Origin of the sequence: Martinezella multihospitum (assembly GCF_900094585.1) — a bacterium.
GTDB lineage: Bacteria > Pseudomonadota > Alphaproteobacteria > Rhizobiales > Rhizobiaceae > Rhizobium > Rhizobium multihospitium.
The window spans coordinates 140,007-197,677 of record NZ_FMAG01000002.1; the positions used below are offsets into that span (position 1 = coordinate 140,007).

53 protein-coding genes (1 of these 53 only partly in view) are annotated in these 57,671 nt (G+C 60.1%); 41 read left to right on the forward strand and 12 right to left on the reverse strand.

Features of this window, described 5'->3' with window-relative positions:
- The coding region (locus GA0061103_RS07515; RefSeq protein ID WP_280949795.1) for a flagellin at positions 1–479 on the forward strand (479 nt) is incomplete at its 5' end.
- Between the two features lie 112 nt (positions 480–591).
- Here the strand turns inward: GA0061103_RS07515 and GA0061103_RS07520 are convergent.
- On the reverse strand, positions 592–1,842 hold the full coding sequence (locus tag GA0061103_RS07520) for a glutathione synthase (protein WP_092709125.1): 1,251 nt from the start codon (positions 1,840–1,842) through the stop codon (positions 592–594).
- Complete coding sequence (locus GA0061103_RS07525; protein WP_092711144.1) at positions 1,836–3,323, reverse strand: pyridoxal phosphate-dependent decarboxylase family protein; 1,488 nt, start codon at positions 3,321–3,323, stop codon at positions 1,836–1,838. Before GA0061103_RS07525 ends, GA0061103_RS07520 begins: the two co-directional genes overlap by 7 nt.
- A 451-nt stretch (positions 3,324–3,774) precedes the next feature.
- Here GA0061103_RS07525 and GA0061103_RS07530 point away from each other — a divergent pair, with 451 nt between their 5' ends.
- The 24 genes from GA0061103_RS07530 to folD all read left to right on the forward strand — a co-directional run bounded on the left by GA0061103_RS07530 (position 3,775) and on the right by folD (position 26,662).
- Positions 3,775–4,695: a flagellin N-terminal helical domain-containing protein gene (locus GA0061103_RS07530; RefSeq protein WP_092709128.1), complete on the forward strand. Its 921-nt coding sequence runs from the start codon at positions 3,775–3,777 to the stop codon at positions 4,693–4,695.
- Positions 4,696–4,951: 256 nt separating this feature from the next.
- Complete coding sequence (locus tag GA0061103_RS07535) at positions 4,952–5,932, forward strand: flagellin N-terminal helical domain-containing protein (protein ID WP_092709131.1); 981 nt, start codon at positions 4,952–4,954, stop codon at positions 5,930–5,932.
- 243 nt (positions 5,933–6,175) lie between these two features.
- Entirely contained in the window at positions 6,176–6,808 is a 633-nt protein-coding gene (locus tag GA0061103_RS07540) for a hypothetical protein (RefSeq protein WP_092709134.1), read from the forward strand.
- Positions 6,805–8,232 (forward strand): MotB family protein, encoded by a 1,428-nt coding sequence (locus GA0061103_RS07545; RefSeq protein ID WP_092709136.1) that lies wholly within the window; start codon positions 6,805–6,807, stop codon positions 8,230–8,232. The genes GA0061103_RS07540 and GA0061103_RS07545 overlap by 4 nt, the downstream gene beginning before the upstream one ends.
- A gap of 3 nt (positions 8,233–8,235) precedes the next feature.
- Positions 8,236–9,540: a chemotaxis protein MotC gene (gene motC, locus GA0061103_RS07550; protein ID WP_092709139.1), complete on the forward strand. Its 1,305-nt coding sequence runs from the start codon at positions 8,236–8,238 to the stop codon at positions 9,538–9,540.
- Position 9,541: 1 nt separating this feature from the next.
- Complete coding sequence (gene fliK, locus GA0061103_RS07555; protein ID WP_092709142.1) at positions 9,542–11,143, forward strand: flagellar hook-length control protein FliK; 1,602 nt, start codon at positions 9,542–9,544, stop codon at positions 11,141–11,143.
- Complete coding sequence (locus GA0061103_RS07560) at positions 11,055–11,675, forward strand: lytic transglycosylase domain-containing protein (RefSeq protein WP_425349474.1); 621 nt, start codon at positions 11,055–11,057, stop codon at positions 11,673–11,675. The genes fliK and GA0061103_RS07560 overlap by 89 nt, the downstream gene beginning before the upstream one ends.
- A gap of 282 nt (positions 11,676–11,957) precedes the next feature.
- Positions 11,958–12,629, forward strand: a complete 672-nt coding sequence (gene rem / locus GA0061103_RS07565) for a transcriptional activator Rem (RefSeq protein ID WP_075855164.1) — start codon at positions 11,958–11,960, stop codon at positions 12,627–12,629.
- A gap of 291 nt (positions 12,630–12,920) precedes the next feature.
- Positions 12,921–13,142 carry a hypothetical protein gene (locus GA0061103_RS07570; protein WP_141694424.1) on the forward strand — a complete coding sequence of 74 codons (222 nt, stop codon included), beginning with the start codon at positions 12,921–12,923 and terminating at the stop codon, positions 13,140–13,142.
- 24 nt (positions 13,143–13,166) lie between these two features.
- Complete coding sequence (gene flgK, locus GA0061103_RS07575) at positions 13,167–14,657, forward strand: flagellar hook-associated protein FlgK (protein WP_092709147.1); 1,491 nt, start codon at positions 13,167–13,169, stop codon at positions 14,655–14,657.
- A 3-nt stretch (positions 14,658–14,660) separates the two neighbouring features.
- Positions 14,661–15,710: a flagellar hook-associated family protein gene (locus GA0061103_RS07580; protein ID WP_092709148.1), complete on the forward strand. Its 1,050-nt coding sequence runs from the start codon at positions 14,661–14,663 to the stop codon at positions 15,708–15,710.
- A gap of 37 nt (positions 15,711–15,747) precedes the next feature.
- Entirely contained in the window at positions 15,748–16,095 is a 348-nt protein-coding gene (gene flaF, locus GA0061103_RS07585) for a flagellar biosynthesis regulator FlaF (RefSeq protein WP_075855158.1), read from the forward strand.
- The gene (flbT, locus tag GA0061103_RS07590; RefSeq protein ID WP_092709151.1) at positions 16,092–16,544 is read left to right on the forward strand and encodes a flagellar biosynthesis repressor FlbT; all 453 of its coding nucleotides are present in this window, start codon (positions 16,092–16,094) and stop codon (positions 16,542–16,544) included. The genes flaF and flbT overlap by 4 nt, the downstream gene beginning before the upstream one ends.
- On the forward strand, positions 16,532–17,029 hold the full coding sequence (flgD, locus tag GA0061103_RS07595) for a flagellar hook assembly protein FlgD (RefSeq protein WP_092709153.1): 498 nt from the start codon (positions 16,532–16,534) through the stop codon (positions 17,027–17,029). The genes flbT and flgD overlap by 13 nt, the downstream gene beginning before the upstream one ends.
- A 29-nt stretch (positions 17,030–17,058) precedes the next feature.
- Positions 17,059–17,325: a flagellar biosynthesis protein FliQ gene (fliQ, locus tag GA0061103_RS07600; RefSeq protein ID WP_015338826.1), complete on the forward strand. Its 267-nt coding sequence runs from the start codon at positions 17,059–17,061 to the stop codon at positions 17,323–17,325.
- Positions 17,326–17,472: 147 nt separating this feature from the next.
- Positions 17,473–19,560 carry a flagellar biosynthesis protein FlhA gene (flhA, locus tag GA0061103_RS07605; protein WP_092709156.1) on the forward strand — a complete coding sequence of 696 codons (2,088 nt, stop codon included), beginning with the start codon at positions 17,473–17,475 and terminating at the stop codon, positions 19,558–19,560.
- Positions 19,557–20,309: a flagellar biosynthetic protein FliR gene (fliR, locus tag GA0061103_RS07610; protein WP_092709159.1), complete on the forward strand. Its 753-nt coding sequence runs from the start codon at positions 19,557–19,559 to the stop codon at positions 20,307–20,309. Before flhA ends, fliR begins: the two co-directional genes overlap by 4 nt.
- A 70-nt stretch (positions 20,310–20,379) precedes the next feature.
- Positions 20,380–20,796, forward strand: coding sequence for a hypothetical protein (locus GA0061103_RS07615; protein ID WP_092709162.1), 417 nt, complete (start codon positions 20,380–20,382; stop codon positions 20,794–20,796).
- 134 nt (positions 20,797–20,930) lie between these two features.
- Positions 20,931–21,527, forward strand: a complete 597-nt coding sequence (locus GA0061103_RS07620) for a rod-binding protein (RefSeq protein WP_092709165.1) — start codon at positions 20,931–20,933, stop codon at positions 21,525–21,527.
- 14 nt (positions 21,528–21,541) lie between these two features.
- Complete coding sequence (locus tag GA0061103_RS07625) at positions 21,542–21,910, forward strand: hypothetical protein (protein WP_092709168.1); 369 nt, start codon at positions 21,542–21,544, stop codon at positions 21,908–21,910.
- Positions 21,907–22,434: a hypothetical protein gene (locus GA0061103_RS07630; RefSeq protein WP_092709171.1), complete on the forward strand. Its 528-nt coding sequence runs from the start codon at positions 21,907–21,909 to the stop codon at positions 22,432–22,434. Before GA0061103_RS07625 ends, GA0061103_RS07630 begins: the two co-directional genes overlap by 4 nt.
- Before the next feature lie 252 nt (positions 22,435–22,686).
- Positions 22,687–23,526 (forward strand): WecB/TagA/CpsF family glycosyltransferase, encoded by an 840-nt coding sequence (locus GA0061103_RS07635; RefSeq protein WP_092711147.1) that lies wholly within the window; start codon positions 22,687–22,689, stop codon positions 23,524–23,526.
- Between the two features lie 310 nt (positions 23,527–23,836).
- On the forward strand, positions 23,837–25,645 hold the full coding sequence (locus GA0061103_RS07640) for a GumC domain-containing protein (protein ID WP_245304703.1): 1,809 nt from the start codon (positions 23,837–23,839) through the stop codon (positions 25,643–25,645).
- A gap of 117 nt (positions 25,646–25,762) precedes the next feature.
- Positions 25,763–26,662, forward strand: a complete 900-nt coding sequence (gene folD, locus GA0061103_RS07645) for a bifunctional methylenetetrahydrofolate dehydrogenase/methenyltetrahydrofolate cyclohydrolase FolD (RefSeq protein WP_092709177.1) — start codon at positions 25,763–25,765, stop codon at positions 26,660–26,662.
- Between the two features lie 5 nt (positions 26,663–26,667).
- Here folD and GA0061103_RS07650 read toward each other — a convergent pair whose 3' ends face one another.
- On the reverse strand, positions 26,668–27,696 hold the full coding sequence (locus GA0061103_RS07650; RefSeq protein WP_092709180.1) for a substrate-binding domain-containing protein: 1,029 nt from the start codon (positions 27,694–27,696) through the stop codon (positions 26,668–26,670).
- 311 nt (positions 27,697–28,007) lie between these two features.
- Between GA0061103_RS07650 and GA0061103_RS07655 the strand changes: the two genes are divergently transcribed.
- The 6 genes from GA0061103_RS07655 to GA0061103_RS07680 all read left to right on the forward strand — a co-directional run bounded on the left by GA0061103_RS07655 (position 28,008) and on the right by GA0061103_RS07680 (position 35,012).
- Positions 28,008–29,369, forward strand: a complete 1,362-nt coding sequence (locus tag GA0061103_RS07655) for an ABC transporter substrate-binding protein (protein WP_092711149.1) — start codon at positions 28,008–28,010, stop codon at positions 29,367–29,369.
- Between the two features lie 126 nt (positions 29,370–29,495).
- Positions 29,496–30,512, forward strand: coding sequence for a carbohydrate ABC transporter permease (locus tag GA0061103_RS07660; RefSeq protein ID WP_092709183.1), 1,017 nt, complete (start codon positions 29,496–29,498; stop codon positions 30,510–30,512).
- Position 30,513: 1 nt separating this feature from the next.
- Positions 30,514–31,668 carry a carbohydrate ABC transporter permease gene (locus GA0061103_RS07665; RefSeq protein ID WP_092709186.1) on the forward strand — a complete coding sequence of 385 codons (1,155 nt, stop codon included), beginning with the start codon at positions 30,514–30,516 and terminating at the stop codon, positions 31,666–31,668.
- A 36-nt stretch (positions 31,669–31,704) separates the two neighbouring features.
- Positions 31,705–33,357 carry a beta-galactosidase BglA gene (gene bglA, locus GA0061103_RS07670; RefSeq protein WP_092709188.1) on the forward strand — a complete coding sequence of 551 codons (1,653 nt, stop codon included), beginning with the start codon at positions 31,705–31,707 and terminating at the stop codon, positions 33,355–33,357.
- A 21-nt stretch (positions 33,358–33,378) separates the two neighbouring features.
- On the forward strand, positions 33,379–34,467 hold the full coding sequence (locus tag GA0061103_RS07675; protein WP_092709190.1) for an ABC transporter ATP-binding protein: 1,089 nt from the start codon (positions 33,379–33,381) through the stop codon (positions 34,465–34,467).
- A 191-nt stretch (positions 34,468–34,658) separates the two neighbouring features.
- Entirely contained in the window at positions 34,659–35,012 is a 354-nt protein-coding gene (locus GA0061103_RS07680; protein ID WP_075855754.1) for a hypothetical protein, read from the forward strand.
- A 45-nt stretch (positions 35,013–35,057) separates the two neighbouring features.
- Here the strand turns inward: GA0061103_RS07680 and GA0061103_RS07685 are convergent, their stop codons facing one another.
- Entirely contained in the window at positions 35,058–35,654 is a 597-nt protein-coding gene (locus GA0061103_RS07685) for a TetR/AcrR family transcriptional regulator (RefSeq protein WP_092709192.1), read from the reverse strand.
- 205 nt (positions 35,655–35,859) lie between these two features.
- On the opposite strand from GA0061103_RS07685, the gene GA0061103_RS07690 reads away from it, so the two are divergent.
- Entirely contained in the window at positions 35,860–36,780 is a 921-nt protein-coding gene (locus tag GA0061103_RS07690) for a DUF3313 domain-containing protein (RefSeq protein ID WP_092709195.1), read from the forward strand.
- 42 nt (positions 36,781–36,822) lie between these two features.
- Here GA0061103_RS07690 and edd read toward each other — a convergent pair whose 3' ends face one another.
- From edd to GA0061103_RS07715, 5 genes are all read right to left on the reverse strand, one after another.
- Entirely contained in the window at positions 36,823–38,646 is a 1,824-nt protein-coding gene (gene edd / locus GA0061103_RS07695; protein ID WP_092709198.1) for a phosphogluconate dehydratase, read from the reverse strand.
- 168 nt (positions 38,647–38,814) lie between these two features.
- A complete protein-coding gene (gene pgl / locus GA0061103_RS07700; protein WP_092711151.1) occupies positions 38,815–39,513 on the reverse strand; it encodes a 6-phosphogluconolactonase in 699 nt (232 codons plus the stop codon).
- A 15-nt stretch (positions 39,514–39,528) separates the two neighbouring features.
- Entirely contained in the window at positions 39,529–41,004 is a 1,476-nt protein-coding gene (zwf, locus tag GA0061103_RS07705) for a glucose-6-phosphate dehydrogenase (protein ID WP_092709201.1), read from the reverse strand.
- Positions 41,005–41,135: 131 nt separating this feature from the next.
- A complete protein-coding gene (locus GA0061103_RS07710) occupies positions 41,136–42,434 on the reverse strand; it encodes an NAD(P)/FAD-dependent oxidoreductase (protein ID WP_092709204.1) in 1,299 nt (432 codons plus the stop codon).
- Between the two features lie 12 nt (positions 42,435–42,446).
- Entirely contained in the window at positions 42,447–43,883 is a 1,437-nt protein-coding gene (locus GA0061103_RS07715) for a glutamine synthetase family protein (RefSeq protein WP_092709206.1), read from the reverse strand.
- Between the two features lie 137 nt (positions 43,884–44,020).
- On the opposite strand from GA0061103_RS07715, the gene GA0061103_RS07720 reads away from it, so the two are divergent.
- From GA0061103_RS07720 to GA0061103_RS07725, 3 genes are all read left to right on the forward strand, one after another.
- Positions 44,021–45,202: a BaiN/RdsA family NAD(P)/FAD-dependent oxidoreductase gene (locus tag GA0061103_RS07720; protein ID WP_092709209.1), complete on the forward strand. Its 1,182-nt coding sequence runs from the start codon at positions 44,021–44,023 to the stop codon at positions 45,200–45,202.
- Positions 45,203–45,356: 154 nt separating this feature from the next.
- Complete coding sequence (locus GA0061103_RS34985) at positions 45,357–45,500, forward strand: hypothetical protein (protein WP_167376544.1); 144 nt, start codon at positions 45,357–45,359, stop codon at positions 45,498–45,500.
- Positions 45,501–45,823: 323 nt separating this feature from the next.
- The gene (locus GA0061103_RS07725; protein ID WP_092709211.1) at positions 45,824–48,361 is read left to right on the forward strand and encodes a methyl-accepting chemotaxis protein; all 2,538 of its coding nucleotides are present in this window, start codon (positions 45,824–45,826) and stop codon (positions 48,359–48,361) included.
- Here the strand turns inward: GA0061103_RS07725 and GA0061103_RS07730 are convergent.
- Entirely contained in the window at positions 48,337–48,594 is a 258-nt protein-coding gene (locus tag GA0061103_RS07730; protein WP_092709214.1) for a hypothetical protein, read from the reverse strand. The genes GA0061103_RS07725 and GA0061103_RS07730 overlap by 25 nt on opposite strands.
- An 88-nt stretch (positions 48,595–48,682) precedes the next feature.
- Here GA0061103_RS07730 and GA0061103_RS07735 point away from each other — a divergent pair, with 88 nt between their 5' ends.
- Positions 48,683–49,555 (forward strand): LysR family transcriptional regulator, encoded by an 873-nt coding sequence (locus GA0061103_RS07735; RefSeq protein ID WP_092709217.1) that lies wholly within the window; start codon positions 48,683–48,685, stop codon positions 49,553–49,555.
- A 37-nt stretch (positions 49,556–49,592) separates the two neighbouring features.
- On the opposite strand, the gene GA0061103_RS07740 is transcribed toward GA0061103_RS07735, so the two are convergent.
- Positions 49,593–50,591: an aldo/keto reductase gene (locus tag GA0061103_RS07740; protein WP_092709220.1), complete on the reverse strand. Its 999-nt coding sequence runs from the start codon at positions 50,589–50,591 to the stop codon at positions 49,593–49,595.
- A 326-nt stretch (positions 50,592–50,917) separates the two neighbouring features.
- Here GA0061103_RS07740 and GA0061103_RS07745 point away from each other — a divergent pair, with 326 nt between their 5' ends.
- From GA0061103_RS07745 to GA0061103_RS07760, 4 genes are all read left to right on the forward strand, one after another.
- Positions 50,918–52,006, forward strand: coding sequence for a polyamine ABC transporter substrate-binding protein (locus tag GA0061103_RS07745; protein ID WP_245304728.1), 1,089 nt, complete (start codon positions 50,918–50,920; stop codon positions 52,004–52,006).
- 186 nt (positions 52,007–52,192) lie between these two features.
- The gene (locus tag GA0061103_RS07750) at positions 52,193–53,335 is read left to right on the forward strand and encodes an ABC transporter ATP-binding protein (RefSeq protein ID WP_092711153.1); all 1,143 of its coding nucleotides are present in this window, start codon (positions 52,193–52,195) and stop codon (positions 53,333–53,335) included.
- A 2-nt stretch (positions 53,336–53,337) separates the two neighbouring features.
- Positions 53,338–54,249: an ABC transporter permease subunit gene (locus tag GA0061103_RS07755; RefSeq protein WP_092709226.1), complete on the forward strand. Its 912-nt coding sequence runs from the start codon at positions 53,338–53,340 to the stop codon at positions 54,247–54,249.
- 3 nt (positions 54,250–54,252) lie between these two features.
- Positions 54,253–55,068, forward strand: a complete 816-nt coding sequence (locus GA0061103_RS07760; protein WP_092709228.1) for an ABC transporter permease subunit — start codon at positions 54,253–54,255, stop codon at positions 55,066–55,068.
- Between the two features lie 33 nt (positions 55,069–55,101).
- On the opposite strand, the gene GA0061103_RS07765 is transcribed toward GA0061103_RS07760, so the two are convergent.
- Positions 55,102–56,997, reverse strand: coding sequence for an AsmA family protein (locus GA0061103_RS07765; protein WP_092711155.1), 1,896 nt, complete (start codon positions 56,995–56,997; stop codon positions 55,102–55,104).
- A gap of 166 nt (positions 56,998–57,163) precedes the next feature.
- On the opposite strand from GA0061103_RS07765, the gene GA0061103_RS07770 reads away from it, so the two are divergent.
- A protein-coding gene (locus tag GA0061103_RS07770; RefSeq protein ID WP_092709231.1) for an acetoacetate--CoA ligase crosses the window boundary here: on the forward strand, positions 57,164–57,671 show its beginning. 1,445 nt of this gene lie beyond the right edge of the window; 508 of the gene's 1,953 nt are visible here — the first part of the coding sequence; it begins with the start codon at positions 57,164–57,166; its stop codon lies off the right edge, out of view.

The window sequence follows — 57,671 nt, forward strand, 5'->3', positions numbered from 1 at the left end:
TCTCGTCCTTCATCCGCGGCACCAACGGCACCGTTTCGGTCAGCTCGACCGCCTACGCCTTCGATACCGGCGCGACCGGCAACGTTCTGTTCGGCTCGAGCGGCGGCACGATCGATACGACTTCGGGCATCCTGGGTACGTCGGATGGTTCGGTTGGCGCTTCGGTCTTCAGCCTCGACATCTCCAGCATGACGACCGGCCAGATCTCCAGCGCTCTGAACATGGTTCAGACTGCTCTGAACTCCATGACCAGCCTCGGCTCGAAGCTGGGCTCCATCTCCAGCCGTATCGACCTGCAGACAACCTTCGCTTCCTCGCTCTCCGACTCGATCCAGTCGGGTGTTGGCAAGCTGGTTGACGCCAACATGGAAGAAGAATCGAGCAAGCTGTCCGCTCTGCAGACGCAGCAGCAGCTGGCCGTTCAGTCCCTGTCGATCGCCAACTCCTCGACCCAGCAGATCCTGTCGCTCTTCCGTTAATAGGAAGCGCCCGGCCACGCGTTGGCTGGCCAAACAGGAAAACGACTATGCCGCGCCTTCTCCGGAAGGCGCGGTTTTCGTTTTGGCGCGGCGCCGCAGTCCAGCTGCGAATCTAACGCGCGCCGTCCGCCCTTCGCCTGATAGCATCGACGAAGCCATCGAACAGCTTGCGCATGGCAACCTGCTTGTAGGGATAGACGATGGGGTCGTCCATATTGTGGACCACCATTGCCACATCGAGCTCGAATACCAGCAGGCGACCGTCAGGAAGCTCCGCGCAGTCGATGCCGAAGTAGTCGAGTTTGATATGACGGCAGAGCGCTGCGAAACTTTCCTCGTGGCGAACGGCGAAATCGCGATCGAAATCTTCCATCCATGCCTGTTCGACGGCTCGTTTTGCTGCACTCTGGCCCATGCCGGCACTCAGATAGTGCACGATCCAGTGATCCGAGAGTGCCATGTGGCTGGCAAAGGCCTTGCCGTCGATGAATACGACGCGCTGCTTGTTGTAGTAGCCGTCGGCTCCACGGAAATCGATGAAGGGTGCCACGTAAAGCTCAGGCGCCGGCTGTGCCGCGAGAAAGGCTGCCAGTTCGGCCGGATCGGAGATGCGCTCCATTCCATTGCCGGCATGTGTGCTGAGCGGGCGCACGACCAGCGGGAAGGCCAGGCCTGGAGCGCAGTCTTTCAACGGCTTGGCGCCGGCGCCGACGGCTGCGAGATCGTCGCGCGAGACGCGATGGGTGGTGGGGGAGAGGATCGACGGTTCGCCTGCCAGCATTCCGCTCACCCCGTCGCGCGTCAGCCTCGCGATCAGTTCCGGATTGCAGTTCATCACCAGACCGTCGAATTTGGCAAGGAGCCCCTGCATATGGGCGAGCAGGGGCGCGTTTTCAGTCGACTCCCCGATTGCCATGAAGGTGACGTCATGCTCCGGCAGACCGATGAGTGCGGAGGTTTGCAGGTCGACATAGCGCAGCCACAGCACGCAATCGCTGCCCGCCAGCAGAAAGTCCAGCGGCGTATTGGCCATGAAATCGCCTTCGGTAACGAAGGCCAAAAGGTGCGGCCCGGTTCCGTTGCCGTGGACGACGCGGAAGTCACGCCGCAGCTGCACGGCGTTCTTCAGGATCTGGCGTGCCTCTTCGGCGCGGCCGAGCGTTTGCAGGATGATCGCCAGGTCCATGAGTGCGGCCGCATCGGTCGAATCGGCCGTCACGCGCTGCATAAGCTCGTTCCATAGCGGCGTCACGTCGCGGCCGGCATAGACGAGCGAGACGATTCTCTGCATGCCGAGAATTCGGGAGGCGTCCGGCGTATTGGTCGAAGCCGGTTCGATGCCTGGGGCTTTGGTCATCAGCATTGGGAGAGATCCTGTCGGGAGCCGATTGTCAAAACGCTATGAACGAGTTGGTCGATATCTGCCTGTCGCGTGCGATGGTTCACGATCGCGGCGCGGATTGCCGGCCGTCCGTTCAGATGAGTCAGGGATGGAGCGACGCGGCCTTCGGCGTGCAGCCGCTCGACGATATGGGAATTGACGGACGCAGGTATTGTTCCATCCGCGCCGACATAGGCGAAGCAGACGATATTGAGCGCGACCGGCGCAAGCAATGTCAGCCGAGGTTCCTGTTCGATGCGCTCGGCCAGCCTGCGGGCCAACCGGCAGTTGGCGCTCATCGCGCCCCCCAGAGCTTTGACGCCGTAGGTTTTCAGCGTGAACCAGGTCTTCAGCGCCCTGAAGCCGCGCGACAGATCCGGACCGTAGTCGCAGGGCCACCAGTCTCCGCCTGCAAGCCCGGTGGCTGCGCGGCTGAGATAGGCGGCATCCGAAGCAAAGGTCTGCCGCTGCCATTCGCTGTCCCGCACGAGCAGGAAACCAGCATCATAGGGCACCTGGCCCCATTTGTGGAAATCGAAAGCGAGCGAATCGCAGCTGTCGATCCCGGCGAACAGATGCGCAAGGTCAGAGCTCAACACGCCGAGGGCGCCTAGCGCGCCGTCGACGTGAAAATGAAGATCGTAGCTGTCGGCGATATGCCGCAAACCGGCGAGGTCGTCGACGGCGCCAGTATTGACCGTTCCCGCACTGCCGATGACGAGGAACGGCACAAGACCTTCCCGCCTGTCACGAAGGATCGCCTGTTCCAGCGCGCCGATATCGATCTGGCCAAGGCTATTGACGGCAATGCGCCGGAGCTGATCGCTGCCGATGCCGGACATTTCGAAAGCGCGGGGAACACAGCCATGAACCTCGTTCGAGGCGTAGGCCACGAGCCGGGATTCGTCGGACAGACCGGCTGCGCGCACATCGCGGCCGAGCTTCCGGCATCTGGCGATCTGCACCGCGACGAAATTGGCCTGCGATGCGCCGGTGAAGAAAATGCCGCCTGCCGTTTCCGGAAAGGAGAAGATCTCACGCGTCCAGCGGATGATCTGGCGCTCGACTTCGATCGGCATATGGTCGCGTCCGCCGAGATTGGCGTTAAGCCCGCCGGCGAGCATTTCGGCCAGCATGCCGGTAACGGTGCCGCCGCCCTGGACCCAGCCCATGAAGCCTGGGTGAATATTGCCGCTGCCATAGGGGAGGATATTTTCCCGAAAAATGGCGTGGACTTCGGTTAGGTCGCTGGCTTCGACCGGCAACGGCGCATCGAACAGGGCGCGGGCAGAGGAGGGGGCATGTTGCCAGACCGGCTTCGTTCCGAGCGTCTGGAGATGATCGAACATGTCGTCGAGCATCTGGTGACCTTGCCTGCGCAGAGCCTGCCAGTTGTCGGGGTCGAGGCTTGTTCGCTCTTGGCGATCAACCGCCGCCCGTCCGGCGTCCTGCAAAATGAACATTTCAACCTCGCATATGGCCGCCGGTGCCGACATCACCGCCGGGACGCTGGAGAAGACGACCGTCTTCGTCCGACATTGGACGTATAGCGGCTATCTACGACGCCGAAGGTGGCGCGAGGCTGACTTGCGGTACTTGCTGTGCGTCAAACGATGATATCCGGCTGGAAAGCGGGGTGTCGGCGCACGCTGCGCGGATAGACCTCCCTCGGGTTCAATGAAAGGTAGCGTGGACGATGGCACGATGCCTGATGGCCTTTTAACGGAAAGGATGATTCCGTTAACTTTTGTGGCCGGCATTAATCTTTTATTAACCCTATTCCTGTCAGTTGCAACTAGCGCAACGGTTGGTTAACCTCTCCTAAGAGGCGGTTAACAAGCATGAGGCTGATTGCCGTTCCCGGCCGCAGACCGGAATGTCCCTTCCAAATTCAGCCATAAGGGGCACTTTTCGATGACTAGCATCCTCACCAACGACGCGGCGATGTCCGCCCTCCAGACCTTGCGCTCCATCAACACGAACCTGCAGGATACGCAGAGCCGCGTTTCCTCGGGCTACAAGGTGGCCAAGGCAGCCGACAACGCCGCCTATTGGTCGATCGCGACCACCATGCGATCCGACAATAGCGCGCTTTCAGCCGTCTCGGACGCATTGGGCCTGGGCGCGGCAAAGGTCGACACCGCCTATACGGCGATGGACAACGCCATCACCGTCGTTCAGCAGATCAAGGACAAGCTCGTCGCGGCAACGGAAAACAGCGTGTCGAAGGCTGACGTCCAGGAAGAAGTCACGCAGCTGCAACAGCAGCTGGAGAGCATTGCGCAATCCGCTTCCTTCTCCGGGCAGAACTGGATGTACGCGGCAAATGGTGCCTCCGCCTCCGTCGTCTCCTCCTTCGTGCGCAACAATAATGGTACGGTTTCCGTCAACAGCACGAGCTACAGTTTCGATACCAGCTCGCAGGGCAACGTCCTGTTCGGCGCGAGCACCAGCGGGACGATCGATACGAGCTCGGGCATCCTCGGCACCAAGCAGGCTATCAGCGGCAGCAGCTATTCCGTCTTCAGTCTCGATATCACCAACATGACGAGCGGCGATATCGGTTCGGCGATGAACCTGGTGCAGGGCGCCCTCAACGCCATGAACAGCACAGCTTCGCAGCTCGGCTCTCTCTCCACCCGCATCGATTTGCAGACGAGCTTCGTCTCCACCCTGCGCGATACCATCGATTCCGGCGTCGGCAAGCTCGTCGATGCGGATATGGAAGAAGAATCGAGCAGGCTCTCGGCGCTGCAGACCCAGCAGCAGCTGGCCATCCAGTCGCTGCAGATTGCCAACACGAGCGCGCAGAATGTTCTCGCTCTCTTCAAGTGAGCCTTGACTGGAGCTTGCGTTGAAATGGCGCGGCGGCTTTTCCCTCTTGTCGTCGCGTATAAGCTTTTGTTAACGTTGCTGCTAATTGATTTGCAGTCTCTGCGCAGATCCGGCCGCCGTTCTCCTTCCAAGCGGTTGCCGGATCGCGCTTTAGCGACGGGCCGCGCTGGGATATCTCCCGCTGGTGGGCATGAGGCCAATCGTTGCTGCCGGATCGGTCCGGCTTGCCAGTCCCAATGGAACTACGGATTTTCAGATGAGCAATGTGACGACGAATCCTACCACGTCGGCGGCGCTGACCGTGTTGCGCGGTATCAACAAAGATCTCGATGTCGTGCAGCAGCAGGTCTCGTCCGGTTACCGCATCCAGACGGCGAGCGATGATCCCACCTATTGGTCGATGGCGACCACCATGCGCTCCGACCAGAGCAGCCTTTCCACGATTACGGATGCGCTGGGCCTCGGCGCGTCCAAGGTCGATACCGCATCCACCGCCATGGATACGGTCGTCAGCCTGCTGACCCAGATCCAGTCCAAGCTGGTTTCGGCAAAGGAGCCAGGCACCGACAAGAACGCTATCAACTCCGACATCCAGCAGCTCAAGAATCAGCTGCAATCCGTCACCCAGTCGGCATCCTTTTCGGGCGAGAACTGGCTCTATAATACGGAGCAGCAGCCCTCCACACAGCAGTCGGTGATCAGCAACTTCACGCGTGGGACGGGCGGGCAGATCAGCTTCACGACGATCAGCTATGACAGCTCCCAGACCTTGATGATCGATACTGCCAAACCCGAGCGGGGTTTGCTGACGAAGAATGTCGATGCGAGCACATTCGACAGTTCGGGCAGCGGCAGCAGCACGCCTCGCAATTATTATCTCCTCTCCGCCACCGGCGGCACGACGCCGACAGGCGGAACCGAGATCGCCCTATCGAGCAGCACGACCGATGCCGAACTGACCGATATGATCAATGTCACCAACTCGCTTCTGAAATCGGCAACATCGGCGGATTCGACATTGGGTCTGATGAAGTCGAATGTCGACGCTCAGTCGGATTATATTTCCAAGCTCAGCGATGCCATCAAGAGCAGCGTCGGCGATCTCGTCGACACGAATATGGAAGAGGCTTCCGCGCGGCAGAGTGCCTTGCAGACGGCGCAGCAGATGGGTGTGCAGGCATTGTCGATCGCCAATAGCATGGCGAGCAAGGTGTTGATTATCCTCCAGTCGAAATGATTGCCGGGCGGCGGCGTCCGATCGGCAATACCGCATCGCATTCATCCTCGCACAAGTTTGACTGCCTACGGTCCTTCGCAGTGGCTTGGCTGCACAATGTGCCGGTGACATTGGTCCCGGAAAGTGCCGCCTGAGGACGGAAACCGGAAGCGTGATGATCGACGTTTTGAGCATGGGAATGGATCGGCCGGCTGTCGGCATCGACTTGCAGCGTCTCTGCGGCGTGAATGGGGAGATGCGCGCATGAGCTTGACACTGTCCCGATATCTCAAGGATTTCAGCGCCGAACAGGTTCCGCCGCCCCGTGTCGAGGATATGGCCTTTGCGGAACCGATCGAGTTTGCCGAAAGCCCGCTCGAGCCGCCTGTTGATGTCGAGGCCGAGCGCCGTGCCGCCTATGCGGAAGGGCATGAGGCGGCGACCCAGGAACTGACGCAAAAGCATCAGGCTGAGATCGATGGCATGGCCCAATCGTTTCGCGCCGAAATGGATGCGCTGCGGATACGCTACGAAGAGCAGGCGGCGGAGAAGATCGCCGCGGATATGACGCGCATCGCCACGATGCTCGGGCAGGCGATCAGCACAGAAGCCGCGGCCACTCTTGCGCCGATCATGACCGAGACGCTGACGGCCAAGGCCGTCGCCGATCTTGCCGAACTGGTCAGGGCCGCGATCCTCGATGGCAGCGCCGGGCCGATCTCGGTCAGCGGCCCGCGTCATCTTTTCGAGGTCCTTCACGATCATCTCGGCGATGACGGCGCCTTGCTGCGCCACATCGAGGCCGATGATGTCGATCTCACCGTCACGATCGGCGAGAGCGTTCTTGTGACCCGAATGTCCGCCTGGGCCGCTAGCCTGAAAGAGATTCTGAAATGAGCGACGGCGATCAAAATCACGGCAAGCACGAGATTATCGTCGTCAAGCGTCGCGGCGGTGAACATGAAGGCGGCCATGGCGGCGCGTGGAAAATCGCCTATGCCGACTTCATGACGGCCATGATGGCCTTCTTCCTGGTCATGTGGCTGGTGAACGCCGCCAACGAGGAGACGAAGGCCTCGGTCGCCTCCTATTTCAATCCGATCAAGCTCGCCGACGAGAAGCCGACGGAAAAGGGCCTCAAGAAACCCGTCGATCAGGCTCAGGGCGAAAAGAATCAGCAGAAGTCCGACAAGCCGCAGGAAAAGCCGAATGACGGAAAATCGGCCAAGACCGGCGAGGACCTGACCTCGACATCGGGCGACCAGACAAACTATTCCGAAGCGGATTTCTTCGAGAATCCCTATTCGGTCCTGGCCGAGATCGCACAGGAAGTCGGTCAGCAGGCCAATGTCAGCGCCAAGGGCGAGGGTGGGGCCGCTCAGTCGGGTCCAGCGACCGGTGCCGATGGCGGCCAGGCCTATCGCGATCCCTTCGATCCAGATTTCTGGACCAAGCAGGTTCAGGTTTCCAGCGCCTCGAAGAAGGCGAATGAGGAACAGTCCGCCAAGTCGGATCAATCGCCCAAGGGCGAAGTCATCGCCTTGTCGAAGGCAACGGCGGCCGATACCGGCCAGCCCGCCGATCAGCCTGTGACGCCGGAGCAGCAGCCGACAACGAGCGACCAGCAGGCGCCGGGCAAGCAGCAGGAAAAGCAGACGCAGATGCAGCAGCTCGCCAAGGCCGCGGCGCAAAACGAGACTTCGTTGCCCGAGGATAATGCTGCCTTGCCGCAGAGCAAGGATGTCCAGCCGACGAAGGCGCAGCAGCAGGAAGCCAAAGATCTGCAACAGGCAATTCAGGCCGAGATCAAGGGTGTCGCCGGTCAGCTGGCCGAAGGGCTGCAGGTCAGCGCCGCGGAAGGCGGCGTGCTCGTAACGATCTCCGATCAGACAAACGATCCGATGTTCAATATCGGTTCGGCGGTTCCCCGGCGCGAGATGGTGCTGGCGATGGAAAAGATCGGAAAGATCCTCGCGGAACACAATGGATCGATCCTGATCCGCGGCCATACCGACGGACGCCCCTATATGGTCGGTGGCCGCAATGACAACTGGCGCCTGTCGCTCGATCGCGCCCAGAGCGCCTATTACATGCTGACGAGCGGCGGGCTGGACGAGAAGCGGATCGTTCAAGTTTCCGGCTTTGCGGACAGGCGTCTGAAGCTGCCCAACGATCCCTTCAACGATGCCAACCGCCGTATCGAGATCCTGATCGCCAACCCCTCGAACCAGGCGGCGACGGACCCCGCGGCTTCTGGAACGCAAGCTCCCGCGAAGCCTGCTTCGGGCAAGAGCAAGTCGAGCCAAGGTAAGCAGGGATAGTCCATGGCGCGCAAACAGCATCGTCATCACCTTGCGCTCACGCTTACCTTCGGCATGTTGATGCCGGGGGTTGCAAGCGCTGAGGGGCAGGATGGTCTGCCACTCTACAAGATGCTGCGCTCGCTCGAATTCGTCCAGGATTCCGTTGTTGCGGGCGACAGTTCCGCCGGAGAGATGCAGCGCTTTCTGCTCGCCACCATAGACGAGCGCTTGCGCAATGCGGATAAATCCGTCTTCGAGGACAACCGTAACGTTGATGCGGCCCTGATCTATGCCATGAGCGGCGGCAATCCCGAAACGCTTGAATATCTGATGTCGCGTGACGTCAATGGCAATTTCGACAATCGCGTTGCGGATGTTCTCAGGAAATATCTGAACGGCAAGGGTCTGCTCGTCGTCAATACGCTTGTCGATATCTCCAAGGAATATCGCGACAAGCCGATCGGTCCCTACCTCTCGCTGGTTGCTGGCAATGTCATGTCGGGCAAGAACGCCAAGGCCGCCTTGCCGCTGTATGACTGGGCGCGGCTGATGGCGCCTGGTACGATCGTCGAGGAATCCGCACTGCGCCGCTCACTGGCTCTGTGCGCCGATGCGGGCATGGTGCCGCAAGGGCTCGATTATGCGCGGCGCTATACGCGGCGCTTCCTGCATTCGCCCTACGCCAGCCAGTTTGCCGATCTTTTCGTGCAGCTGGTGGTGGATCACGATTCCGATGTCAAGCAGCAGGACATCATCGACATCCTGTCCTTCATGGACCCGCCGAGACAGCGGGAAATCTATCTGCGCATGGCACGCCGTGCGGCGATCGCCGGCAAGGCCGATCTTGCCGCGCTCGCGGCCAACCGCGCCCAGGCGATCTCCAATGACGGCGGCGATGCCTTTGGTGCGCTGGCGAACTTCTATGGCGGCGTGGCGGGCATATCCACGCCTGAATTGAAGTCGGCGATCAACGATGTGAACCAGATGCCGGCAGGCGAACTGAATGCCCGCGACCGGGCTCTGCGCGATGCCGCGAAGGCTGTGGCAGCGGAGATATTGCGCACGCCCGACGCTGCAAGCCTCGGGCAAGGCAATGTTCCTAACCTGCCCAACCAACAGAAGACTGAACACGATGCTGCTGTGACGAATCAAGCGGGAGGCCAATCTCCCGGCACGGCGGGTGTTGAGCAGGGAGCCCCGGCAACCGCGGCTCCCGTCCCGGAAGGAGGGCGGCAGGAGGCCGACTCTTCGTTCAACGCATTCGTCACGACGAGCCGCTCGAAGCTGGATGCCATCGACGGCCTGTTGAAGCAGGAAAGTCATTGATATGAACGACATCGGTGTGTCTGGCGCCTCATCCGGGGCGGATATTCTTGCTGTTGCCAAAGGCGCTCGCTCAACAAAGCAGGATGATGGCAAGGGTTTTATCGACGCGCTGACCAGTTCGCTCGGCAATGGACGCAAATCCGCCGGTTCGAATACCGGAACCGATGTGGCAACGAATGCGAACACGACAACCAGTGACGACGCGGGCACGGTGAAGACGGCAGCGAGCAATCTCGCCTCGATAACCCTCACCATCGATGACAGCGCCAATGCCGGAGTTGGAATGATCGATACGTCCGGAGCCAATCTCGCCAATCCCGCCGGCCTTGCCAAGGGCGCGAAAGCTTCGCAGCCTGCCGGTGCCGCATCGCTCTCGAAATCGCTGATCGAGTTGCAGAAGGCAGCCTCCGCCGCTGCCGAAGGCGAGGCGACCCCCGTTGATGGCGATCAGCCAGCCGCAACCGCCGATCCCACCACGCCGACGATTGACGCCGGCAAGGCGCAGGTGCCCCCGACGGCGCTCGATCAGCTGGCCGAGATCGCGCAGCAACTGGCCGACGTCGTGAATGCGGACGGTCAGACGACGCCGGCCAAGGGCGACGGCAAGACGCCCGCCGCGAAGGATGGAAAGGATGCCCAGTCCACGGATGATGGTAAGTCTGCATCGACACAAGACAGCCAGCCAACCAATACGATTTCCGATGCCTTGTCGCTGCTGAACGTTGCCCAGCCCGTTGTTGCGACCCAGGTCAGCGCGACGCAGACGGGCAAGACGGCAGACGATTCGAAGGTCCAGTCATTGCCATCAGGCAAAACAGCACTCGCTGATGATGCTTCGGATACCGCCTTGACCTTACCAGATGACGGCAAGGGAACGGATGCCGCGCAAACATTCCGTCTGACGCGGGCGGACGGCCGCGGCAGCGCGCTCGATCTCTCGATCAGCAAGGGCAGCGATGACGTTGCCGACGTCAAAGTCGGTGCTGCAGCCGGCAGCGATGCGGTGGCGGTCACCGTGCTCGATTCGCGCCGCTATCTCGGGCTTGCCGCCAATTCCAACTCTGCACTCGTTGCTGGAACTCTGGCGGGCGACCACGAATGGTCGGCGGCGATGCAGCCGGGTTCGGCGCTCTCCAATGCTGCGAACCTGACGAGCACCGGCAAGGTCGTCAATACGCTGAAGATCCAGCTGCGCCCCGACAATCTCGGCGACGTGACGGCAACCATGCGGCTCTCCGGAGACCAGCTGAGCGTCGACCTGAAGGTTCAGACGAGCGAAGCCTACAGGCAGCTTCACGCCGATCAAAGCCGCATGGTCGATGCATTGCGCGCGCAAGGCTATCAGGTCGACAACATCACTGTCTCCATGGCGTCCAATGCCGACCAGCAGTCGGATAGCGGCCGCAATTCCGGATCGAACCAGCCACAGCAGCAGTCCCTTTTGAACCAGGGACAGGGGGGCGACGCACGCTCCAGAGGCCAGAACTATTCAGGGCAGCAGGCAAATGGAAACGATGGCAATCGCAGTTCGGGTGAGCGCGGTGTTGAGGACGGCGCTGCTGGTGGCGTGCAGCGTTCTCGCTCTGGGGCGGTTTACCTCTGAGGCGCATGCGTCGGGCAATCCTGTACCGCCTGACAATGGTGCCGCGGGCCTTTGCGAACGTGAAATCCAGTCTGCCGCCGCGAAATACGGCATACCGGAAGGGATCCTTTATTCGGTGGGTCTGACGGAGACAGGACGCAAGGGGTCGCTCTATCCCTATGCCCTCAATGTCGAGGGGCGTCCGATCTTTCCGCCATCGGAGGATGCCGCCCTGCAGATATTCGCCGCAGCACGGCAGAATGGGGCAAAGCTTATCGATGTCGGCTGTATGCAGATCAATCAGTATTTCCACGGCGAAAACTTTACATCCGTCACCGCCATGTTCGACCCGCGTAGTAATGTCGAGTATGCTGCAAAGTTTCTTCGCAATCTGCATGACAGGCATGAGACCTGGACGATGGCGGTAGCTAGATACCATGCCGGCCCGAACAATGACCCCGCCCAGAAGGTCTATGTCTGCCGTGTGATCGCCAATCTGGTCGCCACCGGCTACGGAAAATGGACGCCCAATGCGGCGACGTTCTGTCGGTAATAAGCACTTATAGGTTGCATACGGCCTCCGGTTAGCAGACGCTAACCCAATCGAAGCGGTTGACTGCCGTCGATTTGCCTAAAATGCGCATGTTAATAATACGTCCGCTAACAACTTTTTTATCGGTCTAAAACGCCGAGCACCTACTATATCTAGTGCAAATCGCACCCGTATAGTTAATCAATTATTAATTTCCGTCACTCATTTCCGACAGTTGTTCGTGATTCGCCCGATTCGTACCCATAGATCATCGAAACACCACACTGATTCGGAGGCGGACGAATGATCGTAGTGGTTGATGAGCGAGAGCTCGTTAAGGACGGATATACATCACTGTTTGGACGCGAGGGCATCCCTTCGACGGGATTTGATCCGCGTGAATTCGGCGAATGGGTGACGACTGCAGCAGAGGGCGATATTGCTGCGGTCGAAGCCTTTCTGATCGGACAGGGTCAGCAGGTGCATGAGCTCCCAAGGGCGATTCGCGACCGGACGGCAGCACCTGTTATCGCGGTGAGCGACCAGCCCTCGCTGGAAGCCACGCTTGCACTTTTCGATTGTGGCGTCGACGATGTCGTACGCAAGCCGGTGCATCCTCGCGAAATCCTTGCCAGGGCCGCGGCGATCCGCCGCCGGTTGAAGGCGATCAACAACTATACCGATATCGGCCCCATTCGCGTCTTCGCAGATGGCCGTGATCCGGAAATCAACGGTTCCGTATTTGCCTTGCCGCGCCGCGAGCGCCGCATCCTCGAATACTTGATCGCCAATCGCGGTCGCCGTGTGACGAAGACCCAGATCTTCAACGCCATCTACGGCATCTTCGACGAGGAAGTCGAAGAGAACGTCGTCGAAAGCCATATTTCCAAGTTGCGCAAGAAGCTGCGCAAGAAGCTCGGCTTCGACCCGGTCGATTCGAAGCGCTTCCTCGGTTACTGCATCGACTGGAGCTGATACTCCCGGTCGCGCATCCCTTAATACCGAACTCATGAACAGGCCCGAGAATCAGTTGACTCTCGGGCCTGTTCCTTTTCGGCTGCAGGATCGACATGGCGCCGAAACGTACGTTGTTCCTTACCATTTTGGCACGCAGCAGCCGGCAGCAAGGCCGCCTGATGACGCTCCTGGCAAAGCTTTTCGCGATGATCGGTTTTTCGTCCTCTCAGACAGCTTCACGCAAGGCCCGCCACCTACTCTCAGTCGTATGAAGGATAACGAGGATTCCAGATGAGGAATTTCGGCAACATGAAGACCGCACTTGCGGAAGCGGATGCGCAGGCGGCTCGCCTCGGCGTTGCTTCGGGCGACGGTGCTCTCGTCTTGCAGCATGTTTGCGGGAGGGTGTCGCCGGTTCACTCCGGTGATCGCCCATCCGCTGCCAATGACAATCTGGTCTATTTCGCCGGCCTTGCTCTGACAGGCTATTCCGACACTTCCGGCGCGCCTTCGGCCAATCTGCCGCGCTAAAACGAATAGGGTATCGAGTCAGTCATGTCGCTCACAACAGCTCTCAATAACGCGCAGGCAATATTCAACAATACCGGCACGCAGAGCAGCGTCGTGTCGAACAATATCGCCAATGCCAACAACACGAATTATTCGCGTCGTCAGGCGGTGGTGACGACCAATATGGCTGGCGCTCAGGTAGTGCAGATTGCCCGCAGCAGCGAGCCGGCGTTACAGAAAGCCTATCTCAGTTCGGCGTCGTCGGACTCGGCACAGCAGCTGTTGCTGAACGCCTACAGCAATCTTCAGTCGGCCACGCTTGGAGGCAACGACAACGAGATTGCGCCGGCGACCTATCTGTCGGCATTTCAGGATGCGATGCAGAATTATGCGGGATCGCCGTCCAACGCTACGGCGGCGCAATCTGCGATCAATGCGGCCCAGAGCCTGGCCACATCGCTCAACAATGCCACGACGGCAGTGCAGAGCGCCCGTACCGACGCCGACAAACAGATCAGCTCCGACGTCGACACGCTGAACAGTCTGTTGAAGCAGTTCCAGACCGCCAACGACGCCGTGAAATCGGCAACGACCACCGCTGGCCCGACATCGAGCGCTCTTGCCGACGCAATGGATCAGCGCGATTCGATCCTGAACCAGATTTCGAAGATTGTCGGTGTAACGACGGTGACGCGCGGCAACAACGACATGGCGCTCTACACCACGAGCGGGACGACCCTGTTCGAGACCATTCCGCGCACGGTGACGTTCCAGCCGACGACGACCTATACGGCAGACACGACAGGCAACAGCGTTTACATCGATGGCGTTGCGCTGACCCCAGGTCAGGGTGCGAATACGACGGCACAGGGCACGCTTCAGGCGGCACTTCAGATTCGCGACGATGTTGCGCCGACCTATCAGAAACAGCTCGATGAAATGGCTCGAGGGCTGGTTACGGTCTTCGCGGAAACGAACAGCAATTCTTCAAAACCGACTCTGCCTGGCCTGTTCACCTGGAGCGGCGGCACGGTTCCGGCCAGCGGTACGGCAGTCACGGGCTTGGCCGGCTCGATAACCGTTAATTCGAAATTAATCACGTCTCAAGGTGGTGACCCGACGTTGCTACGTGATGGTGGTATTAATAACGATAGTACTACTGGTGTAACTGGTTATACCAAGAATACCAGCGGCGACAGCGGATATTCCACCCAGCTTGATGGCTTTATCACTGCCATGAATACGAAGATGGCGTTCGATCCTACCGCTGGCTCCGATACCAATGCCACGCTCATGGATTATTCGGCGAGCTCCATCGGTTGGCTCGAGGGTCAGCGCAGCACGGCAACGACGGCGGGGGAAAATACCTCTGCTGCCCTCTCGCGCTCCTCGAGCGCCTATTCGAATGCGACGGGCGTCAATCTCGACGAAGAGCTGACGCTGATGATGGATATCGAGCAGTCCTACAAGGCTGGAACGAAGATATTGAACACCGTCAACGAAATGCTCCAATCGGTACTGGATATTGTGAGATAAGCCATGAAACTTTCTTTCATTTCGAGCACGGCCATTCAGAACGCCATGCGCCAGACGATTCGTCAGGCGCAGAATGAGATGACGAGCGCTTCGACGGAGGCGACCACGGGCGTCTATGCCGACATCGGGGTGGCGCTCGGCAGCAGCACGTCGCTCAATGTGAATCTGACGCGGGAAGTGTCGCGCATTGATTCCATTCTCAGCAGCAACTCCATTGCGAACCAGCGCATGACGACGTCGCAAACCGCCCTGACCGGCATGGGCACGCAGGCGCAGAACCTGATGGATCAGCTTGTGGCGCTGAGCGGCAACACCGATGGCAGCAGCGTCGCCCTGGCGCAGCAGACTGCGACGTCGACCCTGTCGAGCGTCATTGCATCGGCGAATACGATGGTGAATGGCGAGTATCTCTTTGCCGGAACCAATACCGACGTCCAGCCGATGACAGATAATTCCTCCGCAACGAACGCGGATATCCAGTCGAAACTGACAACTTACATGGCAAACCAATCGCCGCCGGTGACAGCAACGACCATATCTGCAGCCCAGATAACGGATTTCATCACCAATACTGTCGCGCCGATGTTCACGTCCGACAGCAGCTGGTCGAGCTGGTCGAGCGCGTCCGATCAGAATATGACGAGCCGCATCAATAATTCGGAAGTCATCGAAACCTCGACGAACTCGAATTCGTCCGGCATGAAGTATCTGGCACTGGCGACCAGCGTGACAAATGCGCTGATGGGTACGCCGCCCGGTCTCAATCAAAGCGCGGTGAATGCCGTCACGCAGCAGGCCATCAGCTATACGCGTCAGTCGATCGACGGGTTGAACAGCCAGGCAAGCCAGCTCGGCCTCTCGCAGTCGCGCCTGTCGGATGCGAATACGACGCTGAACTCCCAGAAGACCATTCTCAATACCAGCATCGGCGACTTGACCGGAGTCGATCCCTATGAGGCGTCGACCAAGGTCAACAGCCTCCAGACACAACTCGAAACGGCTTACACGATTGTTTCCAAGATCCAGCAGTTAAGCCTTGTAAATTACCTTTGATGATCAAAGGGAAGTAATGACCAGGAAGGATGCATGAATGTATCAGTTCTCATATGCGGAAGTCATGCAGGATGCAGTGGCCGACGCCAAGGAACGAGAACGACAAGTTCTGGACCGGTCGGTAGCTCTTCTCTCTGCGGCCCGTGATGCGGGGAAATACGGCCGTGAAGCGATCGAGGCTCTCTTCTATACGCGACGCCTATGGGTAAGCTTTGTCGAGGACCTCAAAAGCCCGGAGAACCAGCTCAACGTCGAGCTGCGCGCCAATCTGATTTCGATCGCCATCTGGATATTGAAGGAATGCGAACGGATCAGGCGGCGCCAGTCGGAAAACTATCAAGGCATCATCGATGTCACCACCATCATCAGGGATGGACTTAAATGAAAAGTACGCTTCGCATATCGCTTAAAGCCGGGGAAAAGATCTTTATCAACGGGGCTGTCCTGCGCGTCGATCGCAAGGTTGCTCTGGAATTCCTGAATGATGTGACATTCCTGCTCGAGAACCACGTACTCCAGCCGGAGGATGCGACGACGCCCTTGCGTCAGCTCTATTTCATCGCGCAGATGATCCTCATCAATCCGGAAGGCAAGGAACAGTCGACCGCGATGTTCCGCAAGTCGATCGTCATGCTGCTGTCGTGCTTCCACAATGAGGAAGTGCTGGCCGAGCTGAAGCGTATCGACGGTCTCGTCGCCACCGGCCGCGCCTTCGATGCGCTGAAGGCGATCCGCGGCCTTTACCCGATCGAGGATCATATTTTGAACAGCCAGGAAATGCCGGCGGCGACGATCGAGCACATCCGCCGGGAGATCGCCCCATGGCAGCGGTAGACAGCGTTGGCAGCAGCACCAGTACCAGCACTGCCAGCAATGCTGCCGCCGCATCCGCAAAGGCTACTTTGAACTATAACGATTTCCTGCAGCTCCTCATCGCGCAGATGAAGAACCAGGATCCGACCAGTCCGATGGATGCCAGCCAACAGATTTCCCAGCTGGCGAGCTTCTCCCAGGTCGAGCAGCAAATTCAGACCAACTCGCATCTGGAAACCGTGCTGCAGAACCAGTGGATCTCGCAGGCCTCCGATTATATCGGCAAGCAGATCATGAGCGCTGACGGCAAGACCACCGGCACGATCAAGCAGGTAAGCGTCTATACGGACGGTATCATCGCCGAAACAAATGCCGGCGACAAGATTCTGATCCAGGCCGGCGTGACGATCGCTCCGGCAGGCACGACCATTGATACCTCGGCCACGTCGAGCGATAGTAGCAGCAGTAGCGATTCGTCGAGCACGGATTCGACCAGCGGCACATGATGTGCCGCTGAACCCGGAGTGGACATGCCATGAATGAAGCCGATGCATTGGATATTTTCCAGGCCGCGATCTGGACGGTGCTTGTGGCTTCCGGACCGGCTGTCATCGCCGCCATGGTCGTCGGTTTGGTGATCGCCCTGATCCAGGCGCTGACCCAGGTGCAGGAGGCGACATTGACCTTCGTGCCGAAGATCGTCGCCGTCATGGTTACGATCGGCATCTCGGCACCCTTCGTCGGCGCGCAGATTTCGATCTTCACCAATCTCGTCTTCTCCCGCATCCAATCGGGTTTCTAAGATAAATCTGAGGCGATGCCGGCCTTAGGATCATGCGCATCGATGGCAAGGGCCATGCTCGCGCAAGCTTCGACCTTTAGAGGTCGGTTCCAATAGGGCAGGCGGGTCAGCCGTTTGCCACCTCTCATGAAGAGACGGAACCGGTCGATGGCACAACCACCCGCAATAGCACTTCCCAAAGCCAATCCCAGCATACGCGATATCGGGTTTGCCCTCGGTATCATGGTCATCCTGTGCGTGCTGTTCCTGCCAATCCCGCCGTTTCTGATCGACCTTGGGCTGGCCTTCTCGATCGCTTTCTCCGTGCTGATCCTCATGGTGGCGCTCTGGATCAAGAAGCCGCTGGAATTCTCGTCCTTCCCGACGATTTTGCTGATCGCCACGATGACGCGTCTGGCGCTGAACATCGCCACGACCCGCGTCATCCTTTCGCACGGCTATGAAGGGCACGATGCCGCCGGCGGCGTCATCGCCGGTTTCTCCAGCCTGGTCATGTCGGGCGACTTCGTCATCGGTCTGATCGTCTTCCTGATCCTCATCACCATCAACTTCATCGTCATCACCAAGGGTGCGACGCGTATCGCCGAAGTCGGCGCCCGCTTCACCTTGGACGCGATCCCCGGCAAGCAGATGGCGATCGACGCCGATCTTTCCGCCGGCCTCATCGATGAAAAGGAAGCGCAGCGCCGCCGTCGCGAGCTGGAAGAGGAAAGCTCCTTCTTCGGCGCGATGGACGGCGCCTCCAAGTTCGTACGCGGTGACGCGGTTGCCGGCCTTCTGATTACCTGCATCAACGTCTTCGGCGGCATCATCATCGGCTATTTCCGTCATGGCATGCCGATCGGCCAGGCTGCGGACGTTTTCGTGAAGCTCTCCGTCGGCGACGGTCTGGTTTCGCAGATGCCGGCGCTCATCGTCTCTCTCGCTGCCGGTCTTCTCGTTTCGCGCGGCGGCACCTCCGGCTCCACCGACCAGGCCGTCGTCAATCAGCTGAGTGGCTATCCGCGCGCGCTCGCCGTCTCGGCGGTCCTCATGGGCATCCTGGCCATCATGCCTGGCATGCCCTTCTTTCCCTTCCTTGTCCTTGGCAGCCTGATGGCCGCCGGTGCCTGGTTCATTCCGCGCCAGATCGAGGCCGAGAACAAGCTTCGCCGCGATGCTGAAGAGCAGAAGGTGATGCAGACGAAGGAAATGGAAAAGGATTCGGTCAAGTCGGTTCTGAAGACTGCCGAAATCGAACTGGCACTCGGCAAGATCGTCTCTACCCGCCTGCTCGGCGCCCACCAGGAACTGGCCTTCCGCGTCGGCAAGATGCGCAAGAAGTTCGCGACGCAATACGGTTTCGTTGTGCCGGAGATCAAGGTGATCGACGATATGGCGATTGCCGACAAGTCGTATCAGATCCGCATCCACGGCACGACGATCGCCTCCAACATGCTGCGCGTCGGCGAAGTGCTTGTTGTCACCGGTTCCGGCCGCAAGCCGACGGTTCCGGGCGACGAGATTCGCGAACCCGCTTTCGGCATGCCTGCTGTTTCCGTTCTCGAAGCCTTTACCGAAGATCTGAAGCGCGAGGGTTTCCAGCCGATCGACAACGTCTCCGTCGTGCTCACCCATATGAGCGAGGTCATCCGCAACAACCTGCCGGCGCTGCTGTCCTACAAGGACGTCAAGATCCTGATCGAGCGTCTCGATCCCGAATACAAGAAGCTCGCCGACGAAATCTGCTCGTCGCACATGTCCTATTCCGGTCTGCAGGCGGTGCTGAAGCTGCTGCTCGCCGAGCGCGTCTCGATCCGCAACCTGCATCTCATCCTCGAAGCGGTCGCCGAACTCGCGCCGCATGTGCGCAAGACCGAGCAGATCGTCGAGCATGTGCGCGTACGCATGGCGCAGCAACTCTGCGGCGATCTGGCCGACAATGGCGTGCTGCGCGTCCTCAGACTCGGCAGCAAATGGGACCTCATCTTCCATCAGGCGCTGAAGCGCGACCAGAAGGGCGAAATCGTCGAATTCGACATCGACCCGCGCAGCCTGGAAGAGTTCAGCGAGCAGGCTGGCAAAGTTATCCGTGAATACATGGACAGAGGCATGCCCTTCGTTCTTGTCACGTCGCCGGAAACGCGCTCCTATGTGCGCATGATCATCGAACGCCTGTTCGCGACCCTTCCGGTCCTGTCGCATGTGGAATTGGCCAAGGGGATCGAGATCAAGATTCTAGGTTCGATTTCATGATATCAGATCCCCAGGGGACCATTCTGGCGCTGTTCGTCGCCTTCTGCCGCATCGGCGGCTGCATGATGGTCCTCCCGGGTTTTTCCTCGGGCCGCGTTCCCCCGCAGATCAGGCTGCTTCTTTCTGCAGCGCTGACGATGGCGGTCCTGCCGTTGCTCTGGAACACGATCTATCCGCAGGTGTCGAAGGGCGATGCGAACTATATCGGCCTCATCTTCACCGAGACCGTCATCGGATTGATGTATGGGATGATGGCCAGGATCTATACGCTGGGCCTGCAATTCACCGGCACGGTCATATCGATGATGATCGGCTTCAACGCGCCCGGCGGCGCCGATATCATCGAGGAATCGAATGAAACATCGCTTACCAGCCTCGTCAGCTTTTGCGGGCTGATGATTCTCTTCATTATGGATTTCCACCATTATGTTTTGCAGGCGCTGGTCGATTCCTATTCGGTCATTCCCTTCGGCGGCCACATCGAGCCCCGCGCCGCGCTGATCTCGATTACGGATACGCTGGAGACGACCTTCTTCATCATGCTGCGGCTGGCAAGCCCCTTCGTGCTTTACGGCTTGATGTTCCAGATTTCGATCGGCTTCATCAACAAGCTGGCGCCGCAGATTCCGATCTATTTCATTTCCACGCCGTATCTGCTGATGGGCGGGCTGTTCATGCTCTATCTCAGCATCGCGGCCCTGGTCAGTCAGTTTTCCAGTGCGTTCCTCACCGTCTTTAACGGGCATTAGCCGCAGGCGGACAGATGATGAAGCCCGATTCGGGTAGAGCTGGCGAAAACAGCCGGCGAGCAGGTAGACGATGGCGGAGAAAAACCGGTCCGAAAAACTGAAACGCCTGGTCGCGGTGCAGCGCCATCTGGAACGGATGGCGGAAAACGAGCTTGCCGATACGACCCGGCAGCGCACCGAAGTGACGGAAGCGATGGAGCGGGTCATGGTTGCCATTGGCTCGGTCGACCCCGTGCACATGGCATTCTCGATCCACTACGCCGAACGCTACGGCCGCCTGATGATCCGGGATCAGCAGCTGGAAAGCATCCAGACACTCATTCAGATGAAGGTCCAGCAGGAGCGTACCAAGGCCGACAGGCTGGAAGAGCACATGAAGGATGCCCGCGAGCTGGAAACGCGGGAGGCAGACGACAATGCCGTCTACGATATCATCGATCAGCGTTTCGCAGGTGCAACGCCAGCCTCCAGCAAGGTTCAAAAATAATAATCATCGCGATCATGGAGCGGGATTCGCATCGTTGGGTTGCCAACCTGCTCTGACAGTTTGATTCGACATGTCCTGAGATGAGCGCTGAGCCGCGTATTTTCAGGGTATGCGAGAGCAAAAGGAGACGTGACGTGGCTATTTCGCCTCCGAGTGATTTGGTCCTCGATGTCGTCAAGGCGGCAAATCCCGCCGATGTCGAGGCCGCGCAGGCCAAGCTTGCTGCCAATCGAGCCGCTTTCGCCGCCACCAGCCTGGCCGAAAACGGCAATGGTTTCGGCGCGACGGTGGATGCGATGAACAGCGCCGCCACCCAGGCGGGCCTCGCCAATGCGAATACGCATGTGGCCGGAACCAAGGTCCCGCAGGCCTATCGCAAGTTCGAGTCCATGGTGCTGCAGAACTTCGTGAAGAACATGCTGCCAAGCAGCGAGACGCTCTATGGCAAGGGCTCTGCCGGCGAGATCTGGAAGGGCATGATGGCCGAGCAGCTGGGCGATACGATCTCCAAGAACGGCGGCGTGGGCATCGCCGAAAAAATGTACAAGGAACAGGTCGACAAGATGCGCAATACCGGCGCCATCCATACAGCGACCGACGAGAACGACAAGAAGATGGCGCTCAGCGCGATTACCGATTTTCAGCGCAAGACGCTGGCCGCTGCCAATGCCGACAACGACGGCAACACCGGCATCACCAACCAGAATTCGTTGACGTCCCAGAAAGCATGAGCGAGGTAACAAACATGGAAATGATGTCGCAGGACTATCGGATCAAGTCTGTCCTTGGCCGCCTGGAGATGATTATCGACAATGAGAACAACCGGATCGGTGCCGATCCGGACTTCGATCTCAAGGTATCGAACGCACACAAGAGCCGCTGCCTCTATGAATTGTCGATGCTGTTTCGCGATACCGATCCGGCCGATCTCGCCGCCGCCCATATCGCGCAGCTGCACGATCTGAAGAAGAAGCTGGTTCTGAACGCCCGCCGCGTCGAGGCGCATCTCGAGGCCGTGCGCGCCGTCGCCGAGATTTTGAAGAATGCGGTGCAGAATGCCGATGCAGACGGCACCTATTCGCAGGAACAATTCCGCGTCCGTGAGGCCGGATGATCAAGCTCGTTATCACCGGCCTGTGGGTTTGCGCCGTAACATTAGCCTCAGTCTATTTTTCGGTGCAGGTGGCGACGGCGCCCGCGATCAGTCCTGATGACGCCAAGAAGGCGCAGCAGGAGCTGGTCAAGGGCGAATCGATCAACGTCCCCGTCATCGCCAACGGCCAGGTGACCGGCTATTTCCTGACGCGCATTTCCTTCATGATGGAGAAGGGCAAGGCGAATGCGTTTCAGATACCTCTGCCGGAGCTGACGACCGATGAGCTCTTTTCGCTGCTGATCGGCAACAAGACGATCGATATCTCGCATGCGCAGAATTTCGACGTTGCCGCCTTCCGCGCCGATCTGAAGAAGCGGATGAACGAGCGGCTCGGTGGGGACTATGTCGCCGACGTATTGATCGAACAGCTCGACTACCTTTCCAAGGAAGAAACCCATGGTGGGGAAAGCGTGGGCAAGAGAACGGTCAAGCCTGTGAAGATCGTGCAGGATGCGGCCAAGGACAAAGTGCCGGTCGAGTAATATCTCCCGGCCGCAAGATGCCAATTCATATACGAATGTAAGCAATATCTTACGTTTTCCGATATGCTTAACAGATCCCTGATGGCTTCCAGCAAATCCAACCTTCCTTCCTAACGGAAAGTTGGATTTGTCTTGCTATAAACTCCTCCAAGCCATGCCTCCCAGTCGCCGCACCGATGAACGGTGAGGGGCATGGGCTTTATGCGTACCGGCATCATGCGCGCCAGCGATGCCGGGCAGGAGGGTGTTGGATTGAACCAGGTAGCCGATTTTGCCGTCGTCGCGTCGCGCCGCATGATCTTCGATCTGCCGGTATGCGATCTGGGCTGGGATGACGCGCTGACTTTCGTCAACGAGCTTGCGTCCCTGCCGGTTGGACAGACCTCGATCTCTTTCGTCAATGCTCATAACATGCTCGTCATGCTGCGCGATGACGGCTACCGCAATGTCCTTGAGCAGAATCTAGTTCTTCCCGACGGCGTTGGCCTCGACATCGCATCGCGCGTCGCTCATGGCGAACCGTTCCCGGCCAATTTGAACGGCACGGATTTCGTGCCCGCGCTGCTGACATTCATGGAGCGGCCGAGGCGGATCGGTCTCTTGGGCGGCAAGCGCTCCGTCGTCGAGCAGGCAGCAGAGAAATTTCGCCAGCATGCTCCGTGGCACCAGTTTATCGTCGTATCGGACGGTTTCTTCGATCCAGCGCGGAGCAATGCCGTGACCGCGGAAATCAGCCGCCAGAAGATCGATATCCTGATCGTCGGCATGGGCACGCCGTTGCAGGAAAAATGGGTCGCCGAACACGTCGGGCCGCAGCACGCGCGCCTCGTCCTGACCGTCGGTGCCCTGTTCGATTTCATTTCCGAGACGGTGCCGCGGGCACCAAGGCTCGTGCGCGCGATGCGCAGCGAATGGCTGTTCCGTCTGGTGCTCGAGCCGAACCGGCTCTGGCGGCGTTACATGCTGGGCATACCGCTATTCTTCTATCAGGTTGTCAGGCATCAGTTTGGCCGCAAGGAGCGTGTCCTTCGCGCAGAGCCGCACCCCTTGCCGCAGCGGCGTATTGCCCCGCCGAATAAATTAGCAAGTTAGAGCATTTCCAGGAAAAGTGCGTAGCGGTTTTCCGTCCGGAATGCGCAAAGAAACAAGAGCCTAAAGCGTTTTCGCGATTCGAAGAAAAGCGGAAATGCTTTGGTATTTGCGGGCTCCGCGTTAACTCTTTCTTTGGCATGAAATTTTAGAGTGGGTTAACCATTTGCATTGGTCTCGGACCATGTGCGCGAGATAACCCGCCATGTTTGAAAGCAAAGCCAGGACCGGATTCCACCCCGACGATGCGGAAACCCAAAAGGTTTCGCGGCGATCCGGCCGGCATATCTCCCCTTACGGTGAAGATGATGGCTTGGGTAGCGCAGTCGACCTACGCGCTGCCAACTCCGACGATCCGCGCGATGTGGAACTGCGCGCCATCCTGCGCAGACGTTTGAATGGCGATCCTTATCCGGTGTCCGGTCGAAAATCGCCGGAGATCGGGATGGCGGCCGAGCAGGCGGAAGATGTCTCGCATGCCTACCGCCCAGAACGCCGCGAAATGCCGGAGCTGTCATCGGAGCCTACGCCCGATTTGCTGGAATTCGTGCCCGATCTGCTTGAAGGCATGGGGGAACTTCCGCGACAGGCCGCCCCCGCTCCAGTTGTCGTTGAACAGATATCTCAGGCCCGAAACTGGTCCCTTAGCTTTGGCGCTCTCTGTTTCATTGCCGCAACCGCGCTGGCGGGAGCGGCTATTCCCACCTTGCTTGCCCCGCCGCCGCTCTACGTGTCGCAGGCCGTTCTGCATGCGGAGGGCGAAGGTCGGGGGCGTCAGGCCCTGCTGGATGTCGCGGCGAAGCGTGTCGTTGCTCCGTCCGTATTGTCCGACATTGTCGCCAGGATGAAGCTTGACCGCGATCCGGAATTTACCGGCAGTCGGGCGGGCGCCCTCGGGGTTGCCGTCGAGCTGCTTTCCGGCAGCGGCAATGCATCCGACGCGCCGTCACGTGCTCAGGCAACGCTGCGCAAAGACATTGCCGTCGATATCGATGGTCAGACGGGCCTGCTGCGCCTGATCGTCACGTCGGGCGATCCCGCCAGGTCGGCCGATATTGCCAACCGGCTTGTTATCGCCACTCTCTATGATCCCGCTGTTGCAAAGGCGGCCGGTACGTCGCTTGGGGCCGAAACGGCGTCTGATCGCAGCCGTAAAGAACTCGATCGCGCCTCCGCCGCCCTTGCCGAATTCAAGGTGCGTTATGGCGAAGACAGGATTGTTGCGGCGGAGGCGCTCCGGCAGCAGCGTCAGCAGCTGGATGTACAGATAAAGGCAGCCGATCTGGCGGTACGCACCGCCAAGGCCCGTCTCGCGGCCGTCAAATCGGCCACGCCGGCATCGGTGCTGACCGGTGCATTGTCAGGCGGTCTTTCATCGCCGGGACTTGATGACTTGCGCAGTCGCTATAATGCCGCAAAGTCACAGCTGACGCAGCTCTCGGTGCAGCTCGGCCCACGCCATCCTCGCTTGCTGGCGCAACAGGCCACCGTCGATGATCTTGCGGCCAACATGCGCAGCCAGCTACAGCGGCTGGCCGTCAGCAGCGAAGCGGACGTGAAAGCGGCTCTGGAAAAGCAAGCCGCTCTCTCGGCGCAAATGACGGCCGCCAGTCAGGGGGGAAGCGATGTCGACCTCAGCCGTCTTGCACAGTTGCAGGATGCCGTCACAACGGCGCAGAGCCGCTATGAGGCCGACCAGCAGAATGCTGGCATAACGATCTCCGAAGTCAGGCCGCCACTGACGGTGTTGTCCCAGGCGGTCGCATCCGCCGCGCCGCTGGACGATCATCTCGCGAGCAATCAGGCCGCCGGCTTCCTCGCCGGGCTTGGCCTGGCACTTTGCGCCGTATTCCTGCGTAAGTGGCTGGCTGGTGCGGAACTGGCAGAAGACCAAGCGGCCGAGGAAAGCATCATGCCGATGGCTCACGCTTTGCCTCACGACGATGATATGGAGCTCCCGTCATTGCCGGCGATCGCGCCGGAGCCATCGGCTGCTCTTGTTTCCGATGATGCAGATCAGCTCGATATCGCGGACGAGTGGGGCCGCATCCAGCAGGAACTTGCGTCCCTGCGCGCCAAGGTCGAAACCTACGCGGTGCGTCGGCATCAGGATCGCGGCTGAGCGCCACATCGTTTTCCCTTGCAATTACCGCTTTCAGACACCATAGGGCGTTGGCAGGCAACTCCCTCCGGCGGATGGCCTGTAGATTGCCAGCGAATTCATGATCGGGAGACGAGCGTGACGACAGTGATCGACGGGAAACAGGCGGCAGCCTCGGTGATCGAGGCTGTGAAGGCTGCATCAGCGGGACTTGAGCAGGAGGCCGGCGTGAAGACCGGCCTTGCGGTCGTCATCGTCGGCGACGATCCGGCCAGCCACGCCTATGTGAACTCCAAGAGCAAGATGGCCAAGGAATGCGGCTTCAAGTCGGTGCAGCACACGCTGCCGGTGGAAACAACGCAGGAAGAGCTCGCCGCCCTGGTAGCCTCGCTGAACGACGATCCCTCCATCCACGGCATTCTGGTCCAGCTGCCGTTGCCGAAGCATCTCAATTCCGATGCGATCATCCAGTCGATCAAGCCGGAGAAGGATGTCGACGGCCTGCATGTGGTCAATGCCGGCAAGCTTGCGACCGGCGATCTCGATACCGGGCTGATCTCGTGCACGCCGGCCGGCGCCATGCTTTTGGTGCGCTCCATCCATGGCGAGGACCTGTCGGGGCTCAACGCCGTGGTCATCGGCCGCTCCAACCTGTTCGGCAAGCCGATGGCACAATTGCTGCTCAATGCCAATGCGACGGTGACGACGGCGCATTCGCGGACGAGGGATCTCGCCTCGGTCGCACGCGGCGCCGATATTCTGGTGGCGGCTGTGGGACGTCCCGAGATGGTGAAGGCTGGCTGGGTGAAGCCGGGTGCCACGGTCATCGATGTCGGCATCAACCGGATCGCGGCACCCGAGCGTGGCGAGGGCAAGAGCCGGCTGGTGGGCGATGTCGCCTATGCGGAAGCATCCGATGTCGCCGGTGCGATCACGCCGGTTCCGGGCGGTGTCGGGCCGATGACGATTGCCATGCTGATGGCCAATACCGTCATTGCAGCTCATCGCGCCGCGGGCAAGAAGCCGCCGAGGTTTTAAAGCATTTAGGCCGGCGCGACGCCGGTCGAGGCGCGCACGATCAATTCCGCCTTCCATAGTTCCTGGGCCGGAAACGTCTCCGTGTTCTTGATTTCGCCGATCAGCCGCTCGGCGATCCGCATGCCGGCAGCCCGCAGCGAGGAGCGGGTCGTCGTCAGCGGCACGGTGAAGTTTTCCGGCTTGAGCAAGGTCAGCACGTCGTCGTGGGCGATCATGGAGATGTCTTCGCCAAGCCTGAGCTTTGCCTGATTGATGGCGCGAACGGCGCCGAGCGCCAGCACCGTACTCGAGCAGAGCACGGCCGTCGGACGCTTGTCCTTCTCCATCTGTAGAATGCGTTCCATGACGAGCAGACCCTGTTCGTCCGTCATCGGCGTGTGGCTGGTGCAGGCCTCGTCGAGCGCCAGGCCGCGTTCCGCAAGGGCCGCATCCACGCCGTTCTTCCGGCGAATGGCGAAATCGAGGTAGATCGGGCCGTTCAGAAGAGCGAAACGCCGATGTCCGAGCTGCAGCAGCAGCTTCGTGGCATCGTAAAAAGCGGCCTCGTTATCGAGATCGAGGAAGGGATAGTCCGGCTCGGAGCCGATCGAGCGCCCGTGAACGAGGAAAGGCATGGACAGTGTCTTCAGCATTTCCAGGCGTGGGTCGTGACCGCGCATGTAGTTGACGAACAGCGCATCGACATTGCCGCTGGCGGCTAGCCGCCGCAGGGCGCCGACCTCATCGTTCGGATCCGCAGGCGTCAGTACGAAATGGAAATCGTGCCGCAAGGCTTCCTCGCCGAGGCCGGTCAGGAACTCCGAGAAGTGCACATCCGAGGAATTGCCGGGTGAGGTCGGCATGACGAGCCCGATCGAACCGGCCTTGCCGGTCGCAAGTCTTTGGGCTGCCTTGTTCGGTCGATAGCCGGTTTCCCGAACCGCTTTGAGAACGCGCTCGCGAGTCTCGCGATTGACTTCCGGATATCCGTTCAAAGCCCGGCTGACTGTCGTCTGCGACAGCCCGAGCATTTGCGATAGCTGTTTCAGATTCACGGTATTTCGGCTCCTCCAACTGCATGCCGCTACAATGCCGAGACAACCTCCCGAAAAGCCTCAGGCCTCCAAAGCGCTTTCAATTATGTAACAGCAGAAGTGCGGGAGACAAGATAATTAGTGAAAAATCGACATGCATTCTATGCTGCAGCGCGAGAATTGCTGTGTATATCGGCCGGAATCTGAAAATCGCTTGACTTTGTCCTGCTCTCAATGGATGAGAGAGATAGCCAAAGCGCTTTGAGGAATGGGGCGCGCAGCACAAAACAGTGCCTGGGCTCATGGGTTTCGTTATTTGGGAGGACAATCACATGAAAAAAATGTTTTTGATGACCGTCGCTGCCGCCGCTTTGGTGGCCGGTACGGCGATGGCTGCCGATCTGAAGTTCCAGCCCGGCCAGGACTCCAAGTTCAACTGGAAGAGCTATGACGACTTCAAGGCGGCTCATGCCGACCTGAAGGGCGAGACGCTGACCATCTTCGGCCCCTGGCGCGGCGAGGACGAGGCTCTCTTCACCAGCGTCCTCAATTATTTCACCGAAGCGACCGGCGTGAATGCCAAATATTCGTCCTCGGAAAACTACGAGCAGCAGATCGTCATCGACACGCAGGCGGGCTCGCCGCCGAATGTCGCCATCCTGCCGCAGCCGGGCCTGTTCGCCAATCTTGCAAGCAAGGGCTATCTGACGCCGCTCGGTGATGATCTCGCTTCCTGGGTCAAGACCAATTACGGCGCCGGCGACAGCTGGGTCGGTTACGGCACCTACAAGGGCAAGGACGGCAAGGACGCCTTCTATGCCTTCCCCTACAAGGCCGACCTGAAATCGCTGGTCTGGTACGTGCCTGAGAACTTCGAGGAAGCCGGCTACAAGGTCCCGACCACCATGGAGGACCTGATCAAGCTTTCGGATCAGATCGTCAAGGATGGCGGCACCCCCTGGTGCATCGGCCTCGGTTCGGGCGGCGCGACCGGCTGGCCGGCAACCGACTGGGTCGAAGATCTGATGCTGCGCCTGAACACGCCGCAGGATTATGATCATTGGGTCGATAACTCGCTGAAGTTCAATGATCCGAAGGTCGTCGCTGCCATCGAGGAATTCGGCAAGTTCTCCAAGAACCCGAAATATGTTGCCGGCGGCGTTGCGGCCGTTGCCTCGACCGACTTCCGCGACAGCCCGAAGGGCCTCTTCACGGTTCCGCCGAAGTGCTACATGCATAAGCAGGCATCCTTCATCCCGTCCTTCTTCCCGGAGGGCACCAAGCTCGGCCAGGATGCGGACTTCTTCTACTTCCCGCCTTTCGCCGCGCATCCTGAGCTCGGCAAGCCGGTCGAAGGCGCAGGCACGCTTGCTGCCATCACCAAGGATTCGAAGGCTGCTCGCGCCTTCATCCAGTTCCTGCAGACGCCGATCGCCCAGGAAGTCTGGATGGCGCAGTCCGGTTTCCTGACGCCGTACAAGTCCGTCAACACGGCTGCCTACGCCAATGACACGCTGCGCAAGGAGGGCGAGATCCTGACCACGGCGACCACGTTCCGCTTCGACGGTTCCGACCTGATGCCAGGAAAAATTGGCGCGGGTTCGTTCTGGACCGGCATGGTGGACTTCGTCGGCGGCAAGTCGGCACAGGATGTTGCCGACGAGATCCAGAAGTCCTGGGATGCCATCAAGTAAGACATCATAATCCTATCGCCGCCGGCAGATCGCCGGCGGCGTCATACAGCATGTGACGGCCCGCCCTCATGCGCGGCCGATGTCGTACGGGTGGACACAAAGCAGGTCAATTCGGGGAGGGAACGGATGTTTTCGCAGATCGTATCGGCGATTGGTGCCATGATATTCGGCGTTGCCATTTGTGCCGCTTATTTCTGGTTCTCCAACAAGTTTCTGGACGTGATTTTCCCGGCGCGGGAGGGTGATGACGTCCATCAGGCGGCCGTCAATCTTCGCCGCCGCGGCCTCATCCGCCCCTGGCTGTTCCTGGGGCCGGCCTTGTTCCTGCTCGTCGTCTATCTCGTCTATCCCGTCGTCGCGACCTTCATTCTATCCTTCTACGGGCCGGACGGCAGCAAATTTGTCGGTGGCGCCAACTATCTCTGGGCGCTCAACGACACCGAATTCCGCCAGTCGATCTTCAACAACATTCTCTGGCTTGCCGTGGTGCCAGCCGCCTGCACCTTCTTCGGCCTCGTCATCGCCGTCATGACCGACCGCATCTGGTGGGGCAATATCGCCAAGGCCGTCATCTTCATGCCGATGGCGATCTCCTTTGTCGGCGCCTCCGTCATCTGGAAGTTCATCTACGAATATCGCGGCGGCACCGACGCGCAGATCGGCCTACTGAATGCGGTCGTCCAGCTCTTCGGTGGCACGCCGGAAGTCTGGATCACCATTCCCTTCTGGAACAACTTCTTCCTGATGGTCATGCTGATCTGGATCCAGACCGGCTTTGCCATGGTCATACTGTCGGCGGCACTGCGCGGCATTCCGGAAGAAACCATCGAAGCTGCCGTCATCGATGGCGCCAATGGCTGGCAGATCTTCTGGAAGATCATGGTGCCGCAGGTCTGGGGCACGATCGCCACAGTCTGGACCACGATCACGATCCTCGTGCTCAAGGTGTTCGACATCGTTCTCACAATGACCAATGGTCAATGGAACACGATGGTGCTCGCCAATCTGATGTTCAATTGGATGTTCCGCGGCGGCGGCGACAGTGGCCGAAGCGCCGTCATCGCGCTCGTTATCATGGTCGCGGTCACGCCGATCATGATCTGGAACATCCGCCGTGCAAACGCAGAAACGAAGGGGCGCTGACATGATTGGAAATCTCGGCCGCATCGGCCCCGCCCGCATCTTCGTTCACGCCGCGGTATTGCTCATCGTCCTGCTCTGGCTGCTGCCGACGCTTGGCATCTTCGTCACGGCACTGCGCGATAAGGACCAGATCGTCGCTTCCGGCTGGTGGACAGCCTTTGCCGGTTCGTCGCGCACCACGGCAGCCCGCCTCGACGGTCCGGATAAGGCCAAGCCTGACGGCGCAAATTTCGTGATATCAGGCACGCTCGCTGTCGAAGGCGGCGGCTCGATCCAGTCCTTCGGTCTGCGCGTGCAGGAGCCGGCAGCCTACAAGGCTGGCGCTCCCGCCGCGCTGGAGAATGGCGAGACGTTGACGGTCAATTCCGACGGAAGCTATCGCTATCAGAAGAACGGCCCGTTCGAAGCCGATGCCCGTGCCAAGCGCGTCTATCTCACGGTCGCCACGCCGCCGCAATTCACCTTCGACAATTATCGCAGCGTTCTCGGCGGTGAGGGCATCGGCCAGTCCTTCATCAACTCGCTGACGGTGACGATCCCCGCGACCGTCATCCCGATCCTGATCGCCGCCTTCGCCGCCTATGCGCTTGCCTGGATGGAGTTTCCCGGCCGCGCGATCCTGATCGCGCTGGTCGTCGGCTTGATCGTCGTGCCGCTGCAGATGTCGCTGATCCCGCTCCTGCGCATTTATAACGAGATCGGCCAGATATTCGGCGTGCCGTCGAAGACCTATCCGGGCATCTGGCTGGCGCACACGGCCTTCGGCCTGCCGCTCGCCATCTATCTCCTGCGCAACTATATTGCCGGTCTGCCCAAGGAGATCATCGAATCCGCCCGTGTCGACGGCGCCAGCGATTTCGACATCTTCGTCAAGATCATCCTGCCGCTGTCATTCCCGGCACTGGCTTCCTTCGCGATCTTCCAGTTCCTCTGGGTCTGGAACGACCTCCTGATCGCGATGGTCTTCCTCGGCACCGACAAGGATCACCTCGTGCTCACGGCAGCCCTCAACGCGCTGCTCGGCTCGCGCGGCGGCAACTGGGAAATCCTGACGGCCTCGGCCTTCGTCACCATCCTTATCCCACTCCTCGTCTTCTTCGGTCTGCAGCGCTATCTCGTGCGCGGTCTGCTCGCCGGGTCGGTGAAGGGGGGCTGATTCAAAAACACGCACTTACTACAGGACCCACTCAGCATGAGCATTGCTCCTCAATCGGCTACGGAAGTTGACAAGGACTGGTGGCGCGGCGCCGTGATCTATCAGATCTACCCGCGCTCCTATCAGGACTCCAACGGCGACGGCATCGGCGATCTCAAGGGCATCGCCGTCCGCCTGCCGCATATCGCGTCGCTTGGCGTCGATGCGATCTGGATTTCGCCGTTCTTCACCTCGCCGATGCGCGATTTCGGCTACGACGTCTCCAATTACGAGGACGTCGATCCGATTTTCGGTTCGCTGGCCGATTTCGATGCCATGATGACGGAAGCCCATCGTCTCGGCATCAAGGTGATGATCGACCTGGTGCTATCGCACAGCTCCGACCGGCACCCCTGGTTCGTCGAAAGCCGTTCGAGCAAGAATAATCCTAAGGCGGATTGGTACGTCTGGGCCGATGCCAAGCCGGACGGCACGCCGCCCAACAACTGGCTGTCGATCTTTGGCGGCTCGGCCTGGGCATGGGATCCGACCCGCATGCAATATTACCTGCACAACTTCCTGACCTCGCAGCCGGATATGAACCTGCATAATCCGGAAGTGCAGGACCGGCTGCTTGACGTCGTGCGCTTCTGGCTCGATCGCGGCGTGGATGGCTTCCGCCTCGACACCATCAACTTCTATTTCCATGACAAGGAACTGCGCGACAACCCGGCGCTGGATCCCTCGCGCCGTAACGCCTCCACCGCACCGGCGGTCAATCCCTATAACTTCCAGGAACACCTCTACGACAAGAACCGTCCGGAGAACCTGGCGTTTCTGAAGCGTTTCCGCGCCGTGCTCGACGAATATCCGGCGATCGCCGCCGTCGGCGAAGTCGGTGACAGCCAGCGCGGCCTCGAAATCGTCGGCGAATACACGTCCGGCGGCGACAAGATGCACATGTGCTACGCCTTTGAATTCCTGGCGCCGGATGCCCTGTCGCCGGAGCGTGTCGAAGAGGTGATGAATGACTTCGACATGGCAGCTCCGGAAGGCTGGGCCTGCTGGGCCTTCTCCAACCACGACGTCGTGCGCCATGTCAGCCGCTGGGGCAATCTGGTGGCCGACCGCGATGCCTTCGCCAAGCTCTATGCGGCGCTGCTTTTGACCCTGCGTGGCTCGGTCTGCCTCTATCAGGGCGAGGAACTGGCGCTGACGGAAGCGGATCTCGCCTATCAGGACCTGCAGGATCCCTATGGCATTCAGTTCTGGCCGGAGTTCAAGGGCCGCGATGGCTGCCGTACGCCGATGGTTTGGGATAGCCAGGTTACGCAAGGCGGCTTCTCGACGGTGAAGCCGTGGCTGCCGGTGCCGGTCGAACACATTCTGCGCGCGGTTAGCGTCCAGCAGGGCGATGAAAATTCGGTGCTGGAGCAGTACCGCCGCTTCCTCGCCTTCCGTAAGCAGCATCCGGCCTTCGCCAAGGGCGAGATCGCCTTTTCGGAACCGCAGGGCGACGTGCTGATCTACACCCGCACTTATGCCGGCGAGACTGTGCTCTGCGTCTTCAACATGAGCCCGGTCGAAACGCTGGCGATCCTGCCTGATGGCAATTGGCAGGCGTTGACGGGACACGGCTTTACCAGCAACAACTACGGCAACAAGATCGATATTCCGGCCTGGGGCGCTTACTTCGCGCGTCTTGCCTGACCTTTGGGAGGAGGGAGCATAATGACGGGACTTGTTCTGAAGGATATCAAGAAATCCTACGGCAGCGTGCATGTGCTGCACGGCATCGATCTGGAGATCAACGAAGGCGAATTCATCGTCTTCGTCGGTCCCTCCGGATGCGGTAAGTCCACCTTGCTCAGGATGATTGCCGGGTTGGAAAGCATCACCGCGGGCGATATGATGATCGCCGGGCAGAAGGTGAACGAAGTACCGCCGTCGCGACGCGGCATCGCCATGGTCTTCCAGTCCTATGCGCTCTATCCGCACATGACGGTCTACGACAACATGGCCTTCGGCATGCGCATTGCCGGCGAAAGCAAGCAAGAGATCGACCGTCGCGTCCGTGCAGCGGCGGCCAGCCTGCAGCTCACGCAATATCTGGAGCGTCTGCCGAAGGCACTTTCGGGTGGTCAGCGCCAGCGCGTCGCCATCGGCCGCGCCATCTGCCGCAATCCGAAGGTCTTCCTGTTCGACGAGCCGCTGTCGAACCTCGACGCCGCACTGCGTGTCGCGACCCGCATCGAGATCGCCAAGCTCAGCCAGTCGATGCCCGAGACGACGATGATCTACGTCACCCACGACCAGGTGGAGGCCATGACACTGGCCGACCGTATCGTCGTGCTGTCGGCCGGCCGCGTCGAGCAGGTCGGCGCTCCTCTTGAACTTTACGAGCGCCCGGCCAATCTGTTCGTCGCGAAGTTCATCGGCTCGCCGGCCATGAACATCATCCCGGCCACGGTAACCGAGACGGGCGCTACGACCACCGTGACGTTGACGGGCGGCAAGGCCGTGACGCTCGACGTTCCGACGGCGGCTTCCGAGAAGGGCAAGACGGCGAGCTTCGGTGTGCGCCCGGAAGACCTGCGTATCGCGACCGGTGACGACTATCTCTTCGAAGGCGAGGTTTCCATCGTCGAGGCGCTCGGCGAAGTGACCCAGCTCTATCTCGAAGGCCTCGTCGATGGCGAGCCGATTATCGTCAAGATCCCCGGCATTGCCGATATTCATCGCGGCCAGAAGATGCGCTTTACGGCCGACCGGCAGAAGCTGCATCTGTTCGATGCCAGCGGCCATTCCTATCGCAAGTAGTGGCTTACAGGGCGTCGCCGGCTCAAGCAAAGGTGAACAACAAAATTCATCTTGGGCCGGCGCGTTCAAACCTTCTGTTAAAGACCCGCTGCTAGTCTCACCATCATAATATACCCCAGGGGTTTACTAAGATGGCCGCGTTCGGCAGAGCTAATTCAGGTCAGCATTTCCTCAACAAAGAAGAATCCTTCATGTATGACCGCGAAGTGCGGTTCCGCATGGAAGATACGATGAACGCGGCGCGGCTCGAATACACCGAAAAAGGTGTGATGAACCTTGCGTCCCGCCGTTGCGATATTATTCGCATCTCGCAGAGCAGTGCGGTTCTCGCGATCCTTACCCAGTATAATCTGCCGAAGCAGTTCTATCTGGACATACCGGACGCGCGCATCACCAAGGTCGGCTGCGTGTTGATGAAGGTCTTTTCCAACAACACGGTGGAAGTCCGCTTCCTGCGTCTCCTCACGGAGAAGGAAATGAACAAGATCTTCGTCTACAGCACGCATCCGGCCCATAAGAACCGCGTTCTCGACATCAGGGCCTGATCGACGGGCGCAGGAACAGATTAAAGCGATCCATGGGCTGACGGATCAGATTTCCGTCCGCCATTTTTTGAGTGCATCCTCAAGATACTTGATCAGCGACAACCTGCCATTTTCTTGCAGCCATTTGTCGACCGACAGGCGCAGCGGGCTGACCGCAATCATCGAAACCAGCCGCAGACCATCGCGATCCTTCGTCGGAAACAATTCGCACAGGGCTTCATAGGCGATTTGTTCGAGCTGCAGCGAGTTACCCCGTGAGCGGGCGCGCAGGGCATCGCTTTGACGTAAAAGCCTGGCCGTCTCAAGAAGCCGGGGTGCTTCCGCCTCGATGCGGGCCACCAGCCCCAGCGTTGCCTGATGGACGACCTCGAGCGGTCTCCCGGCTGAGGCATTCTCCATGATGCTGGTCCGCAGCGCGTCCATATATCGGCGCTGATGCGCCAGAAGAATGTCATCCTTGCTTTTGAAGTAATAAAAGAAGGTCCGGCGGGAAATGCCGGCCGCTGCCGCAATCTCCTCGATCGTCGTTTCCTGATAGCCTTTCGCCAGAAAGGATTTCATTCCGACGTCCGCTATGCGTTGAAAGGTCAGGCGGCGCTTTTGTTCGCGCAGGCCTTCCGGCTTTGAAGTTGCATTGTGCATTCGGCCATTTTGTCACGAGTCGCAACGCCACTCAAATCATCAGCCGCCCTCCGGCTCCTTCCTCCAAGGCTCAATTCCAGGTGAAAGAATTCATTCGCTTTGCCCAACGATTGCCGCAAAGTAGCCAACATTAATTTTTACACCAAGTGCGATATTTAATGTTAGTGCCAAATGTTCATATCGGATGCGAGGAGCGCAAACATCAATGCCAGCCAATGCAATCTCAAATCATGATGGAATTAGGACCCATGGTCCCTCTGCCGCCGACAACCGTCTCAGGCTCGATATTTGGTCAGTGGTTCTTCTGTCGAGCATGCTGGCGGGCTGCGCCGCCGCGCCGCTGGATCGAGCGGGGTCCCTACGATCCTATGACGGCCTTACCCAATCGAATGGGCTGGTCGCCCGTTCGCTTCTTCGGGTCAGCAAGGACGATGTTCTTGCGGCGAAAACCGTGAAGATCATTCCCACAGCCTTCTCGATGCGAGCCGAGAGTGCTGCTTTTACCCCTGAGCAACGCAACCTTGTGACCAACGCCGTGGATAGAACGCTTTGTTCGGGATTGAGCCAGCGTTTTGTCGTCGTTGGCCTATCGCAGCCGGCGGATCTGACCGTTCGTGCCGTCGTGACGCAAGTCAAGGCAACGAATGCGACCGCTGTCGGCGTCTCGAAAGTCGCATCCGTCGGCAAGAGCGTATTGCTGCCGGGTGTACCCGTGCCCATCCCCCGCATTCCGATCGGCATGGGCAGCCTGTCCCTTGAGGCGGAGGCGCTCGATCCTCAAGGCGTGCAGAAGGCCGTCATGATCTGGGGACGTGGCGCGAATGCATTCCTTGATTCGGGCACCGTTGCCAAGGAAGGCGATGCTTATAGCCTTGCCGCCAAGTTTGGCGGCGACTTCAGCAAGTTGCTGGTCAAGGGCAAGACGCCTTTCGGGGCGACGCCTTCCTTCCCATCCAGAGCGAGTGTCGCGGCTCTCGTCGGTCGTGCGCCAAAATATGAGGCCTGCAAAGCGTTCGGCAAGTCGCCGGGTGTGGTGGGCTTCGTAGGGGAACGTCTTGGCCTTCCGCCGAAATGGACGGACAAGGCTCCGGCGAATGCGGAAACGACGGCATCGAAGGCTCCTTGATCAGCCTTCGACGCCGCCTTGACGAATTCCGGCGCTGTAGCCTTAGTGGCGGAACAGGACGCTCGCGCCCTGGTCCGCCGGCCCGGCGGCGTGGCGGAAGGGGGCAAAGAGCTCGCGGCCCATGCCGAATTCGTTTTCGGAGAGATCCGCAGTGACCGGCTCGCGTTCTGCCATGTCAGCGGCATCAACCAGCACTTCCAGCGTACCGGCGTTCGCGTCGATGCGGATGATGTCGCCTTCGCGAATGCGGGCGATCGGGCCGCCGTCGACGGCTTCCGGCGTCACATGAATGGCCGCGGGCACCTTGCCCGAGGCGCCGGACATGCGTCCGTCGGTCAAGAGCGCCACGCGGAAGCCGCGATCCTGCAGCACGCCGAGCGCCGGCGTCAGCTTGTGCAACTCCGGCATGCCGTTGGCCTTCGGTCCCTGGAAGCGAACGACGGCGACGAAATCGCGGTTCAGCTTGCCGTCCTTGAAGGCCTGCTGCATTTCCAGTTGGTCGTGGAAGATCACGGCCGGCGCCTCGATGATGTGACGCTCCGCTTTGACCGCGGAAATCTTGATGACCGCCTTGCCGATATTGCCGCGCAGCATCTTCAGGCCGCCATTGCTCTGGAAAGGCGCGTCGATGCTTGCCAGCACCTTCGGGTCGTGGCTCTTCTCCGGTGCAGGCTCACGCGCAACATTGCCGTCGGCGCCGAGCTTGACGTCGATGGAATAGTTGCCGAGGCCGTGGCCGTAGACGGTGCGGACATCCTCGTGCAGCAGGCCTTTTTTCAGGAGCTCCTTGATGAGGAAGCCCATGCCGCCGGCGGCATGGAAGTGGTTAACATCGGCAAGCCCGTTCGGATAGACGCGGGCAAGCAGCGGGATGATGTCGGAAAGCTCGGAAATATCCTGCCAGGTGAGCACGATGCCGGCCGCACGTGCCATGGCGACGATGTGCATCGTGTGGTTGGTCGAGCCGCCGGTCGCATGCAGGCCGACAACACCGTTGACGATCGAGCGCTCGTCGATCATTTCGCCCGCGGGCGTGAACTCGTTGCCCATGGCGGTAATCGCAAGCGCACGCTTGGTCGCTTCACGAGTCAGGGCTTCGCGCAGCGGCGTGCCTGGGTTGACGAAGGAGGCGCCGGGCATATGGAAGCCCATGATCTCCATCAGCATCTGGTTGGAATTGGCCGTGCCGTAGAAAGTGCAGGTGCCGGGGCCATGATAGGACTTCGATTCCGCCTCGAGAAGTTCGGCGCGGCCGACCTTGCCTTCGGCATAGAGCTGCCGCACCCGCGACTTCTCGTCATTCGGCAGGCCAGAGGTCATCGGCCCGGCCGGAATGAAGACGGCAGGCAGGTGGCCGAAGGAGAGGGCGGCGATGACGAGGCCCGGTACGATCTTGTCGCAGACGCCGAGAAAGACGGCTGCATCGAACATGTTGTGCGACAGGCCGACGGCTGCCGACATGGCGATCAGGTCCCGCGAGAAGAGCGAAAGCTCCATGCCCGGCTGCCCCTGCGTGACGCCGTCGCACATGGCGGGCACGCCGCCGGCGACCTGGGCGATGCCGCCGGCTTGAGCCGCTGCCTCACGAATGATCGCGGGATAGGTCTCGAAGGGCTGATGCGCCGAGAGCATGTCATTGTAGGAGGTGATGATTCCGAGATTGGGCACGCGGTCGCCCGCCAGTGCGTCCTTCTCGGAGGGGGAACAGACTGCGAAGCCATGTGCGAGGTTGGCGCAGCCGAGCACGGAGCGCTGCGCGCCCTTCGTTGCAGCGTTGCGCAGGCGATCCAGATAGCGTTCGCGTGTCGGCTTCGAGCGCTCGACGATGCGTGCGGTAATCTTGGAAATGCGGGCGTCAGCGGCCATGGTCGATCTGCCTCCGTCTGTTTTGCGCAAAGCCCGAAAATCTGTTTCGATAGAGGGCGTGGCGCAGGGTCCAAAAGTCAATGCTTTGCCGCTGCGCCCGCAAGGGCACATGGCGCAGCATAGGTTGCTGTGTCATTCAGGGTTCGATGACGTGGCCCGGCGGCCGTGTCACGGAGCCCAATAAATTTCGACCGGGGAAGCCGCCCGGCGCAGCATGGCGCGGATCGGCATCTCGGTTTCCTCGCCCGCCGCTTCGGCTTTGGCGAGAACCTCTTTCTTGCCCTCTCCCTCGATATGGAGCACCAGCAATCGGGCATCCTGAAGGCTGGAGAAGGTGAATGTCAGCCGCGGCTCACCGGCACCTTCCGCTTCCATCGTGATGATGCCGCGCGGGGTGTTCGCATCGAGTGCGGTCTTGAGATTGCTACCGCCCGGAAAGAACGATGCCGTGTGGCCGTCATTGCCCATGCCGAGGATGGCGACATCGAAGGGATGGCCGACCGCCTTGGTTTCTTCCGTGGCGATAACTGCTGCCTCCTCGACGGTGGCAGCAGCCTGATAGAGCGGAAGGAAGTTGGCGGCAGCCGCCTTGTCCTTCAGCAGGTTTTCCTGGACGAGCAGGTGGTTCGAGCGCGGATTGTCAGCCGGCACGAACCGTTCGTCGACGAGAGTGATCGTTACCTTGCCCCAGTCGATCGAACGCGATGACAGCGCCTGGAAGAAGGCCTTCGGCGTCGAGCCGCCGGAGACCGCGATGCTTGCGGAGCCGCGTGCGGCAACGGCAGCCGAAAGGGTTTCGGCCACCTTGTCCGCGAGCTTGCCGGCGAGTTCGGCACCATTGGCAAAAGCATGCATGTTCGCTGTCATCGTCATCGTCCCAGATTAGATATCGTCATGCCAGGTGCGGCCGTCACGCTCGATAAGCGCGATGGCCTGGCTCGGACCCCAGGTACCGGCCGTGTAGCCCTGCACCTGCTGTCCGGTTGCTTCCCAACCCTTGAGGATCGGGTCGACCCATTCCCACGCCGCTTCCACTTCGTCGCGGCGCATGAACAACGTCTGGTTGGAGCGGATGACGTCCATCAGCAGGCGTTCATAGGCATCCGGATTGCGGACGTTGAAGGCCGAGGCGAAGCTCATGTCGAGCGAAACGTTGCGCAGGCGCATGCCGCCCGGACCCGGGTCCTTGATCATCAGCGACTGCTTGACGCCTTCGTCCGGCTGCAGGCGGATGATGAGCTGGTTGGCCACGATGCGGCCGGCGGCCTGATCGAAGATATTGTGCGGGATCGGCTTGAAGGTGATGACGATCTCCGACACGCGGCCGGCAAGACGCTTGCCGGTGCGGATGTAGAAGGGAACGCCGGCCCAGCGCCAGTTACCGATTTCGGCCTTGATCGCGACGAAGGTTTCGGTGTTGGAAACGCCGCCTTCCAGCTCGTCGAGGTAGCCCTTGACCGGGCCACCTGCCGAAGCGCCGGCGCGGTACTGGCCGCGAACGGTCGCCTGCTCGACATTGGAAGCGTCGATCGGCTTCAATGCGCGCAGCACCTTGAGCTTTTCGTCGCGAACGGCTTCGGAATCCATTGAGGACGGGATTTCCATCGCGGTCAGGCAAAGCAGCTGCAGGATGTGGTTCTGCACCATGTCGCGCAGGGCGCCGGCGGTGTCGTAGTAGCCGGCGCGGCCTTCGAGGCCGACCGATTCCGCAACCGTGATCTGCACATGGTCGATGTGGTTGGCGTTCCACAGCGGCTCGTAGAGGGCGTTGGCAAAGCGCAGCGCCATCAGGTTCTGCACGGTTTCCTTGCCGAGATAGTGGTCGATGCGGAAGATCTGCTCTTCCTTGAAGACCTTGCCGATCGTGTCGTTGAGCTGCAGAGCCGAAGCGAGGTCGCGGCCGATCGGCTTTTCGACGACGATGCGGGTCTGCTTGGTGATGAGCTTGTGATCGTGGATCTTCTGCGAGATGTCGCCGAAGATGCCGGGAGCAACTGCGAGATAGAAGGCGCGCACGCGCTCCTTGCCTTCGTCCAGAAGCTTCTTCAGCTGATCCCAGCCGGCGTCGCTGCGCGCATCGACCGGCACATAGAACAGGCGAGCCAGGAACTTCTTGACCTCGGCGTCGTCATATTCGCCCTTCTTCAGGTGTTCCTTGAGGGCGGCGTCGGCAAACTTGCGGTATTCTTCGTTGGAAAGCGCGCTACGCGAAGCGCCGATAATGCGGGTCGGCTCGGAAAACTGGCCTTCGACCTGGCGGTGATAAAGGGCGGGCAGGAGCTTGCGCTCCGCAAGGTCGCCACTGCCGCCGAAAACGACATAGTCAAATGGTTCAACGGGAATGATTTGGCTGCTCATGAGCTATCTCTCAATCGGTCTTGGTTGAGGCCCCTTTTAATCTAATCGATTTAAAAAGGCCAGTGTGCATCGCAAAATTCAGGTCGGCTTTTTAGAGCGGATCGCCGGCGGAAGAAATCATCTTCCGGTTTTCAAAACCTGTCGCGCAACGCAAACCACGAGAGCGCCAGGAACAGCAGAGGCGCCCGCATGCGCGCGCCGCCAGGGAAGGGCGGAATGTTCAGCTCCCTGAAGAGATGAAGCTCATCCGCATTCCCGAGAACCGTTTTCGCATAGAGTTTACCGCAATAATTTGACAGCATCACCCCGTGGCCGGAATAGCCGCCGATCGAGGTGACGCCCGGCATGACTTCGCGCACGAAGGGCTGACGCGGCATGGTGATGCCGACCGAGCCGCCCCAGGCATAGTCGATCTTGATGTCGCCGAGAGCAGGATAGATTTCGGTGATCTGCCGGCGAATGTGCTGCGTTATGTCGCGCGGATTGTCCGATGTATAGGCCTCGCGCCCGCCGAACAGCAGCCGCCCATCCCTAGATTTGCGGAAATAGCGCACCACGAACCGCGAATCGGCGACGGCCTCGTTGCCGGGCAACACCGTCGGAAAGCCGTCGAGCGGTTCCGTGGCGCCGATGAAAGAGCGGATCGGCATGACATGGCTTGCCGTCACCGGCTCCAGATTGCCGATATAGCCGTTGCAGGCGATCAGCACCCGATCGGCGGTGATCTCGCCGCCCTCCGTCTTGATGATTGTCTTGCCGCCAGCCTGTCGGAAACCCTTCGCCTTGGTCATTTCGAAGAGAGACGCACCGGCCTCGGCTGCAACGCGGGCGAGGCCGATGAGCAGTTTCAGCGGATGGATATGGCCCGTGCCCGTATCCCTGACGCCATAGAGATAGAATTGCGAACCCAGTCGCTCCTGGGTTTCGGCCCGATCCATGAATGCCATATGCGGATAGCCATACCGGGTCGCTGCGATCTCGGCGCTGTCCATATAGTCGCGCTTGTAGCTCTGCTTGTGCGTGACATTCATCTGGCCGGGCAGGAAATCGATGTCGATGCCGTGTTCGGAGGAGAAATCCAGCAGATGACGCTTCGCATCTTCTGCCAGATCGAAGAGGGCCTTCGAGCGTTCGTAACCGATCTTCTCTTCGAGTTCCTCGGGCCACCAGCGCTGGCCGGTGCCGAGCTGCCCGCCATTGCGGCCGGAGGCGCCGTCGCCGAAGCGGTTGGCGTCGATCAAAACGACATCGGCGCCACCCTTGGCGAGGTTATAGGCGGCCTGAAGGCCGGTATAGCCGCCGCCGACGATCGCAACGTCAGCCCGGCGCGAGCCGTCGAGCTTCGGATAGCTCGGCCGAGAGCCGACGGTCGCCTGATAGAAGGAAAGGCCCGGAGCGATCGGGCTCTGCCAAGTTTGCCGCAATGTCATGGGTGATCTCCCTCACACGTTGAGCAGAAGGAATTCCCGCTCCCACGGGCTGATCACCTGCATGAAGGTCTCGAATTCACCACGCTTCACGCCGGCATAGATATCGATGAAGTCCTTGCCCAGAACTTCTTCGAAGGCCGGCTCGTCTTCCATCAGCGCGATGGCTTCAAGCAGGCCACGCGGCAGATCGATGGAGCCTTCGTTGGCTGAATCCTCGGTCGGCGCCGTCGGCTCCACCTGCTTCATGATGCCGAGAAGGCCGGAGGCGAGCGAGGCGGCGAGCGCCAGATAGGGATTGGCGTCCGAGCTTGGCAGTCGGTTCTCGACACGGCGCGCCTGCGGATCCGAAACCGGGACGCGGAAGGCTGTGGTGCGGTTGTCATAGCCCCAGGCATTGTTGACGGGGCAGGACATGTTCGGCGCCAGACGGCGATAGGAATTCACATAGGGCGCCATCATGGCGAGTGCGTTCGGCACGTAGCGCTGCATGCCGCCGATGAAGTGGAAGAACTCCTGCGACGGAGTGCCGTCCGGATTGGTGAAGACGTTCTTGCCGGTCTCGATGCTGACAACCGACTGATGGATGTGCATCGCCGATCCGGCCTGGCTCTGCATTGGCTTGGCCATGAAGGTGGCGTAGATGCCGTGCTTCAGCGCTGCCTCGCGGATCGTGCGCTTGAACATGAACACCTGATCCGCAAGCTCGATCGGATCGCCGTGACGCAGGTTGATTTCGAGCTGGGCCGGTCCTTCCTCATGGATCAGCGTATCGATCTCAAGGCCCTGCTTCTCGGAAAAGTGATAGATATCGTCGATCAGTTCGTCGAACTCGTTGATCCCGGCGATCGAATAGCCCTGACCGCCAAGGATGGAGCGGCCCGAGCGGCCCTTCGGCGGATGCAGCGGATAATCCGGATCGTCATTCTTGGCGACCAGATAGAATTCGATTTCCGGCGCCACCACCGGCTTCCAGCCGCGATCGCGATAGAGCCCCATGATGCGCTTCAAAACGTTGCGCGGCGTATAGGAGACTTCCTGGCCCTCGGAATTGACGATGTCGCAGATCACCTGCGCCGTCGGATCGGTTTCCCAGGGTACGACCGAAAGGGTCGACAGATCTGGCACGAGCTTGAGGTCGCTGTCGCGCGGCTCATAACGGAAGCTTTCGGTCTCTTCCGGATATTCGCCGGAAATCGTGTGGCGATAGATTGCCGAGGGCAGCGCCAGCGAGGTGTTGGAGGTGAATTTCGAGGTCGGCATCATCTTGCCACGCGGTACGCCCGCAAGGTCCGGCGTGATGCATTCTATGTCCTCGATCCCGCGTGCCCGCAGCCATTGCGCCGCTTCCTTCCAGTTTGCCACGCCGCGTGCCGATCTTAGACCAGGAGGTACTGTTGGTGCTTTCGAGACGGGTATGGAAGCTTTCAGCGGGGTCTTTCTCGCGGGCATAAAACACCGTATTTGGGTTGATCGGTGAGTGCATCATAACTGCAGTTTGCCAATTGGCGAGGGGGAAAACCGCTCGGACTTTCGCCGTATGATGGAAAAATGACGAGAGAGCGCGGCGAAGAATAAAGGGCTGAAGCGTGACCGGCAGATATGATGTGATCGTTCTTGGCGCAGGCGCTGCCGGCATGATGTGCGCCATCCGCGCCGGCCAGCGCGGACGGTCCGTTCTCGTGCTCGATCATGCCGCGGCACCCGGCGAGAAGATCCGTATTTCGGGCGGCGGCCGCTGCAATTTCACCAATATCCACGCCGGCCCGAAGAACTTCCTCTCCACCAATCCGCATTTCGCCAAATCGGCGCTCGCCCGCTTTACCCCTCAGGATTTCATCGCCATGGTCGGGCGCCATGGCATCGCCTGGCATGAGAAGACGCTTGGCCAGCTCTTCTGCGATGATAGCGCCAAGGATATCATCCGCATGCTGACCGACGAGATGCGCGCGGCCGGTGCGCAACTGCGACTGCGAACGGAGATCAGCGGCATTGAGCAGAGGGCGGGCGGCTACCGCGTCAGTACATCTGAAGGCGCCTTCGAAGCATCTTCGCTGGTCGTCGCCACGGGTGGCAAGTCGATCCCCAAGATGGGGGCGACAGGCTTTGCCTATCGCATCGCCGAGCAATTCGGCTTGCCTGTCGTCGAAACGCGGCCAGGCCTCGTACCCCTCACGCTCGATCCTCAGTTGCTCCAGCGCCTGTCGCCGCTCTCGGGCATCGCTGCCCCCGCCGAGATCCGCCACGGCAAGACGGCATTCCGCGAGGCCCTGCTCTTCACCCATCGCGGCCTCAGCGGCCCCGCCATTCTGCAGATTTCCTCCTATTGGCGGGAAGGCGAGGACATCACCGTCGTGATCGAGCCCGATATCGACATTTTCGCACTTCTGAAGAAAGCCAAGCAGGTCAATGGCCGGCAATCGGCGCAGACGGCGCTTGCGGAAATCCTGCCGAAGCGGCTGGCGCAGCATGTCGTCGAGAGCGAAGGCATCTCCGGCAACATGGCCGATCTATCCGACAAGCGCCTGCAGCAGCTCGCGGCCACCATCCAGGCCTGGTCCGTCAAGCCATCGGGCTCGGAAGGCTATCGTACCGCCGAGGTGACGCTCGGTGGTATCGACACGGCTTGCCTCGATTCGAAGACGATGCAGGCAAAGAGCATTCCCGGCCTGTTCTTCATCGGCGAATGCGTCGACGTGACCGGCTGGCTCGGCGGCTATAATTTCCAGTGGGCGTGGGCCTCCGGACATGTGGCGGGCGAAGCCGCTTGAACTGCCGTTTCAAGGCCTTGCCGTCGCCTTGAGAAAATGGAACACGCCTCTGTTTCTCGCGTTTTCCTTTCCTACATTATTAGTGAATACATTGGCAGTTGCCGAACACACCATTTGCCGGTTATCGTGTCAGTGCGAAAATGGGAATATACTCATGAACAGAACACAGCGTCGCGCTCGCGCCATTGCAATCGCTCAGACCCGTGACAACGCCAAACTCCTGGCGGCAAGACTGTTGATGTTGGCGACCGGCGTTACAGCCGCTTGCATCGCCTACCTTACCGTGCGCGGCTTCTGACGTCAGCCGTCGCATTGCTCTTGGCCGTCGTCGAGCGGCGGCCTTGGCTCGCGCACAGAGATAGACCCCGCACTCCGCTTTTCAGCGTTTGATTGTATGCCGCGGGTCACACTACATCCTTATCTGAAAATTAATTAATCACGCCGACAATCCCTGTCGATTTCTTGGGGCGCTCTACTACAAGCTGGAGCCGAAGCAATGATTGCTTCCTGACTTATACTCGGGAACCCCGCCTGCTGATATTTCAAGAATGATGATTATACATCCGGTCAGCGCCGAGGCGGCGTCGACGGGGGAGCGGTGTGTGAGAGGTCTGGGCCAAAATGTTCATTGACAAGATATTGTCGCGTTTCAACATCAAGACGAAAGTTCTGATATTCGTCCTGCCGTTCGTCATTAGCATTTCCGCCGTGGGCCTCACCGGGCTTTATGCGTCGGGCCTGCTTCAGGGCCGCATGGAGATTTCCAACAGCGTCCTGCAGTCCTTGACCGGGTTCAAGAACCTTTATGGTTCCATGGATGACTTCCTGCGCATCACGAATACACAGCAGCGCGACAAGCTCTATGAGGACATCAAGTCGCAGCAGGGCGTGCTGAATGCGACTCTCGGTCAGCTCGGCGCGGATGCGGACGGTCGCGACAATCTGACTGACGCGATAGCAAAGACCGCCGACATGTCCAATCTCGTCGGCAGGCTGTGGTCGCTGCACGAACAGGAACTCTCGCTGCGCAAGACCATCGACGACGCTCAGCGCGCCTTGATCAGTGCGCGCTTCAACGTCAATTTCAACAGCCAGCAGCTGGAAGACCGGATGCGCCAGGACCAGGCGGACGCGACCTCCACGCTCCGTTCCGCCGACCGCCTGCTGAAGGGCGGCGATATGCTGGCCTCCGTTGCCGAAGACTTCAACAAGGGCGCGACACCGGCCGACAAGGTCAAGCTCCTGAAGGACCGGCTGCCGGACCTGAACAAGGCACAGCGCTCCATCGATCTGGCACTGCCGCAGAACCAGAAGAGCGTCGTCCAGTCGCTCGTGGGTACCATCAAGGATCTTGCTGCCTTCACCGAAAGTACGGATGTCCCGACCGACGATACGATTACCAATATCAGCCGGCTGCTGTCGCGCTTCCGCCAGACCTCGACCTATACGCAGCTGACGGCGACGCAGATGATGCGCCAGGCGACCACGACCTTCGTGTCCCTCGATGCCCGCGTCGCGCAGACCAATTCGGTCCTGCAGGACACGCGCCGCCTTGAAGACTCGATCTATTCGCTGCAGCTCGTGCTCGCCGACTTCAACGCCAATACGAACAAGGACAATCTCGTCCGCCTGCGCCAGGAAGTCTCCAAGCTCGGCGGCGATATCGATACGCTGAACCAGAGCGCCAAGAGCATGGATTTTGCCGGCGACATCGACACGGCCATTCGTCCGGCAATCAAATCCATGGATGAGGCCGGCGGTAAGCTGGTCGATACCATCAACCAGCGGATCGGCGAATATGCCAGCGCCCGCCAGCAGCTCGATCAGGTTTGGGGCCAGCTGACCGCCTTCGCCGAGACGCAGAAGCAGAGTGCCGGCAGCGAGCGCAACCAGGCAAATTCCATATCCATCCTGGCAACCGCGCTCGGCATCATCCTCTCCGTTGCCGGCGGCATCGCGCTTGTCCTGACCCTCCAGCGTCCGATCGGCCAGATCACCGCCGCCATGCGCCGCATTGCCGATGGCATGCTGGAGACCTCGATCTCCGGCGAGCAGCGCCGCGACGAAATCGGCGACATGGCCCGCGCGCTTGGCATCTTCAAGGAAAACGCCATTTCGAAGATCCGCATCGAGGAGCAGAGCGACGAGGAGCGTGCCGCCGCAGAGCACGAACGTCAGCGCAACGATACCGAAAAGCGCGAGCTCGACCGTCAGATCGACTATGCCGTCAGCGAGCTTGCCGCCGGTCTCGAGCGCCTTGCCCAGGGCGATATTTCGGCGACGATCGAGACGCCTTTCATCGGCCGCCTCGAGCAGCTCCGTCAGGATTTCAACAGTTCGTTGTCGCGCCTGCAGCAAACGTTGAGCCAGGTCCGCAGCAATGTCGAGATGATCCAGAGCAACGGCGCTCAGATGGCGGCTTCCGCCGAGGATCTGTCGAAGCGCACCGAGCAGCAGGCTGCCTCTCTCGAACAGACTGCCGCGGCCGTCGACGAGATCACGGTCACCGTTCGTTCGTCCGCCGAACGCGCCAAGGATGCGGATGCGATCGTGCGCGAAGCCAAGCGTAGCGCCGACGACAGTTCCGTCGTTGTCGGCAACGCCATCGACGCGATGACGCGCATCGAAGATGCATCCCGCAAGATCGAGCAGATCATCGGCGTCATCGACGAGATCGCTTTCCAGACCAACCTTCTGGCGCTCAATGCCGGTATCGAAGCCGCTCGCGCCGGCGACGCTGGCAAAGGCTTTGCCGTCGTCGCCATGGAGGTGCGCGAGCTTGCACAGCGTTCGGCCGCTGCCGCCAAGGAGATCAAGGGGCTCATCAACAAGTCGACCGAGGAGGTCAATTCCGGTTCGCAGTTCGTGCAGGAGGCCGGTTCGGTGCTCGCACAGATCAGCAGCCAGATCGTGACGATCAGCCAACATGTGGAAATGATCGCCCGCGCCAGCCACGATCAGGCCAGCGCGCTGCAGGAGGTCAACTCCTCGGTCAATCACATGGACCAGATGACACAGCAGAATGCCGGCATGGTAGAGGAAACCACGGCAGCCAGCCGCGAACTCTCAACCGAGGCGGATGCCCTGCTGCATCTTATCCTGCAGTTCAAGATCGAGGCCGGCTACAGCGCGAATTACATGCGCGAACAGGCGGCCTGACCGCAGCTGTTGTTGCTATCGCAGGCGGATCGGCCCATTTCCGGCCAGTCCGCCTTTCTCATTGCCTGGTAGCGGCTGCGCATCGCGGCGAATGTCCGCCCGAACCAGAGGAAGAAGGGCAGGGGATCCCGCGCATTGTCGAGGTAAAACAGATCCTCGCTACGGCGCCATTGTTCTTCGCGCGCCAGGTTCCGTATTTCTATGGCTTTCGCCAGAGCCATGCTCTCCATCATGAGATGTCTCCTTTTTGTGAGGCATCCCTCCAACTACACATAGGAATTTTCTTTATAAACACCCGTTTTCACCTTATGTTTTTCAGTCATGAAAAACACGACTTGGGATTCCTATCAGCTTTTTTTAGATGTCGCCCGCGGTGGCGGCTTGACCGGCGCCGTTGCTTCCAGCGGCTTGAGCCCGGCGACGATCGGCCGGCGCATGCTGGAGCTGGAGGGACAGATCGGACGCCCGCTGTTCGAGCGCAGCCAGGCGGGCTATACGCTGACCGGCGACGGCCAGGCCCTGTTCGACCAACTGCTGGAGATGGAAGCTGCCGCCCGCAAGGTCGATAGCTGGCAGCGCGATGCCCAGGGTGCATCGATCGTTCGTATCGCTGCCGGCACGTGGGTCGGCTGGCTGCTCAGCCAGAATATGCCGACCATCTGCTCTGAGCGTGACGGGTTCCGCATCGACCTTCATCTCGGCGAACGTCGTGCGAGCCTTGCCCATCGCGAGAGTGATATCGGCATCCGCGCCTTCGAGCCGGAGGAGACCAATCTCGCCGCCATCAAGACCGGCGATGTCGCCTATGCCGCCTATCAGGCCCGCAACATGCGCTTTTCCGGCCCGCAGCGCTGGATCGCGGTCACGGAGGAGGAGGCGATCTCGGCCTATCTGCGCTGGCCGCACCAGAATAAGCGCGAGGAAATCGTTTTTACGGTCAGTCGCCCGCGTTCGCTGCACGATCTGGTGCTTGCCGGCTCCGGCATTGCCGTTCTGCCCTGCTTCGTCGGCGACCAGGAGCCGCGGCTGGAGCGGGTCGGCGAGGAAATCCTGGAGCTGCGACACCGGCAATGGATCGTCATGAACAATACTGACCGCCACCGCCGGGAAATCCGCACCGTGGTCGACCGCATGGCCAAATTGCTGAAAAGCCATGCCGAACTCTTTGCCGGCAAGCGTCCGACCTATCTGTGAGAGAACCGGCGGCAATCGACCGCCGGTTCGTGCCTCTTCAGCGAGCCGCGTCGCCCCAGCGATATTCGACCGTGGCCTCGTCAAGCTTCGCCTTCAGCTCCGGATCGAGCTTGAGGTCGATGGCGGCCAGCGTGTCCGTCAATTGATCGGGGCGGCTGGCGCCTATGATGGCCGAGGTGATGACCGGATTGGCGGCGACCCAGGCGACGGCAAGCTTGATGAGCGATTGCCCGGCCTCTTCGGCGATGCCGCGCAGCTCCTCGATCGTGGCAAATTCGCGTTCGTGCCAATAGCGCTGCAGATAGTTGGTGCCGGCATTGCGCAGCTGCGAGCTGAAGCGGCCTTCGGTCGGCGCAACGTCATGCTTGTGCTTGCCGGTGAGAAGACCGCCGGCGATCGGGTTGTAGGGGATGACGGCGATGCGCTGCTCTTCGGCGAGCGGCAGCAGCTCCCGTTCGATCTGGCGAAACAGCAGATTGTAGCGCGGCTGCACCGAAACGAAGCGGGCGGTGCGCAGGAAATCGGCACGGCCGAGCGCCAATGCCAGCCGGTAGGCGAGGAAGTTGGACACGCCGACATAGCGGGCCTTGCCCGAGCGCACGATGACATCGAGCGCTTCCAGCGTTTCGTCGATCGGCGTTTCTCGATCATCCGAATGCAGCTGATAAAGGTCGACATAATCCGTGCCGAGGCGCCGCAGCGAAGCGTCGACGGCGTCGAGAAGATGCCTGCGCGACGCACCTTGATCCCAGGGAGACGGGCCGACCTTTCCAACAGCCTTCGTCGCAACGATGAAGCGGTCGCGCTTGCCCCTCAGCCAGCGACCGACGATCTCTTCGGTGCGGCCGGCAAGCTGCTCGCCGCCACCGAGCGGGTACACATCGGCCGTGTCGATGAAGTTGACGCCGGCATCGGCGGCCTTGTCGAGAATGGCATGGGCGATGTCTTCCTGCTCGATCTGCAGGCCGAAGGTCATCGTGCCCAGACATAGGCGCGAGACGCTGAGACCGGTATTGCCGAATTTTTGATACTGCATGATAGGTCCCCGATGATGGGTTTGAGTTTGCCGCTGGGCGGGATGGCGAAACGGATTTGAGAGTGTTCGCGAAGGAGAACGCCCCGATCTTAGCAAAGCCGGTTTCGGCATTCATCCGCGAAGCGGGGATCGAGTTCACAATCGCGTGCGAACGGTATTGCCTCTTTGCGGGGCAATCGATCGTTTTCGGGGAAAACGGCTAAAGCTTATGCCGGCTTGCTTTTTCCCTTGTCGCCTTCCGATTTCCTTTCTAGTCTAACGGGAAAAACAGAGGGTTGGGTATCGCCTCGATGCCCTCGAACAAAACAGGAGAGACTATGAAGTCCATGTTCGCACGGCTTGCAGCAACGGCTTTTGCGGTCGTTTCGCTGGCCACGGTCGCTCACGCGGAAGACAAGGTCGTCAATATCTATAACTGGTCGGATTATATCGATAATTCGATCCTGGCGGATTTCACCAAGGAAACCGGCATCAAGGTCGTCTATGACACGTTCGATCAGAACGAGACGCTGGAAACCAAGCTGCTCGCGGGCAAGACCGGCTATGACATTGTCGTCCCGACGGCCTATTTCCTGCAACGCCAGATCAAGGCAGGCGTCTTCCAGAAACTGGACAAATCCAAGCTGCCGAACCTCTCCAATATGTGGGATACGGTGCAGCAGCGCATTGCGACCTACGATCCCGGCAACCAGTACGCTATCGATTATATGTGGGGCACCAGCGGCGTCGGCTATAATGTCGACAAGGTGAAGCAGATCCTCGGCACTGACGACGCGCCCGATATCAACGTGATCTTCGATCCCGCGCTGGCTGCCAAGTTCAAGGATTGCGGCATCTATGTGCTGGATTCTCCGACCGACGTCATTCCGGCCGCTCTGCGCTATCTGGGTCTCGATCCGAATTCGACCAAGCAGGAAGACTTCAAGAAGGCCGAGGATCTCCTGACCGCGATCCGTCCCTTCGTGCGCAAGTTCCACTCCTCCGAATACATCAACGCGCTGGCTAACGGCGATATCTGCATCGCCTTCGGCTATTCCGGCGACGTGCTGCAGGCTCGTAATCGTGCAGCCGAAGCCAAGAACGGTGTCAACATCAGCTATTCGATCCCGACGAAGGGCGCGCAGATGTGGTTCGACGTCATGGCGATCCCCGCCGATGCGCCGCATGTCGAAGAAGCTCATATCTTCCTCAACTACATCATGAAACCGGAAGTCATCGCCAAGGCTAGCAACTTCACCGCCTATGCCAACGGCAACAAGGCGTCGCAGCAGTTCGTAAGCAAGGACGTGCTCGATGATCCGGCCGTCTATCCCACGGATGCGGTCCGCGAGAAGCTGTACACGCTGACCCCTTGGGACGCGAAAACGCAGCGCGTGGCAACGCGCTTGTGGACAAAGGTCACCACAGGCCAATAAATCGAAGCGGCCCGGACGGCAACGTCCGGGCCTTTCCTTATGAGGATCATTTAAGAATCACGAGCGCGCCGGGATGGGGAAGAGCCGGCGCCCGCGCATTTCCAGAAAAACTGCGCAGCGGTTTTCCGTCCGGAATGCGGAAATGCTTTAGGAAAGCCCGCCCGGGCATCCATTTGGGGATAAATGATGAAGTCACTCGGTAATATCCGGCGTTCCTTTGCTCCTTGGACCGACCCTTCGGCCAAGCCTTACATTTCCTTCAAGAATGTGACGAAGAAGTTCGGTGATTTTACCGCCGTCGACGACCTCTCCCTGAATATCTACAATCGTGAATTCTTCGCCCTTCTTGGTGCATCGGGCTGCGGCAAGTCCACGCTTCTGCGCATGCTCGCAGGCTTCGAACAGCCGACGACAGGCGAGATCGTGCTGGATGGCCAGGATCTCGCCGGCACGCCACCCTATCGCCGCCCCGTCAACATGATGTTCCAGTCCTACGCGCTGTTTCCGCATATGTCGGTGGAGAAGAACATTGCCTTCGGCCTGCGCCAGGACGGCATGCCCAAGGCCGAGATCGACGATCGCGTCGCGCAGATGCTGAAGCTCGTCAAGCTGGAGCAATTCGCCAAGCGCAAGCCCAATCAGCTTTCCGGCGGCCAGCGCCAGCGTGTCGCCTTGGCCCGCTCGCTTGCGAAGCGTCCGAAGGTGCTGCTGCTCGACGAGCCGCTCGGTGCGCTCGACAAGAAGCTGCGTGAAGAGACCCAGTTCGAGCTCATGGATCTCCAGCAGAGCCTGGGGCTCACCTTCGTCGTCGTTACACACGACCAGGAGGAGGCGATGACCATGGCCGACCGCATCGCGGTCATGAGCCACGGCAAGGTGGTGCAGGTGGCAACGCCGGCGGAGATCTACGAGGCGCCCAATTGCCGCTTCGTCGCCGACTTCATCGGCGACGTGAACATTCTCGACGGCAACGTCACTGCGGCGCAATCGGGCATCGTCGAGATATCGGTCGATGCCGGCTTCACGGTGCGCACCGCTTCCGGTGACACGCCGTCGTCGGGAAGCCGCGCCAGCCTCGCCATCCGTCCGGAGAAGCTGCGCGTGACGCCGCGCGCCCCGGCCAATGCCTCGGTCAATGCCGCCGAAGGCGAGATATGGGATATCGCCTATCTCGGTGACATGACCGTCTTCCATGTCAAGCTGAAGAGCGGCCAGGTGGTCAAGGCCTCGTCGCTGAACGCTGTCCGCGCCGTGGAAGAACCCTTCGCCTACGATCAGGACGTCTGGGTTTCCTTCGACGAAAATGCCGGCGTCTTGCTGAAGGATTGACCATGAGAGCGCTCGGTTCCTCAATTTATCAGCGCCTCGTCATCATCGTCCCCTATGCCTGGCTGGTGATTTTCTTTCTGGCGCCTTTCCTCATCGTCTTCCGCATTTCGCTATCGACGAAAGCCTTGTCGGTGCCGCCCTATGACCCGTCCTTCGCCTGGAGCGACAGCTTCGGCGACTGGTGGGACAAGCTGCAGACCATGTCGTTCGACAATTATGTGTGGTTGACCGGCGATCCGCTCTACATGAACGCCTATATCGAAAGCCTGCAGATCGCCGGCATTTCGACGCTGCTGACCCTGATCATCGCCTATCCCATCGCCTACGGGATGGCGCAGGCGCCGCGCACGATCCGGCCGACATTGCTGATGCTGGTCATCCTGCCTTTCTGGACGAGCTTCCTGATCCGCGTCTATTCCTGGATGTCGATCCTCAGCACCACAGGCCTCTTGAACCAGCTTCTGATGGCGCTCGGCATCATCCACGAGCCGCTCGTCATCCTGAATACCAATACCGCCGTCTATATCGGCATGGTCTATTCTTACCTGCCCTTCATGGTCCTGCCGCTCTATTCCGCGCTGGAGAAGATGGACGGCACGCTGATCGAGGCGGCGCAGGATCTTGGCTGCACGCCGATCGGCGCATTCTGGCGCGTCACCTTTCCGCTCTCCATTCCCGGCATCGTTGCCGGCTGCATGCTCGTCTTCATCCCGGCCGTCGGCGAGTTCGTCATCCCCGACCTGCTCGGCGGCTCGCAGACGCTGATGATCGGCAAGGTGCTCTGGACGGAATTCTACAGCAACACCGACTGGCCGCTGGCCTCGGCGGTGGCGACCATCCTCCTGCTTGTGCTGGTGGTGCCCATCGTCTTCTTCCAGCATTTCCAGGCCAAGGCCGACGAGAAGGGGAGATAACAAATGATCCGCTGGTCCCGCTTCAACATCGTCTCGGTGACACTCGGTCTGGCCTTCCTCTACCTGCCGATCCTGCTGCTGGTCATCTATTCCTTCAACAGCTCGCGCCTCGTCACCGTCTGGGGCGGCTTCTCGACGCAGTGGTACGTGCACCTCTTCAGTAACGACACCATGCTGAGCGCCGCCTGGCTGACGGTGCGCATCGCGCTGCTCTCGGCGACGATTGCCACCGTGCTCGGCACCTTCGCGGCGATTACGCTGGTTCGCTACACGCGCTTCCGCGGCCGCATCCTGTTTTCGGGCATGATCTATGCGCCGCTCGTCATGCCCGACGTCATCACCGGCCTGTCGCTGCTGCTGCTTTTCGTGACGTCCGGTGTCGATCGCGGCTTCTGGACGATCGTCATGGCCCATACGACGCTCACTATGTGCTTTGTCGCCGTCGTCGTGCAGTCCCGCCTGCTGACCTTCGATCGCTCGATCGAGGAAGCGGCACTGGATCTCGGCGCCCCGCCGGTGCGCACCTTCTTCGAGGTGACGCTGCCGATCATCGCGCCGGCCGTCTTCTCCGGCTGGGTGCTGGCACTCACCTTGTCGCTCGACGATCTGGTGATTGCGACCTTTGCTTCGGGTGCAGGCGCGAAAACGCTGCCGATGCTGATCTACAGTCAGGTGAAGCTTGGCGTGACGCCGGAAATCAACGCCATCTGCACTATCCTGATCGGCGTCGTCGCCGTGGGCGTCATCTGCGCTTCCATCGTGACGAAGCGTCGCGAAGTGCAGCGGCAGAGAGACGAGCAAGCCGCGGCAGCGGCTTGAGGCGCTGCAGGCGAAGGGTGGCTCCCGGAAGAACTATGGCTGCTGTATCGGCTTTTGCAGAAGCGTCGCGACCGGCGAAATCACCGGATTGGGCCAGCTGCCACCAATGAAGAAGGGCAGCATCGGCAGTTCGTCGGCGTCGGAGGGCGAGGTCGCCTCGATCGCACCGGAGAGTGCCAGCCCGTTGGTGCGGAACGGAACGACGCCGTTGAAGCTGATCGTTTCATTGCGGCCCGCAATGGCCGCGTTCTGTACCTCAGCGGAGCCTTTCGCAAAACTTGCATCCACGTTGATGCTGTCGAAGTCGAAAGAGGAATCGGCGATATCGCTCATCCGGAAGAAAGCCTTCTCGGTGGCGAGTGTCCGGAAAGTCGAGATATCGAATTGGCGAAACGATCCTGCCGACGAGGTGAAGTGCAGCGTACCGGCAACGTCGCTGAGCGTGGCAACCCAGATCGGCTTCGACGTGCTGAGCGAGAGATCCAGCGACGCCGACGAGGGCATCGGCAGTGGGCCAATCAGCTTCAGGCGCGTGAAGAGGCCGCCGAAATCGGCGTTGCGGATCGATATCTGCAATTTGCCGCCGCCGTCGAAATCGCCCGGTGCGACCTCCAGATGCGCGGTCAGCGAACCGCTTTCGAAGCTGCTGTCGCCTATGTCGAATTTCGCCTTGCCCCCTGCCACCAGCAGGCTGGCGCCGATATTCTCGAACTGGAAGGGACCGAGTGCCGCCTTGTTCGACGACAGCCGCATGTCGAGGTCGAGCCGCTGCAGCGGATTGCCGTTCAGCAGCGCGTCGATGGCGGTCTCGGCCGCAAGGCGCATGGAGAAGGCAGCCAGGAACGGATTGAGGTTCATCTGGTCGAAGGCAAGCGTACCGGAAATCTTCGGTTTGCCCGTTTTCGTATAGTTCAGGTCCATGATGCCGGAGGCAGCGGAATCGTTGACCTTGAAACTCAGATTGTTGAAGCGGAGGCCGTTGTCGATTGCTGCGATATTGGCGCTGAGCGAGATATTCTTGAGGGCGTCGGCTGCCGGCAGGCGCTGCCCGCTCCAGGAGATGAAGGAGGGCACGTTCGGCACGCTCAGATCCAGATTACCCGAAAGTGCCGAAAAATCCGATATGCTGGTAATGCCGGTATAGGTCCAGCTGATCATCGGCGAAACGAAGCTGGTCGTGGTGTTCACATTCTTGCCGGCGAAGAAGAGCAGGGGCTCGGCCGAGTCGAAATTCAGCTTGATGTCCTGGCCGTTGAAGCGGGCAAGAATGACGGCACTCAGCGATTGGGAAAGCCGCGGCCAGGCGATGTCGGCATTGACGGCGTTCAGCTTGTAGATGCTGCCGCTGCGCTCGTCGGTCATTTCGACGCTTCCGTCCTCGATGGTCAGCATGCCGATGGCGGCATCCTGTTCCTTGCTCATCCGCATGCCCTGGCCGGAGGAAGCCTCCGCCTGTTCGATCGCCTTGGAAAGGCGGCCTTCGTTCGTCCAGTCGATCAGGCCGTTCTCGTCGCGGCGGATGTAGAGGATCGGGCGCAGGAAATGGAATTCGTGAAAATGCGCGTGCCCGCGGATTGCCGACCACAGGGAAAAATCCGCGGAGAGGCTGTCGACATGGCCGAGGACCTTGCCGTTTCTCGACGGTTCGCGGATGGTGACCTGATTGAGCGTCACGCGTGGCGTCGGCCAGAATTCCAGCGTCGGGTCGCCTTCGATCTGGGCCCGATACCCCGTCCAGTCCGACAGTGCCTTCTCGATGCCGGAGCGCACCAGACCGCTTGAAATCAGGAAAGGCGCGGTCGCTCTGAAGACAGCGAACACGATGAGGATCGTGAGAAGAATGATGCCGGTCGTGCGAGCAACGGCAGGCAGCCAGCGCGAGGCCGAACGCATCGTCAACCGCCACTTGTTGTTTTTCGAAGCTCTCATGATCCCGTGGAGACTCTTGAACTGATAGGGATAATCTGCCTGAGTTTGCCGGATATAGGAAATGTTTGTCGGATGCAAACGTCACGCACTGGCATTACCCACAACACCGTGATTTTATTAATGCGCTGCAGCATTGCTATATAGTGCAAAAAGCGGGGAGAGAAATATGCAGGATCAGCAGCCGCTCTGGACGCCATCGGAAACATTTCGCCGCCAGAGCCCGATGTTTGCCTTCATGCAGGAATGCAACCGCCGCTTCGGCCTCCCGCTGTCCGACTTTGCCGGCCTCCACGCCTGGTCCATCGACGACCGTGAAAACTTCTGGTCGGCGGTCTGGGATTTCTGCGGTGTGAAGGGCAAGCGCGGTGAACGGGTGCTGATCCATGGCGATGTCATGCTGGATGCCCGCTTCTTTCCCGATGCCGAGCTGAATTTCGCAGAAAACCTGCTCTCGCAGAGCGGCGAGGGCGACGCGCTTGTGTTCTGGGGCGAGGACAAGGTTCGCGATCGCTGGTCATGGGATCGGCTGGCCGCCATGGTATCCCGCCTGCAGCAGGCCTATCGTGCCGAGGGCATCGGCAAGGGAGACCGCATCGCGGCGATGATGCCGAACATGCCCGAAACCATCGCCAGCATGCTGGCGGCCGCGTCGATCGGCGCGATCTGGTCTTCCT

Bases quoted from the DNA above. Each gene is read 5' to 3' on its own strand.
- GA0061103_RS07750 (WP_092711153.1), top strand. From the start codon at position 52,193: ATGAAGTCACTCGGTAATATCCGGCGTTCCTTTGCTCCTTGGACCGAC.
- edd (WP_092709198.1), bottom strand. From the start codon at position 38,646: ATGGCCGCTGACGCCCGCATTTCCAAGATTACCGCACGCATCGTCGAG.
- GA0061103_RS07725 (WP_092709211.1), top strand. From the start codon at position 45,824: ATGTTCATTGACAAGATATTGTCGCGTTTCAACATCAAGACGAAAGTT.
- zwf (WP_092709201.1), bottom strand. From the start codon at position 41,004: ATGAGCAGCCAAATCATTCCCGTTGAACCATTTGACTATGTCGTTTTC.
- GA0061103_RS07665 (WP_092709186.1), top strand. From the start codon at position 30,514: ATGATTGGAAATCTCGGCCGCATCGGCCCCGCCCGCATCTTCGTTCAC.
- GA0061103_RS07545 (WP_092709136.1), top strand. From the start codon at position 6,805: ATGAGCGACGGCGATCAAAATCACGGCAAGCACGAGATTATCGTCGTC.
- GA0061103_RS07525 (WP_092711144.1), bottom strand. From the start codon at position 3,323: ATGTTCATTTTGCAGGACGCCGGACGGGCGGCGGTTGATCGCCAAGAG.
- GA0061103_RS07660 (WP_092709183.1), top strand. From the start codon at position 29,496: ATGTTTTCGCAGATCGTATCGGCGATTGGTGCCATGATATTCGGCGTT.
- GA0061103_RS07710 (WP_092709204.1), bottom strand. From the start codon at position 42,434: ATGACATTGCGGCAAACTTGGCAGAGCCCGATCGCTCCGGGCCTTTCC.
- GA0061103_RS07530 (WP_092709128.1), top strand. From the start codon at position 3,775: ATGACTAGCATCCTCACCAACGACGCGGCGATGTCCGCCCTCCAGACC.
- rem (WP_075855164.1), top strand. From the start codon at position 11,958: ATGATCGTAGTGGTTGATGAGCGAGAGCTCGTTAAGGACGGATATACA.
- GA0061103_RS07655 (WP_092711149.1), top strand. From the start codon at position 28,008: ATGAAAAAAATGTTTTTGATGACCGTCGCTGCCGCCGCTTTGGTGGCC.
- GA0061103_RS07570 (WP_141694424.1), top strand. From the start codon at position 12,921: ATGAAGACCGCACTTGCGGAAGCGGATGCGCAGGCGGCTCGCCTCGGC.
- fliK (WP_092709142.1), top strand. From the start codon at position 9,542: ATGAACGACATCGGTGTGTCTGGCGCCTCATCCGGGGCGGATATTCTT.
- pgl (WP_092711151.1), bottom strand. From the start codon at position 39,513: ATGACAGCGAACATGCATGCTTTTGCCAATGGTGCCGAACTCGCCGGC.
- GA0061103_RS07535 (WP_092709131.1), top strand. From the start codon at position 4,952: ATGAGCAATGTGACGACGAATCCTACCACGTCGGCGGCGCTGACCGTG.
- flaF (WP_075855158.1), top strand. From the start codon at position 15,748: ATGTATCAGTTCTCATATGCGGAAGTCATGCAGGATGCAGTGGCCGAC.
- GA0061103_RS07755 (WP_092709226.1), top strand. From the start codon at position 53,338: ATGAGAGCGCTCGGTTCCTCAATTTATCAGCGCCTCGTCATCATCGTC.
- GA0061103_RS07690 (WP_092709195.1), top strand. From the start codon at position 35,860: ATGCCAGCCAATGCAATCTCAAATCATGATGGAATTAGGACCCATGGT.
- GA0061103_RS07615 (WP_092709162.1), top strand. From the start codon at position 20,380: ATGGCGGAGAAAAACCGGTCCGAAAAACTGAAACGCCTGGTCGCGGTG.
- GA0061103_RS07520 (WP_092709125.1), bottom strand. From the start codon at position 1,842: ATGCTGATGACCAAAGCCCCAGGCATCGAACCGGCTTCGACCAATACG.
- GA0061103_RS07680 (WP_075855754.1), top strand. From the start codon at position 34,659: ATGTATGACCGCGAAGTGCGGTTCCGCATGGAAGATACGATGAACGCG.
- GA0061103_RS07760 (WP_092709228.1), top strand. From the start codon at position 54,253: ATGATCCGCTGGTCCCGCTTCAACATCGTCTCGGTGACACTCGGTCTG.
- GA0061103_RS07745 (WP_245304728.1), top strand. From the start codon at position 50,918: ATGTTCGCACGGCTTGCAGCAACGGCTTTTGCGGTCGTTTCGCTGGCC.
- GA0061103_RS07740 (WP_092709220.1), bottom strand. From the start codon at position 50,591: ATGCAGTATCAAAAATTCGGCAATACCGGTCTCAGCGTCTCGCGCCTA.
- fliQ (WP_015338826.1), top strand. From the start codon at position 17,059: ATGAATGAAGCCGATGCATTGGATATTTTCCAGGCCGCGATCTGGACG.
- GA0061103_RS07625 (WP_092709168.1), top strand. From the start codon at position 21,542: ATGGAAATGATGTCGCAGGACTATCGGATCAAGTCTGTCCTTGGCCGC.
- GA0061103_RS07580 (WP_092709148.1), top strand. From the start codon at position 14,661: ATGAAACTTTCTTTCATTTCGAGCACGGCCATTCAGAACGCCATGCGC.
- bglA (WP_092709188.1), top strand. From the start codon at position 31,705: ATGAGCATTGCTCCTCAATCGGCTACGGAAGTTGACAAGGACTGGTGG.
- GA0061103_RS07630 (WP_092709171.1), top strand. From the start codon at position 21,907: ATGATCAAGCTCGTTATCACCGGCCTGTGGGTTTGCGCCGTAACATTA.
- motC (WP_092709139.1), top strand. From the start codon at position 8,236: ATGGCGCGCAAACAGCATCGTCATCACCTTGCGCTCACGCTTACCTTC.
- flhA (WP_092709156.1), top strand. From the start codon at position 17,473: ATGGCACAACCACCCGCAATAGCACTTCCCAAAGCCAATCCCAGCATA.
- GA0061103_RS07540 (WP_092709134.1), top strand. From the start codon at position 6,176: ATGAGCTTGACACTGTCCCGATATCTCAAGGATTTCAGCGCCGAACAG.
- flbT (WP_092709151.1), top strand. From the start codon at position 16,092: ATGAAAAGTACGCTTCGCATATCGCTTAAAGCCGGGGAAAAGATCTTT.
- GA0061103_RS07675 (WP_092709190.1), top strand. From the start codon at position 33,379: ATGACGGGACTTGTTCTGAAGGATATCAAGAAATCCTACGGCAGCGTG.
- GA0061103_RS07765 (WP_092711155.1), bottom strand. From the start codon at position 56,997: ATGAGAGCTTCGAAAAACAACAAGTGGCGGTTGACGATGCGTTCGGCC.
- GA0061103_RS07715 (WP_092709206.1), bottom strand. From the start codon at position 43,883: ATGCCCGCGAGAAAGACCCCGCTGAAAGCTTCCATACCCGTCTCGAAA.
- GA0061103_RS07560 (WP_425349474.1), top strand. From the start codon at position 11,055: ATGGCAATCGCAGTTCGGGTGAGCGCGGTGTTGAGGACGGCGCTGCTG.
- flgK (WP_092709147.1), top strand. From the start codon at position 13,167: ATGTCGCTCACAACAGCTCTCAATAACGCGCAGGCAATATTCAACAAT.
- flgD (WP_092709153.1), top strand. From the start codon at position 16,532: ATGGCAGCGGTAGACAGCGTTGGCAGCAGCACCAGTACCAGCACTGCC.
- GA0061103_RS07735 (WP_092709217.1), top strand. From the start codon at position 48,683: ATGAAAAACACGACTTGGGATTCCTATCAGCTTTTTTTAGATGTCGCC.
- GA0061103_RS07685 (WP_092709192.1), bottom strand. From the start codon at position 35,654: ATGCACAATGCAACTTCAAAGCCGGAAGGCCTGCGCGAACAAAAGCGC.
- fliR (WP_092709159.1), top strand. From the start codon at position 19,557: ATGATATCAGATCCCCAGGGGACCATTCTGGCGCTGTTCGTCGCCTTC.
- GA0061103_RS34985 (WP_167376544.1), top strand. From the start codon at position 45,357: ATGAACAGAACACAGCGTCGCGCTCGCGCCATTGCAATCGCTCAGACC.
- GA0061103_RS07730 (WP_092709214.1), bottom strand. From the start codon at position 48,594: ATGATGGAGAGCATGGCTCTGGCGAAAGCCATAGAAATACGGAACCTG.